We start from the raw sequence: 57,671 nt of genomic DNA, 5'->3' as shown, positions 1-57,671 counted from the left end.
TCTTTCTTACAGCCGTTTAATGCACGGTTTAAAAGTTGCAGGTATCGAAGTGAACCGTAAAATGCTAGCTGATCTTGCTGTAACAGATGCTGCAGCATTCACTCAATTAGCAGACGCTGCTAAAAAAGCAGTCGCTAAGTAATTTTCGCACCAAAGGCAGAAGCGCTAGGTGTCAAAAAGGCTGATGGATTTTTCCGTCAGCCTTTTTTATGTTAGATTAGTAGTATGATGTTTTGGGTAAAGGAGTAGGGCATGGGACAAGCATTATTAGCATATATAGGCATTATATCAATTGTGCTGCTGATTTTAATGGGGATGGATAAATCACGAGCGAAAAACAAAGAATGGCGTATTGCAGAGCGCACTTTATTCACGCTAGCGATAGCAGGAGGAGCTGTTGGCGGTGTACTTGGAATGTATCTATTTCGCCATAAAACACGCCACAATAGCTTTGCATTCGGCTTTCCATTACTGGCAGCGATTCAAATTTTTTGTGTTGTACAATTGTGGGAATAATAAAACCAACACATCCTCATCATGAGGATGTGTTGCGCATAAGCTGTTCAATAGGCTGCTTCCAATTAATTTTAGCATTTGGGTAGTTCATTAAAATTTCTTGCTGTAAATATTGGAAATCACTTTTTGTAAGACCGTGCAATGTTGCAGCATCACGAGCGCCAACGAAAATTGTGATAACCTCAAAGGCATCCTCTGTTGTACCCAGGTATTTTTCTCCTTCGAAAAGAGCACCCTTGTAGGAAATAAAGAAGTTTTTTCGGACATTTTTTACATCATCATAAAAATAATATTGGCCTTTTTCATAGGCTTCATCAAGTTTGCGTTTAGGATCGGTTATATAACGAATCGCTTTGTAGAATACATAAATAATAAGTGCTATTACAGCAAGTCGAATAAGTAATGGCAACATTTTTAATTTCCCCCTTGAAGAAAGGTTATTCCTTCCTATACGATTAATGGGGCCAAATAGTTTCATTTTATTTAATTATTTTTTAGAAATGTAGGAGAAAAAAATGAATTTACAACAATTGTTTAACATGCAAAAAGAACTCGATCATTTTATTGAGCAAACACAAAACATTCAACATGATGTATTCCAAGAAAAGGGCTTAGCTTTACTAGTAGAGCTAGCTGAGTTGGCAAATGAAACACGTTGCTTTAAATTTTGGAGTACTAAAGGGGCATCAGCACGTGCTGTTATTTTAGAAGAATATGTAGATTCCATTCATTTTGTTTTGTCACTTGGTTTATTAAAGGGTTATACATCCATTGAAAAATGGCCAATGGTAGCAGAGAAAAGAAATTTAACCGAGCTATTTTTACAAACACAAAAAGCCATTTTACACTTTATAGACCAGCCTTCGGAGGATCGATATACAACAATTTGGCAATACTACGGATTACTTGCCTACAACCTTGATTTTACATTTGATGATGTTGTAAGTGCGTATATTGAAAAAAATAAAGAAAATTATCAGCGTCAGCGTTCAGGCTATTGAACGGAGAAAAACGCCAATTTTCAGACGCTTAAGCTAGGAATATTTCGGTAAACGAAGTATAATAAACGAGATACAAGAAGTAGGAGGCAAAATGATGACACAACTAGATTCAACTTTACAAATGTTTAAAGATTTAACAGATGCGAATGGTATTGCAGGGAATGAACGTGCACCGCGTGAGGTCATGAAAAAATACATTGCACCATATGCAGATACTGTAGAAACAGATAACTTAGGTAGTGTTATTGCTAAAAAAGTAGGCGATGAAAACGGTCCTAAAATTGTCGTAGCAGGACATTTAGATGAAGTAGGCTTCATGGTTACACAAATTGATGACAAAGGCTTTATCAAATTCCAAACAGTAGGTGGCTGGTGGAGCCAAGTTATGCTTGCACAGCGTGTAACGATTACTACACGTAAGGGCGATGAAGTGATTGGGGTTATTGGTTCAAAGCCACCTCATATTTTACCTGCGGATGTACGTAATAAGGTAGTAGACATTAAAGATATGTTTATTGATATTGGTGCAGCTTCTAAAGATGAAGTACTTGAGTGGGGCGTCCGTCCTGGCGATATGGTAACGCCGTATTTTGAATTTAATGTCATGAAAAATGATAAATATCTTTTAGCAAAAGCATGGGATAATCGTATTGGCTGTGCGATCGCTATTGATGTGATGAAAGCCTTAAAAAATGAAAAGCACCCTAATATCCTCTATTCAGTAGGGAATGTGCAAGAAGAGGTAGGGCTTCGTGGTGCCAAAACAGCGACATATAAAATTCAACCAGATATTGGATTTGCTGTTGATGTAGGTGTGGCAGGAGATACTCCAGGTGTAACAGCTAAGGAATCGACAAGTAAAATGGGCGCAGGTCCACAAATTGTTGTATACGATGCATCAATGGTATCACACCGTGGTTTACGTGAGTTTGTATTAGATGTAGCAGATGAAAACAATATTCCATATCAATTTGAAGCAATGGCTGGTGGCGGCACGGATGCTGGGTCCATTCATCTTACAGCAAATGGTGTACCAGCACTATCAATCGGTATTGCAACTCGTTACATTCATTCACATGCAGGTATTCTACATCGTGATGATTATGATAATGCCGTTAAACTAATGGTAGAAGTCATTAAAAAATTAGACCGTGATGCGGTAAATAAAATTATATTTGATTAATTGAACGAAAAGAACTAAATAAACATTCTATAGTTTGTTTCGCCTTCTAACAAAAAGTTAGGAGGTTTTTTACGTTGGCTAGACCAAAAAACATGTCAATGTAGATATTGATACAAAAATTTTAGCGATTCAAATTCAAATAGAAAAGAGCAGTCAGAGGAATAAAATATAAGTAGATAAACTTTATATGTCGATTATGAATGATAAAGGCGTTTATTCTGCATTAACAGTCCATAAAAGCCCGATTCGTTCAACTAACAGATAGTTTTATAGCAGCGCATGTTTTTTCTGTACTGGAAGCGATAGCGACAGCCTCGCTAGATATTGAAAATGAGTTGACAGTAAAAGAAGCGATTAAAAATCCTTTGAAAAAGAAAAAACAGTGGTGATGAGTGCCCATACACTTTCTATTATTAAAAATGCAGATCCTATACTAGTTGTTGACCAAGGGCAAATTGTGGAGGAAGGGTCACATAAAAGACTTATTGCTGAGGAGGGTAAATATGCCGCTATGTGGAAAAAGGAACAGCAATTAAGTATCGTCTAACAAATATATTAAGCAAGATAGATATAGAACAGAGCTATTAGGAAAACGCCACTACTAGTAAAGAGATACCTTAAAACGGAGGTATCTCTTTTGTACTTATAAAGAAATAATATCGTTAGTTGTTGAAAGGGAGAATCATTAATAAGTGATGATTATGCATAAATATTCTGTATGACGAATTTTTGTCACATTTCAGGCGAAATAAATAATAATTAAAATAAATTATAAAAATTCAGTTGATTTTATATTTATGCATGTTATACTAAATTCAACAGCAACGAAAGCAAGGAGCGAAGGCCATGAAATTACTCGAAGAAGTGCAGTTAAAGTTAGTATCCAGTTTAAAGGGGAAAGACTTACTAACTTTGCTAGACTACACAAGTCAAGAGGTTCAGCAATTAGTTGAACTAGCAACACAACTTAAAATTATTACAAAAGAGGGAAAATGCCCAAGATTGCTAGAGGGTAAAACATTGGGCATGATTTTTGAAAAACATTCTACTCGTACACGTATTTCCTTTGAAGTGGGTATGAATCAATTAGGTGGAAAAGGCATGTTTATGCATGCGCGTGATTTACAAATTGGTCGCGGTGAATCAATTTATGATACGGCACATGTTTTATCAGGCTATTTAGACGGTATTATGATTCGTGCTAACTCTCATGCGATGGTCAAGGAGCTTGCGGAACATGCAGCTATTCCTGTCATTAATGGCTTAACAGATATATATCATCCATGTCAGGCATTAGCAGATTTAGAAACTATTGCAGAAAACAAAGGGGATTTAAAAGGACTTAAAATTGCCTATGTAGGAGATGGCAATAATGTAGCACACTCATTAGTCGTTGCTTCTGCCCATGTTGGCATGCATATAGCAGTAGCAACACCAGCGGGCTATGAATGTGATACAGAAGTCATGGCAAAAGCACAGGCAATTGCTACAGCAAATGGTAGCACAATTCTTGAAACACATGATCCTATAGAGGCAGTGCTAAATGCAGATGTTATTTATGCGGATGTATGGACATCTATGGGGCAAGAAGAGGAAACAGCAAAACGTTTACAAGACTTTGCAGGTTATCAAATTAATGATGAGCTTGTGGCACATGCTAAAGCAGATTATATGTTCCTACATTGTTTACCAGCACATCGAGAAGAAGAGGTGGCAACATCTGTAATTGATGGCCCTAATTCTTATATATTTGAGCAAGCTGAAAATCGACTACATGCACAGAAGGCTGTACTTGCTTCCATTTTAGCTTAAAATACAATCAATAAAGTTCGCTTGGGCAACAGAGGGTGTCTCTGCGAACCATTTATAAGTGGTGCACAGACAGAGGGATGTAAACCACACACGATGTTTGTTGTCAAGATGGATGGCTGCATCGTTACATAGCAAAGCAACCTGGGAGACGCTGGGTTGCTTTTTCTTTTAGGATCAATGACAGTAGTAAAACCCGCTGAATACTTCAGTAATCAGCGGGGTGGTGCTACTTCTCACATAAAAATCTTTCCTGGATTCATAATGTTATAAGGGTCTAGCGCTGCTTTTATATTTTTCATAATAGCTAGTGCTGTGCCATGCTCAGTCGATTGATATTTCATTTTACCAATTCCAACTCCATGCTCTCCCGTACATGTACCGCCTCGCAGTAAAGCGTACTGAACGATATGCTCATTAAAGCGATCTGCTTTTGCTTGCTCTTCTGGATCACTTGGATTGAGCATTAAAAGCGCATGGAAATTACCATCTCCGACATGACCAACAATGCCACCTGCAAGTCCAGCTATATCAAGCTGTTCACGTGCATATGAAATGGTCTCTGCAAGCTTTGAAATAGGGACACAAACATCCGTTGACATCAGCTTTTTACCAGGATAAGCATGGATATAGGCATAGGCCAATGAATGACGTGCCTCCCAAAGCTTATTGCGTGCAGCATTATCCTGTTCAAATTCCACAGATAGGCAGTTAAAGTCCTCAAAAATTGCCTCCGTAAATGCAATATCTTCTTGCATACCTGCCTCATTGCCGTGAAATTCTAAAAATAGTGTTGGTTTTTCAGCAAAAGCTGTTTCATTATAAATATTGGCCTGTTTAATGGAGTCCTCATCAACCAGCTCTACACGACCTATCGCAATGCCTGCCTGTAATAGTGCAGTGACAGCACTAACCGCATCAGCAACTGTGCCAAAAATAGCACGCCCTGCTGTAACAAATTCAGGTATGCCATAAACTTGTAATGTTAATTCTGTAAAACAGCCAAGTGTTCCTTCTGATCCAACAAATAAGCCGTTTAAATGATAGCCAGAGGAAGATTTCGCGGCTAAATTCCCTGTATGAATAACAGAGCCGTCTGATAGCACAACCTCTAAATCACGCACTTGATCTCGCATTACACCATAGCGTACTGCAGTAGTTCCGCTAGCATTGGTTGCTGCCATTCCACCAAGTGTTGCATCAGCACCTGGGTCTACTGTGAATTGCAGACCATGCTTTTTTAATTCTTTATTTAATTGTGAGCGTGTCACACCAGGCTGCACCTTTACAAGAAGGTCATCTGGTCGAATTTCTAAAATGGCATTCATTTCAGAGAAATCAATGGAAATACCATGTGCAATCGGAATAGCATTTCCCTCTAAGCTTGAGCCAACGCCAAAAGGCACGACAGGTACACGTTCCACATGCGCAATTTTTAAAATGGCGCTAACATCTGCTGTGGAACGAGGAAAGACAACAATATCAGGCAAGCTTAACGCATGATGAGATTCGTCTTTCCCATGTAACTGTCGTACGGTTTCGTTTGTTGACACTTGTTCTTCTAATAAAACTTGTTTAAGTTGATTTACAATGAATTCTACTGCAACTGTCATGCCCATCCCTCCAAATTTTCTGATAACTAAAACTTTATCATGCATTTATTGGAAAGGGAATGCATTCATTATAAAAAATTAGTGTGCAAAAGCTTTTTCTAATTTTTGAACAAATGCCTCTTGTTCAGATGTACTTGATTGCTGCCACCATTTTTCAAAAAATACGCCAAGTCCTGGCAATAAATGTTCCTCTCCACGGCTAATGGCATCCTCTACAATATCTTTAAATTCGGCTGCTGATTGACCATGTACATTCGCTGTAATTGCATCTCTTATTTGAAAATTCATTAATATTCGCCTCCTTGCTAGTAATTTGTCCAACCATCGTTAAAATATGTATGAAGCACCAAAGAAAATTGCCTGTTTTTTTATAAATAGGCTGTTATTATGCATAAATATTACATGAAATTTATATAGACTCCTACTATTAAAAATAAAAACGCCTATTCGACTGCCAGAACTGCTCGGGTCTAAGATAACAATACCTAGGAATAATGGACTGTGCACAGTTGTTAGGAAGATGAGCATGACTATTCAAAACAAGCAAAAGCTGTTAGCTGCACAATCATTTGAGGAAGTATTAGAGGCAGTGCAACCGATGATTACCTCTATTTTGTCACAGCTTCGCATCTACAAGGATTTTGACGACTATCGTCATATTGCCTCTATTGCCGTATGGCAGGCGTGGCAAAAAACAGATTCATCGAAAGGACAATTCTCTGCTTATATTTATGCAACAGTGAAAGGAGAAATTTTAAAGGAGCTATCAAGGGAAAAAAACTACACAGACAGGGTAACAATTGTTGATGATGACATGTTTAATTATATATATGAAGAGCTGAGCGAGGGAGATAAACAAAATCATGCTATTATATTAGAAAGTATGTTGTCTTCTTTAAAGCAGGTAGAAAGAAGTATCTTACTTCTTTATTATATAGAAGGATACAGTCATCAAGAGATAGCTAAAGAACTAGGTTTATCTGTTAATGCTGTTACCAAAAGGCGAGCACGGATAATAAAAAAACTGCAAAAACAGGTTTTTATCATAGAATAACGCAATAAATGGTTAAAAGTATGCTAATATTGAAATAAATGAATATTAGCATACTTTATAAAACAGCATACAAGTTCCAATAAAAATGTTATGATTTGTAAGAAGTCGAAGTTAAATACAATTCTTATATTTTTATTCGATATAGATAGATAAAATTTCCTAGTGAATTTTTGGGCATACTGTATGGAGGGTTTGGATTGGAAAAATTGTTTAAGCAACTAGAGAAAAAAGAAATTTGGTATATGATACTACCAATATTACTGGTTATACCGCTACTGAGCTTTAGCAATCACATTTACGGGGTTTTTCAAATTGATATTTATAGAAATTTGAAATTAGTACTTCAAGTATTAATTATCGTCTTTACAATGGCGATTGCCATACAATCCTATTTAGTATTTACACACCTATTATCAAATCAAACTTTATACATAGGGAATTTATTTTTTGTGATTGCTTTGCTGGAATTAGTCAGCTTAGTTTTTAGCCAACATCATTTAGCTGGATGGAGCTTTATGGGTGAGCCTTTACATATTTTAACACGTTTATACGTCTCGTTTGGGTTTTTATTTATTATCTTATATCCTAGAAAACGATTAACATTGAAATTTCGAGCACTGACATATGGTGGCTCTTTACTTTTCGCGTTTGTCAGTATTTTTCTAGCCTATCTAGCTGCCAACACAATAACCGAGCAAGGGATAGCCCGCATTGATACAGTGGTTCATCTTCTTTCTATTATTTTTCAAGTTATCACTATTGTTATTGTGGGTAAGTACTTCAAAAAAGTACCGAAACGTTCAATGTGGCTCATCAGTGCGGCAGCCTCGCTCATTGTCAGTGATATTTTTTTTATGATTAGTCAGGATAAAAATACGATATATGATTTTTCAGCACTTATTTATCAATTTTTAGCATTCTACTTTTTCTTAAAGGCGATCTATTATACAACTGTTGAAAAACCGTTTCAGCAATTATTAAAAATTAAAAAGGACCTTGAACAATCACAGCAGGAGCTACGATTTCAGGCCTATCATGATGATATTACATTATTGCCCAACGAACATTTACTGCTCAAAACATTAAAGAACCAATTGCAGACAAACAGCTTACAAAAGGCAGCTATTGCGATTGAAATTGATCGTTTTGCAGCGATCCGCTCTTCTATCGGTATCAGCAACTTTAATAAAATGATGAAGCTAGTAGCAGAGCGTATTCAAGCGATTGTACCACCGCATTATTTTGTGACAAAATTACGCGAGGAACAGTTTGTGATTTATGTAAATGAAGTCAAAAATATTGAGGAACTATTACAATTTTGCTTAAATTTAAAAAGCATGATGAAAGATCCCATACAAGTACAGTTATTTCCGTTAAATGGTAATTTAAATATAGGTATTGCCCTATATGAAGATAAATGGACAGGCGAAGAGCTGTTAATGCATGCCCAATTAGCCATGCAGGAGGCAAGGCAAATACCTCAAAGGCTGTTGTTTTATAAGCCTTATATGTCAAAGGGTATTGCAGATCGTATTCTGTTAGAGCAAGACTTACATAAAGCATTAGAAAATCATGAATTTCATTTAGTTTATCAGCCACAGGTTAATTTAAAAACAGGCTCAATTGAATCCGTTGAAGCATTGGTGCGCTGGCATCATCCAACGCGTGGTTTTGTCTCACCTGAATTATTTATTCCCATTGCTGAAGAAAGTGGCCTTATTATTCCACTTGGTGAATGGATATTAGAAACAGCCTGTAAGCAAGCAAAAATATGGGAGCAAGAGGGGTTACCGCCATTTAAGGTAGCCGTGAATTTATCACTTGGTCAATTATTTCAGCAGGATTTAGTGGAAATGGTGGAAGCTATATTAGTACGAACAAAATTACAGCCAGAATTTTTACAGTTGGAAATTACAGAAAGTATGACAATGAATATTGACCAAATGACACAGCTACTCCATGAATTAAAAGCACTCGGTATTCAAATTGCTGTAGATGATTTTGGTACAGGCTATTCCTCCCTTTCCTATTTAAAGGATTTTCCAATTGATTGTCTAAAGATTGATCGTACGTTTGTCAGAAATGTTCCGCATAATCCAAATGATGAGGCACTTGTATCCATGATTATTTCGATGGCTAAGCATTTACGCCTAAAGGTTGTGGCAGAGGGAATTGAAGAAATAGAACAGCTGGCATTTCTTAGTGATGGCGGCTGTGATTATATTCAAGGTTATTTATTTAGTAAGCCCATCTCTCCCCAAGAAATTTCAGAAACACTTACGGATTTGCACGATCATGTAAGAGCAATTTTAACACGATTAAGGCATACAGAGGATTTTACAATTTAGGATATTCAATAAACAGAACCTGCTTTTTCTATGGGAATAGAAGCAGGTTCTGTTGTTATTTAGTGGACAAGATATTCTTCTTTTAGTTCGGATATTGCAACTTCAGAGCGCTCCTCTAAAGAACGTCGAAGATGAACAGTGGCTGTTTTTTCATCATTATGGAGTTGATCAATCCATACCGAAACACCATTATAGGTTACTTCATATTCTAATGATGAGGTGACAATTTCCTGTGCACGTTGAAAATCCAACTATAACACCCCTTTATCCTGTATTAGCAGGCTGTAAGACCAATAGTTAGTAAAAATGAAATAGTCTAAGTGGGGGATCAAACAGCCTGTAAAAATTCCGATTGGTGAAACATCCAATCAGTGGGGATAAGGAAAACCCCACTGGTTGAAGGTTCACTTTATTTTTTCTTCTTATCTTGCTGCTGTGTAACGGAATGGATAAGCTCCATAAACTCTTTGGAGAATTCTTCACTTACCTTGTTTGGTGCAATCTTTTGATTTTTTGGTGTTTGCGGTAATGAGCCTTTATTATTACTTTGGCCTTGCTTATTATCTCTTCCCATATGCATTTGCTCCTTTCTTGATGATATATCTTAATATGGCTTTGAAATAAATTTTTTATGTTGGGGAAAAATTATTAATGAGATTTTGAAAAATGAAGCCCTGTATGTAAAAAATCCCTGATAATTACAATGCTTAAACAGACATTACATCTTGATTACAGACAGTTTTTTAACGTTTTCCGACAGAAGACGCCCGCTTCAAGCTTTAACTAAATGGGGGTGGTTCAAATAGCTATGAAATGCCTATTTCCTAAGGTATAATAATGGTCAATATAGAGGAAAAAGGCGGTAAGAGACAGCGATGAAGAGAATCGAATCTACGCAAAATGCGTTAGTGAAATATTGGAAAAAGTTAGCGATGACAAAAAAAGAACGTGAACGCTCGGGTGAATTTATAGTGGAGGGCTTTCACCTTGTTGAAGAAGCCTTAAAAAATAAAGAACAGGTATTACAAGTTATTGTGCGTGAAGGTGTGGATTTACCGATGCTCTGGCCAATTGATGATATCGCTATTATTGAGGTGTCAGTGGCTGTAGCAAAGGAATTTGCAGAAACAGAAACTTCTCAAGGCGTTTTTGCGGTATGTAAGCAACCGATCCTAGAGGAAGAAGCAACGGCAACTTGGCGCAAGGTGCTACTAATTGATGCTGTTCAAGATCCAGGTAATATTGGCACAATGATTCGTACAGCCGATGCTGCAGGATTAGATGCTGTGATTTTAGGAAAAGGCTGTGCTGATGTCTATAATCCTAAAACTTTACGTGCTGCACAAGGCTCACATTTTCATATCCCTGTTGTACGAGGCGATTTAGCAGAGTGGATAGATTTGCTACAGAGTCAAGGTGTTCCTGTATTTGGGACAGCTTTAGATGAGGATGCGGTTACATATAGTGATATTCAGCATACAGGTGCATTTGCTATTATTATGGGGAATGAAGGGAGTGGCATACATCCGCAATTATTAGCAATAACGGATCAAAATATTATCATTCCTATTTTTGGACAGGCTGAATCTTTAAACGTAGCAGTAGCAACAGGTATTGTTTTATATGGTTTTGTGAAATAATTTACAGATAAAAACAGGTTTCAGGCAGTTGTCTCTTGATTTGCTACGGTTTATTCATGTATAATCTAAGCTAAAATTAACTTTAAATAATAAATGCTTTGATCAGGAAGTAGTAAAGATTGTGAATGGACGACAGGGAGCGTAGAGCCGAAGATTGAGAGCCAACGCCGTACCAATGCAGTTTTGAATTCATCCTGTGAGCAGCTACCGGGACCAGCTTGTTGCTGTAAAGGTGTGCCGGCTTTCTTAAGTCGTTATGTGAATGAAGTGATTGTAAGGAATAGTTGTCTTACAATAACTAGGGTGGTACCGCGAATATGTCCTCGTCCCTTTTTTAGGGGGGCGAGTTTTTTTATGCTTAAAAAGCAGACATGTATTTTCTAAGGAGGTTTTATCATGGAAGAGCAATTAAAACAATTAGAGCAAGAAGCACTTGTGAAAATTGAAGCAGCAGCAAACTTAAAAGAATTGAATGAAGTACGTGTTGCATACTTAGGGAAAAAAGGACCTATCACTGATTTACTAAAAGGAATGGGAAAATTATCAGCAGAAGAACGTCCCAAAATGGGTGCTTTAGTAAACACTGTTCGTGAAAATGTTACAGCTGTTTTAGAAGCCAAGGCAATTGTACTGGAAGAAGCGATGATTGCTGAAAAATTAGCAAATGAGTCGATTGATGTCACTTTACCAGGTCGTGAAATTAAAGTAGGAAATCGCCATCCTTTAACACGTGTGATTGAAGAAATTGAAGATTTATTTATTGGAATGGGCTATGAAATTGCAGAAGGTCCTGAAGTAGAAAAAGACTATTATAATTTTGAGGCACTAAATTTACCACAGGGTCACCCTGCTCGTGATATGCAAGATTCATTCTATATTTCCGAGGAAATATTATTACGTACGCATACGTCACCAGTACAGGCTCGTACTATGGAAGCCAAAAAAGGCGAATCGATTCGCATAATTTGTCCAGGTAAAGTATTCCGTCGCGATAATGATGATGCAACACACTCACATCAGTTTATGCAAATTGAAGGTTTAGTCATTGGCGAAAATATTCGCATGAGTGACCTCAAAGGAACATTAGATACTTTAGCGAAAAAAATGTTTGGTGCAGACCGCGAAATTCGACTCCGTCCAAGCTTCTTCCCATTCACAGAGCCATCCGTAGAAATGGATATCTCTTGTTTCAAATGTGGTGGTGCAGGCTGTAATGTATGTAAGGGCACAGGCTGGATTGAAATTCTAGGTTCAGGTATGGTTCATCCAAATGTGTTAGAAATGGCTGGCTATGATCCAAAGAAAGTTTCTGGCTTCGCATTTGGCATCGGTGCAGAACGTATTGCGATGTTGAAATATGGTGTTGACGATATTCGTCATTTTTATACAAATGACACTCGTTTCTTAGCACAATTCGAGCGAACAGAGGCGTAAGGAGGATAAAACATGTTAGTATCATTAGAATGGTTAAAAGATTATGTCAATACACAGGACTTAGCACCCGAGCTATTAGCTGAAAAAATTACACGCTCTGGGATCGAAGTAGATGCTGTTATCGAACGAGCTCATGCACTAGATAAAGTGGTTGTGGGCTATGTAGTTGCTAAGGAGAAGCATCCAGAGGCAGATAAATTAAATATTTGTCAAGTCGATGTTGGGGAAGCAGAGCCACAACAAATTATTTGTGGTGCACCGAATGTCGATGCTGGTCAAAAAGTCATTGTTGCTCGTCTGGGCGCACATTTACCAGGTGGTATTAAAATTAAAAAGGCAAAGCTTCGTGGACAGGAATCAAATGGCATGATTTGTTCCTTACAAGAGCTTGGTATCGAAGGAAAGCTTGTTCCGAAGACATATGCAGAAGGTATTTATGTATTACCAGCAGATACAGAAGTAGGTGCTGATGCTCTTGCTGTTTTAGGCTTACGTGATACAGTACTAGAGCTAGGTTTAACACCAAATCGTTCAGACGCTCTTTCCATGTTAGGAGTTGCCTATGAGGTAGGTGCTATTCTTAGTGAGGAAGTTAAATATCCAGAAATTTCTTATCATACTGCTCATGAAAAAGCAGAGGACTTGCTAAAGCTTCGTGTGGAGGATTTACAGGCAAATCCGATGTATGTTGCCAAAGTTGTGAGAAACGTAAAAATTGGTGAATCCCCACTGTGGCTTCAAAAGCGTTTAATGGCAGCAGGGGTACGTCCACACAATAATGTGGTTGATGTGACGAACTATGTGCTAATGGAATATGGTCAACCATTGCATGCCTTTGACTATGATAGCCTAGCAACAGGTGAAATCGTTGTTCGGAAAGCAACAGAGGGTGAAAAAATCACGACATTAGATGATCAAGAACGTACATTAAAAGCTTCCGACCTAGTGATTACCAACGGCAAAGAGCCAGTAGCAATTGCTGGTGTAATGGGTGGCGCCAACTCAGAGGTAACCGATGCTACAACGACGGTTGTTATTGAGTCAGCTTATTTTGATGGTTTAACAGTACGTCAAACATCTCGTCATCTTGGCCTACGCTCAGATGCATCCGCTCGTTTTGAAAAAGGCGTGGACCCGAACCGTGTCCTAGCTGCTGCTGAACGTGCTGCGGCATTACTTGCTGAATTAGCGGGCGGAGAAGTGTTAGAAGGTACATGTGTAGTAGATGAATTAGATAAATTACCAGCACGTGTTGTCGTCTCTCCCGATTTTATTAATGAACGTCTAGGAATGAAAATTGCATTAGAGGATATGCTATCTATTTTAGAGCGTTTAAAATTTAGTGTTGAAGCTGCAAATGGTTTATTAATAATTGATGCGCCAACACGTCGCCAGGATATTAAGATCGAAGAGGATATTGTAGAGGAAATTGCTCGTCTTTATGGCTATGATGAAATTCCAATAACATTACCAGAGGGTGCTACGCAAGTAGGTAGTTTAACCCCCTATCAAGCGAATCGTCGTGTAGTTCGGAGTTTCATGGAGGGCGCTGGTCTTTATCAAGCTGTAACCTATTCACTAACATCTGAAGCATTGTCACAACGTTTTGCCTTAAAAGCAGAGCCGGTAACACGCCTGCTAATGCCGATGAGTGAGGAGCGTTCTACATTGCGCCAAAGCTTAATTCCGCATTTAATTGAAGCGGCTGCTTATAATGTAGCGCGTCAAGCGGATGGTGTTGCCTTATATGAAATTGGCTCGGTATTCCTTGGTCAATCTGACGAGGGCCAACCAGATGAGGAAGAGCATGTTGCAGCAGTGTTATCAGGAAAATGGCTAGACCATGCTTGGCAAGGTGAAAAAAAGCCAGTAGATTTCTTCGTTTTAAAAGGCATTGTGGAAGGCATGATTGGTAAACTCGGCTTAGAAGATCGCATAACATTTGAAAAAGCACAAGTAGATGGCTTACATCCAGGACGTACAGCTAGTATTTTATTGGATGGTGAGCAAGTCGGTATTATTGGTGGCTTACACCCAGCAGAGCAAAAAGCATGGGGTGTGAAAGATACGTATGTGATGGAAATGAATTTAGTTGCATTATTTACTGCAACGACACAAGTAGATCCATTAGCATACACACCAGTACCACGCTTCCCAGCTATGTCACGTGATATCGCTTTAATTATGAACCGTGCCACAACGGCAGGTGAAGTCATTGGTGTTATTCGTGCAGCAGGTGTGAAATTATTGCAGGACATCCATGTATTTGATGTTTATGAAGGGGAGAAAATGGAGGCAGGTAAAAAATCTGTTGCCTTCTCGCTCACATACTTTGATCCTGAACGCACTTTAACAGATGAAGAGGTAGTAGCTGCACATAATAAAGTATTAAAAGCCATTGCTACAATTGAAGGTACTGAAGTACGCTAAATTTTATGGAAAAAGACTGTCTTACGAGGCAGTCTTTTTTGTGTTTCGCTCAAAAAAGAGTGGGAAGTGATCAAAAACTGGCTGAACCGCTCAAAAGGGACAGAAAGTGATCAAAAAAGAAGCCGAACCGCTCAAAAAAGATGAAAAGTGACCAAAAAGAGTGTCAAATCGCTTAAAAGTCTATATAAAATATAAATTTGGAGTGGCATAGTTACTCAAAAAAATAGTTTAACAAGCTCTATAGTCATCGCCATATTTCCTTGCTATATTCATATGAAAAAAGGAGGTAATGGAATGATTATAAAACCAGATAAAGAAGCCAGCTTAACATTGGGGCTAAGAGCCTTGGCAAAAAGGCTAGATCGAAAGCATCTTCTATTTGACCAAATTTCAAAAGAGTTATTACAGGCTGAGGCAGGGGAATACGGTGAAAAATTTATAATGAAACAACTTGAGAAATTGTCTTTTGTAATGAAAATTTATGTTTTACATAATATTACGCTTCGATATCCACTTTCTTTTCAGATAGATATTGTAGTTATAACACCTTATGAGGTAATTCTGGTCGAATGTAAAAATATTCGAGGAAATGTGGAATTAAAAAATCGACCGCGTCAAATGATTCGAACGCTAGAAACAGGAGAGCGGCGTATATTTCATCATCCTGAAGTACAGCTAGAGGAATACGTCTATAACTTAAAGAAATTTTTCAATCAACATTACATCAAAGTTCCTGTAAATGGTATTATTGTTTTTCCTTTTAACAATGTTCGAATTGATTATGAGGATGGGTATTTCCCTGTACTAACAGCAAGAGAGCTCATAAGCTTTTTACAACAACGGCCCATAAAAGAAAAATGTATTGATGCTTATGCTATTAGTAGATTCCTTGTAGCGCATCTTCAATCATATGAAGTATACCCACTTTGCCGTTATTATGGCATAGAGATAGAGGCTATTCAACCTGGGGTGTTTTGTCCAAGATGTCAATGTGGGCAGATGCAATGGATAAAGAGAAAATGGATTTGCACTAGTTGTCTGCATACAGATCAAAAGGCGCATTTATTAGCTTTGCAAGATTATGGAATGCTGATCGATAAAAATATTACGAATAAACAAGCCCAGCACTTCTTACAATTGAGCAATCGTCATGTCATTAAACGGTTATTAACAACAAGTGCTTATTACAAAGTTGGGGCAACAAAACAAAGGAAATATCAAATTTTATTGTAAGCGCTCAAAAAGTTACTCGATACGCTCAATCCAGTAGGAAAACCGCTCAAAAAACGAACTGGAGCGCTCAATTCCAAAGAACAAGCGCTCAAAACCAGTCTGTTATTTAAATTTTCGTGCCTTTTCTGTATTTGCAAAATGCCATTTTGTAATAGAGCGTAGAAATTCCTCGCCCTGTTTTTTCCAAATTTGAGCTGCTTGCTGATCGACTTTGCTTGAAGCCCCCTTCTTTAAATCTAGGCCTGTCATTTCACTGAGGCGATCCATCTCCTTTAAAAATGCCGCACGCGCTAAAATGGACGCTGTCGCTACAGCTACATGCAATTGCTCCGCTTTAGTAGAAAAGTATACATTCTCTTGTACAAGCTCTCGTTCATTCTTTAAATAGTTATAATACACACCACGCTGTGCAAACTGGTCGATTAAAATAAATGCAGGCTTTTCAGGAGCCATTTTCACGAGTGTATTTTGAAGAGCTTTATTGTGCATCATTGCCTTTATTTTCCCCTGTGAATAGCCTTTTGCCTGTAAGTTATTATATTTCTCATTGCGTAAGACGAGTACACTATGAACACAGGCTGCACGTAAATCTGGGGCAATTTTTCGCATATAATCATCCGTCAGCATTTTGGAGTCTTTGACACCAAGCTCGTGAATCAGTTCAATTTTGGATGAAGGGACATATACGGCAGCAACTGTCACAGGGCCAAAGTAATCGCCTGTACCTGTTTCATCTGAGCCTAATACGGACATTGTTGCGAAATGGTCTGGCAGTATATCACCCTTTGCTCCGATAGAGGAAGCTGGCTGTGTAGTTGTTTTTTCAACAGTTCCCCACCGCGCCGCTTCTCGCTCAGCGCCTCCTCCTTGAAACATTAATTTTCCTGATTTATACATTGTAATAGCTGTATCTGGTAACTTTGCAGCAAAGATCACACCAGGTGCTTTACGTTCGATAAAATAGCTTGCATAGTAAGTCATCACCTCTTTTTGTAGATTTGTTGAAATGGAAAGCACAATATTTGACATTTCATCGTTCCTTTCTGTCCTCATTGTTCACAATTTTATACCTTTCATGGTATGATAATAAATAGCTTTTTTGTGTGATGGTGCTCATTCGTTAAAAAATCGTGAGTGCATCGAATTTTTAGGAGGGTGCGACTATGGAAAATCAAGAAAAGAATAAAATTTCTGTGGAAATTTATGGTCATACATATAAAATGGTCGGCTCAGAATCCATTGGCCATATGCGACTGGTCGCTTCGATTGTTGATGACCGGATGCGCGAGATGAATTTACACAATCCCTCACTTGATAGCACAAAACTTGCTGTTCTAACAGCGGTAAATACCGTACACGATTATTTACTATTAAAAGAACGAATGGAGCAACTAGAAGAAGAATTGAAAAAATTAAAGGGTTGAAGAGAATGTTAGATTTAATCATATTAGTGGTGCTTTTAGCTGGTATTGGCGTCGGTGCAAAGCGCGGCTTTATTGTGCAAATGATGCATATTGTCAGCTTTATAGTAGCACTAATTGTTGCGTATATTTATTATAAGCCATTAGCACAAAAATTTGTATTTTGGGTTCCATATCCAGGTGTCACTGAATCAGGTAATCTTGGTGTTATGATTGATCGTCTGGATTTAGATGGCACGTTCTATCGTGTGATTGCCTTTGCTGTTATTTTCTTTGCAGTTAAAATCACCTTACAAATTGTGGCATCTATTTTTGACTTTATTGCCTATTTACCTGTGCTAGAAACAGTGAATCGTTGGCTTGGTGCGCTACTTGGTATTATTGAAAACTATTTAATTATGTTTATTTTGCTATACGTATGCGCTTTATTACCAGTTGAACTTATTCAAAATTTAATGTCGAAGTCATTGTTAAGTGGTCTCATTTTGGAGCATACGCCAATTATTACAAAGATGTTCCAAAATTGGTGGTATATTTATATGCAATAGTAAAACTATGCACTTCTCTCTGTACTGAGGGAAGTGTTTTTACGATAGGAGGACTTACTGATGAATAAAAAAACGATTATTCGCACACTTGAGAAAATTGCTTTATATATGGAATTGCAGGGAGAAAATCCATTCAAGGTATCTGCTTTTCGTAAAGCGGCTGCAGCACTTGAGGGAGATGAACGTTCATTAAGTGAAATGGATGATGTTACAAAGCTGAAAGGGATTGGAAAGGGCACGGCTGCTGTTATTGAGGATTTGATAAACACTGGGGAATCTAGTTTGCTTAATGAATTGGAAGAAGTTGTGCCAAAAGGGTTACTGCCATTGTTAAAATTGCCTGGCTTAGGAGGAAAAAAAATTGCTAAGCTACATCAAGCGCTTAGTGTTGATTCTGTAGAAAGCTTAAAAGCAGCTTGTGAAGCGCATAAAGTTCGTGAATTAGCAGGTTTTGCTGCCAAAACGGAGGAAAAAATTTTAAAAGAGCTTGCCAATTTAGCCAATCGATCTGAACGTTTACCGATTTGGCAGTTGGAGCCTGTGGTTTTACAAATAGAGGCACTTCTAGGTAGTATGAAGGAAGTGGAACGATTCTCTGTGGCAGGAAGCTTTCGTAGGGCAGCTGAAACGAGTAAAGATATTGATTTTATCGTAGTAACAGAGGCGGCTGAGACAATACGTGAAAAGCTGCTTCACACATTAGCCATTCAAGAAATTGTAGCGGCAGGAGATACCAAAATTTCAGTGATTTTAGATTTAGAGGAGCCTGTTAGCGTTGATTTTCGTTTAGTGAAGAATCATGAATATGCAACGGCTTTGCATCATTTTACAGGTTCAAAGGAGCATAATGTGCGCATGCGCCAACTGGCAAAAGCACGCGGTGAAAAAATTAGCGAGTATGGTGTGGAGCAAGCGGATGGAACAATTCAAACGTTTCAGGACGAAGCAGCGTTTTTTGCACATTTTGATTTACCTTGGATTCCGCCAAGTCTACGCACAGGCACAACGGAATTTGATAAGACAGAGGCGATTCAACAGTTAGTACGGTTGGAGGATATAAAGGCAGATTTGCATATGCATACAACATGGTCAGATGGTGCTTATTCTGTAGCAGAAATGGGTGAGGCATTGCTGGCACGTGGCTATCAATATAGTGTCATTACAGACCATTCTCAGTTTTTAAAGGTAGCAAATGGTTTAACCCCCGCGCGTTTAGCAAAGCAAGGTAAGGAAATCGAGGCATTTAATGCAGCACATCCAGATTTTTGCTTATTTAAGGGGACAGAAATGGATATTTTACCAGATGGCACTCTTGATTTTTCTGATGATGTATTACAGCAATTGGATTTTGTTATTGCCTCTATTCATTCTAGCTTTACACAATCACAAGATAAAATTATGACACGTTTATTAACAGCGATGCAAAACCCCCATGTCCATATGATTGCCCATCCGACAGGACGAATTATTGCAGATCGTGATGGCTATAATCCTGATATGTCCCAGTTAATTGCCTGGGCGAAGGAATATGGTAAAATTTTAGAGTTAAATGCAAATCCGTATCGTCTCGATTTATGTGTAGAACATTTAGAAATGGCTTTAGCTGCAGGTGTGCCAGTAGCCATCAATACAGATGCTCATGATATTGCACATTTACGTTTTATGGATATTGGTGTTCGCTATGCCAATCGAGCATGGTTACCGAAAGATATGATTGTGAATACATGGACGCGTGAACAGTTTGAAGCGTTTATACGACGAAATAAATAGATTGAGGAGGTGTTCTCAGTGATTGCAGAACGCGCATTGAAAACACTGGAATATGATAAAGTACGTCAACAGGTGGCTACATACTGTACATCCTCTATCGGTAAATCCACTATTGAGGAGCTTGTGCCACAAACAGATTTTAATAAAGTAGTACAATTACTAGAGGAAATGGACGAGGGACTTGCCATTTTACGTGTAAAAGGGAATGTCCCGATGGGGGGAATCTTTGATGTTCGCCCCTCTGCGAGACGTGCACAAATTGGAGGCATGCTTGCAGCAATCGAACTGATGGAAATTTCAAGCACTATTCGAGCAAGTAGGATTCTTCGCAATTTCATTGAAGATTTAGAGGCAGATGAGACGATTGATATTCCACATTTTATGGTGAAAAAGGAGGCAATGCCAGTCTTAACAGGATTACAGCATGAAATCAATCACTGTATTGATGACAATGGCACTGTCGTGGATTCAGCGAGTCAAACATTGCGCTCCATTCGCCAATCTTTGCGTGCTGAAGAGGGGAAAGTGCGTTCTAAGCTGGAAAGTCTTATTCGCGGAAGTAATGCAGCGAAAATGCTTTCCGATACACTTGTAACCATTCGTAATGATCGCTTTGTTATTCCCGTTAAGCAAGAATATCGTCACCATTACGGGGGGATTGTCCATGACCAATCCTCTTCTGGTCAAACCTTATTTATTGAGCCAGATTCTGTTGTCCAAGCAAACAATGAAATTCATCGCTTGAAAATGAAAGAGCAGGCAGAAATTGAACGTATTTTACTAGCATTAAGTGCAATGGTGCAAGAAGTAGCATCAGATTTATTTAACTTAGTGAAGGTTTTAGGGGATATCGATGTTATTTTAGCAAAGGGCAAATACGGACAAGCGAATAAATGTACAATGCCTAAAATGAATCAGGATGGCTATATCCGACTAGTACGTGCACGTCATCCACTGCTACCAAGGGAGTCAGCTGTTCCAAATGATATTGAATTTGGTAAAGAGATTACAGCTGTGGTGATAACAGGGCCAAATACAGGTGGTAAAACAGTGACATTAAAAACAGTAGGCTTGTGTACATTGATGGCGCAAGCGGGATTACCAGTACCAGCAATAGATGGATCAGAGCTTGCTGTATTTAAGCAATTATTTGCTGATATAGGTGATGAGCAATCAATTGAGCAATCCCTTTCTACATTCTCGTCTCATATGGTTAATATTGTAGATATTCTACAAAAGTTTGATCATGAATCACTTGTTCTTTTTGATGAGCTAGGTGCAGGTACTGATCCACAGGAAGGGGCAGCCTTAGCCATCTCAATCCTAGATGAAGTACATGGGCGAGGTGCTCGTGTAATGGCTACAACTCACTACCCTGAGCTAAAAGCTTATGGCTATAATCGACCAGGTGTAGCCAATGCCAGTGTAGAATTTGATATTGAAACCTTGAGCCCAACCTACCGTCTACTTATCGGAGTACCTGGGCGCTCTAATGCATTTGAAATCTCCAGTCGTCTCGGTTTACCGGAATCCATTATCGGTCGTGCAAAAAGCTTTACAGGAACAGATCGTCATGAGGTTGAATCCATGATTGCCTCATTGGAAGAAACACGTCGTCAATCTGAAGAGGATGCCGAACGTTCACATGCATTGCTGTTGGAGTCAGAGTCTTTACGAAAAGAGCTACAAGAAAAACTGCAAGCCTATGAGGAACGTAAAGAGGCACTTGATAAGAAAGCTAAGGACAAAGCGCGTAAAATTGTGGATGGAGCGAAACAGGAAGCGGAAGCAATTATTGCTGAGCTTCGTGAAATGCGTAAAAATGCCGATCACGTTGTCAAGGAGCATGAACTGATCGAAGCACGTAAACGTTTGGAAGAAGCAGCACCACTAGATAACAATAAAGTGTTAAAAAAAGCAGCGCAAGTGAAGGCGCGTGCGCAAAACTTAGTTGTCGGGGACGAGGTAAAGGTGTTAAGCTATGGTCAGCGAGGTACGCTGTTAGAGAAAGTATCAGTCTCAGAATGGATTGTTCAAATGGGCATTCTAAAAATGAAAATTTCCGATAGTGATTTAGAGTATATTAAGCCTGAAAAAGAGCCTGTAGTACGAACAGCTGGTGTGAAAAATCGTAGTAGCCATGTAAAATTAGAATTAGATTTACGTGGTGAGCGTTATGAGGATGCTATCTTAAGGACTGAAAAATATATTGATGATGCATTGCTGGCAAACTATGGTCGAGTATCTATTATTCATGGTGTGGGAACAGGAGCCTTACGTCAAGGCATTCAAAGCTATTTGAAAAAGCATAAGCGTGTGAAATCCTTCCGTTTTGGTGAAGCAGGTGAGGGAGGCTTAGGCGTCACAGTGGTAGAATTGAAATAAGCGATAAAGGGGACGGAGAAAATGCTGAATTCTGGCTTTTGGCGATATCCAATTATCGAAACGGCAGGATATTTTAGTGTTGTTGTATTATGTTTAGTCGTCTCAATGGCATTGTTCGAAGTAGTTACAAAATATAAAAATTGGGAAGAAATTAAAAATGGAAATGTCGCTGTAGCACTTGCAACAGGTGGAAAAATACTTGGAATTTGCAATATTTTTCGTTTTTCCATTGCACGTCACAGCACATTAAGTGAAATGATTGGCTGGGGTCTTTTTGGCTTTACACTACTAATCGTCGCATATTTCTTATTTGAATTTATGACACCTCGTTTTAATGTAGATCAAGAAATAGCGAATGATAATCGTTCAGTTGGTTTTATTTCCTTTACCATTTCAGTTGGTCTATCGTTTGTGATTGGAGCAAGTATTGCATAGGAGTGTCACATGATATGGAAAAATTAGCAAAGGTACTAATCATTGTCTGTATTGCATTTTTAGTAGTCGGCGTCTATTATATGATGACTATTTAAGTAAGAGAAGAAGATGTCTGAAAAGCCCTGTAGAGACATCTCCTTTGCGCCGAGGTATACCAAGTTTTTTATAAATATTTAATATAAAAGTAGAGGCTGTTGGAAAAGATTTTTGTTTTCCGACAGTCTTTTTTTGTTATGGCGTCCTAAATAATGCGCTTGCTTAAATAAGATCAAAACAAACACAATGGACTTTTTACACTAAAGCTAGCATAAAATCTTACTATCATCTATTAAATTTCCCTCCATACAATAAAAAGTCCCGTAGAAAAAATATTTTTTAAATATAGGAATATGAACAAAATCATTTATCTGAAAAAATGAATAATGAATCAGTATTCATGAGGCATAGCTAGTTAAACAGCGATAAATCGTAGTTCTATTAATGTTGTAAAAAGCATAATAATTAATCGAAAATGCATTTATTTTCTATTTTATGTTTGAAACTATAGTTCGTTTTTATTATAATAAAAAAGAGAATTGACAAAGTTTGGGACAAAGGGGAGAGGACATATGACAGCAAAACCATGGCTAGTAAATTATCCTGAAGAAGTACCACCGTCTTTAACATTTGAGGAAATTCCAGTACAAGAGTTGTTGACACGTGCCTATAAAACGAATCCATCAAAAGTAGCGATTCATTTTATGGGGAGGGAGTTGACGTATACAGAGCTCTATGAATCTGCTTTAAGATTCGCCAACTATTTACAAGCACTAGGGATAGAAAAAGGGGATCGTGTGGCGATTATGTTGCCTAACTCGCCACAAGGTGTAATCGCTTACTACGGTGCTATGTATGCAGGGGCTATCGTTGTACAAACCAATCCGCTGTATACGGAGCGTGAACTACAATATCAAATGGCTGATTCAGGTGCAAAGGTTATTCTTGTGATGGATATTCTCTATCCACGAGTGATGAAAATTATAAAAGAGACGGCATTAGAAAATGTTATCGTGACAGCCATTAAAGATTATTTACCATTCCCAAAAAATTTAGTGTATCCGTTTATTCAAAAAAAGCAGTATGGCTTCAGTGTAAAAGTGGAGCATAGCGGGCAAAATCACCTGTTTTCAGAAATAATGCGCTCTTCTCCAATAAAAATGATTGACCATACAGAATTTAATTTTGAGGAGGACGTAGCATTACTGCAATATACTGGTGGCACAACTGGCTTCCCAAAAGGGGTTATGCTGACCCATAAAAATTTAATTGCCAATACAACAATGTGTGATGCATGGATGTATAAGTGTGTGCATGGCGAGGAAACAATTATGGGCATACTGCCATTCTTCCATGTTTATGGGATGACAACAGTGATGATATTATCTGTTTTTATCCAAAGTAAAATGGTGCTTTTGCCAAAGTTTGATGCTGAAACAGCATTGAAAACAATTGATAAACAAAAGCCTACACTGTTCCCAGGTGCGCCAACATTATACATCGGCCTTTTAAATCATCCAGACATTGCAAATTATGATCTATCATCGATTAAGGCATGTTTGAGTGGTTCAGCTTCATTGCCAATTGAGGTACAGGAGAAATTTGAAGCCATCACAGGTGGAAAGTTAGTAGAAGGCTATGGTTTAACAGAAACCTCCCCTGTTACACATGCTACGCCAATTTGGGGCAAGCGGGTGATTGGTTCGATTGGCTTACCATGGCCAAATACAGATGCCGTTATTTTACGAACAGGAGATACAGAAGAGCTGACTGTTGGAGAAGTTGGCGAAATTGCTGTTAAGGGACCACAGGTGATGAAGGGCTATTGGAATCGACCAGAAGATACAGCAGCTTCATTTGTAGATGAGTGGTTTTTAACAGGTGATCTCGGTTATATGGATGAGCAAGGCTTTTTCTATGTCGTAGATCGTAAGAAAGATCTAATTATCGCTGGCGGCTTTAATATTTATCCACGTGAAGTGGAGGAAGTGCTATATGAACGAGAAGAAATTCAAGAGTGTGTGGTGGCAGGTATACCTGATCCATATCGTGGAGAAACCGTAAAAGCCTATATTGTTTTAAAAGAAGGATATTCGATTACTGAAGACGAATTAAATAAATATTGCCGTCAACATCTAGCGGCATTTAAAGTTCCACGTTATTATGAATTTAGAGATGAGCTACCAAAAACGGCCGTAGGAAAAATTTTGCGTCGCACTTTAGTAGAAGAGGAAAAAACGAAATTAGCGAATAAAGAAGCTAAATAAATACTTGAGAAAGTATTGACAAGCAATGCTGTAAATTATAATATGAAAATATGAATGAATGACCATTCATATTTTCGTATTTTTTTAAGTTACACGTCACATTCAATTATGTCCTTTAAAAAAATAAATTGCAACTTTGTATGTAGACGTGCGCATGTTTTTTAGGTGGTGATAGTAAAGTGAAACGAGATAAGCCAAAATATAAGCAAATTATTGATGCAGCTGTCATCGTTATTGCAGAAAATGGGTATCACCAAGCGCAAGTATCGAAAATCGCCAAACAGGCAGGGGTGGCTGATGGAACAATCTATTTATATTTTAAAAATAAAGAAGATATATTAATTTCTGTCTTTAATGAAAAAATGGCTGTTTTTGTAGAGTCATTACAAGATATAATAGAAAATGGAAGTTCGTCGAGAGACAAGCTTTCTCGAATGATTGAAAATCATTTTAAGGTTCTAGCGACAGATCGATACCTAGCAACTGTCACGCAGTTAGAGCTTCGCCAATCGAATAAAGACTTACGACTAAAAATCAATGCAGTATTACGTGAGTATTTACAATTACTGGATCAAATTTTAATCGAAGGTATGCTTTCAGGCGAGCTTAATCAGACGATGGATGTACGCTTGGCACGTCAAATGGTTTTTGGCACAATTGATGAAGCCATAACAACGTGGGTTATGAATGACTATCGATATGATTTGATGGAACTGATTCCAAAGGTTCAGACATTAATTTTGAACGGTATTAAAGCTTAAAAGGATGTGGAGAAATGGAATTTCTAAGTTGGAAAGTGGAAGATGGAGTAGCAATTATTACAATTGCACGTCCACCAGCAAATGCATTATCTCGCGGAATTATTACAGAAGTAAATGATGTACTAGATGCTGTAGAAAATGATGACGCTGTAAGAGTTCTTGTACTTCATGGCGAAGGCCGTTTCTTCTCTGCTGGTGCAGATATTAAAGAATTTACTGAGGTGGATTCTGGAGAAGAATTTACAAAGCTAGCAAGTAATGGTCAGCAAGTATTTGAACGTGTTGAATCATTCTCTAAGCCTGTCATTGCCGCTATTCATGGTGCAGCACTAGGCGGTGGACTTGAATTAGCAATGAGCTGTCATATGCGCTTTGTGACAGAATCAGCAAAGCTTGGTTTACCTGAGCTACAATTAGGGCTTATTCCTGGTTTTGGTGGCACGCAACGCTTACCACGTTATGTGGGTGTAGCGAAGGCAGCTGAAATGATGTTTACAAGTGAACCGATTTCTGGCACTGAGGCTGTACAGTGGGGCTTAGCGAATCGTGCTTTTTCTGATGAGACATTACTAGACGAAACATTGAAGATTGCTAAGAAAATTGCCAAGAAAAGTCCAGTAGCACTAAAAGCAGCCATCCAAACATTGCAATATGCAAAGCACGCTTCATTCTATGAAGGGATTGAAGCAGAAGCGAAATCGTTTGGAACAGTATTTGTGACAGAGGATGCCAAAGAGGGTATTCAAGCCTTTATAGAGAAACGTGAGCCTGTGTTTACAGGTAAATAATTTTCCACATGTCGATAGTTTTAAGTTAGTCGACGTTATGGACACTAATAATATATAATATTTATAAATTTACTTAGAAATATAAAACGTTCCAGGAGGTATGGATATATGAATATTTTTGCATTAATTAAACGTACGTTTGATACAGAAGAGAAAATTATTGTGTCAGGTGGTCAAATCCAAGAGGATGGCGCAGAATTTATTATCAACCCTTACGATGAATATGCTATTGAAGAAGCAATCCAAGTACGTGACGCTGCTGGCGGTAAAGTAACAGTTGTGACAATTGGCGGTGAGGATGCAGAAAAGCAACTGCGGACAGCCCTTGCTATGGGAGCAGATGAAGCTGTACTTATTAATACAGAAGATGATTTAGATGAATTAGACCAAAACGCAGCTGCCTATCTTTTAGCAGAATACTTAAAAGATAAAGATGCTGATTTAATTTTAACAGGAAATGTTGCGATTGACGGTGGTTCTGGCCAAGTTGGACCACGTGTTGCAGACTTATTAGATATTAACTATGTGACAACAATCACAAACCTTGAAATTGATGGTACAACTGCGAAAATTGTACGTGATATTGAAGGAGATTCAGAGGTAATTGAAACATCTCTACCACTTTTAGTAACAGCTCAGCAAGGTTTAAATGAGCCGCGTTATCCATCTCTACCAGGCATTATGAAAGCGAAAAAGAAACCGCTTGCAGAGCTTGAGTTAGATGATCTAGATATCGATGAAGATGATGTAGAAGTGAAGATTGAAACAGTAGACATCTTCTTGCCAGCACAAAAGGCAGCAGGCCGCATTCTTGAAGGTGATCTTTCTGCACAAGTGAAAGAACTGGTGAATCTACTTCATACAGAAGCAAAAGTCGTGTAATGAATTGATAATATCAATCGAATCTTAAAGGGTAACGGAGGGAATATGCTATGTCAAAAAAAGTATTAGTATTAAGTGAAGTTCGAGAAGGAAGCTTACGTAATGTTTCGTTTGAAGCCATTGCAGCTGCAAAGCAAATCGCTGATGGTGGAGAAGTTATTGGGGTCCTACTAGGGGATGCTGTAGCAGGCTTAACAGGTCCATTATTTGAATATGGTGCAGATCGTGTTATCACAGTGGAGCACCCTCATTTAAAACAATATACATCTGATGGCTATAGCCAAGCATTGTTAGCTGTCATTGAGCAAGAAAAGCCAGAGGGAATTGTCTTTGGCCATACAGCAAATGGTAAAGATTTATCACCAAAAATTGCAAGTAAATTACAAGCAGGTCTTGTATCTGATGTGACGGCTATTGAAGGTGTTGGCGATGATATTGTCTTTATTCGCCCAATTTACTCTGGTAAAGCTTTTGAAAAAGTGAAAGTAAAAGATGGCGTTATTTTAGCATCCATTCGTCCAAACAACATTACAGCACTTGAAAAAGAGGAAGGTAAAACAGGTGATGTATCTGCTGTCACTGTAGAGATTACAAATTTACGCACAATTATTAAAGAGGTTGTTCGTAAATCTTCAGAAGGCGTAGATTTGTCAGAAGCGAAAGTAGTGGTTGCTGGCGGTCGTGGCGTGAAATCTGAGGAAGGCTTTGAACCATTAAAAGAGCTAGCAGATTTACTTGGTGGTGCAGTTGGAGCCTCACGTGGTGCATGCGATGCCGAGTATTGCGACTATTCACTACAAATCGGTCAAACAGGTAAGGTTGTAACACCTGATCTTTATATTGCAGCAGGTATTTCTGGAGCAATTCAGCATTTAGCAGGTATGTCTAACTCTAAAGTGATTGTTGCAATCAATAAAGACCCAGAGGCGAATATTTTCAAAGTAGCTGACTACGGTATTGTAGGCGATTTATTTGAAGTTGTTCCATTGTTAATCGAAGAGTTTAAAGCATTAAAAGTAAATGCATGATGTTAGGGGCTGGGGAAGTTAATTCCTCAGCTTTTTTATGGCTATTAAAAGTTGACACATCACGACAAAAAGGCTGTAAAAGGGGAAAAAATACATTCTAGGCAGATTGTTCGCTCAAGTGAATTTATCCATGCTATACTACAAACATAGTAAGTTTAAGGAGGATTTCAAATGGCAATTGTACACGCAACAGACGCTACGTTCCAAGATGATATTAAAGAAGGTTTAGTGTTAGTAGACTTTTGGGCTGCTTGGTGTGGACCATGTAAAATGATTGGGCCAGTTCTTGAAGAAATGGATGCTGAAGGAAGTGCCGCTAAAATTGTAAAAGTAGATGTAGACAACAACCAAGGAACAGCAGCACAGTATCAAATCATGTCGATCCCATCTTTACTATTATTTAAAGATGGCGAACTAGTTGATAAAACTGTAGGCTTCCAACCGAAAGAAGCTTTAGAGGCATTTATCACAAAGCATGCGTAATAAATGAAGTTTACAAAAGTCGAACCATCTATAGATGTGTTCGGCTTTTTTTCGTTATAATAAAGAGAAACAACAGACGGATTGATGAGAGAAAAATGAGTCACTCTTAATGGAAATTAGCTTTGTTATGGTGAAAATACGTCTATTTAGAAAAGACATTTTATGAATAGAGGGGGAGGCAGGCAATTGAATGATTTAATAAAACGCAAGCTTGAGATTTTACCAGATCAGCCTGGCTGCTATTTGATGAAGGATCGGCAGGGAATGATTATTTATGTTGGGAAAGCAAAAATACTGAAAAACCGTGTGCGCTCCTATTTTACAGGTACACATGAGGGGAAGACGCAAAGGCTTGTTGGTGAAATTGAGGACTTTGACTATATTGTGACATCTTCAAATATTGAAGCACTTATTTTAGAGCTGAATCTTATTAAATTACATGACCCTAAGTACAATGTGATGCTAACGGATGATAAAACCTATCCCTATTTAAAAATTACCAATGAAAAATATCCTCGTCTACTGACGACGCGTAAGGTAAAAAAAGATAAGGCGAAATATTTTGGTCCCTATCCAAATGCCTATGCAGCCAATGAAACGAAAAAGCTACTAGATCGCTTGTATCCATTACGAAAATGTGTGCAATTACCCTCTAAAGTTTGCTTATATTATCATATGAACCAATGTTTAGCACCGTGTGTCAAAGACATTGAGCAGCAAGTTTACCAAGAGATGATTGAGGATATAACGAAATTTTTAAATGGCGGTGTTGAGGCTGTTAAAAAGGAGCTTGAAACGAAAATGCTTGCAGCTGCTGAAAATTTAGAGTTTGAGCGGGCAAAGGAGTTCAGAGATCAAATAGCACATATTGAAACAGTGATGCAAAAGCAAAAAATTGTGTCAAATGATACAACAAATCGTGATATCTTTGGCTATGCGGTTGAGAAAGGTTGGATGTGTGTTCAGGTGTTCTTTGTGCGACAAGGAAAACTTATTGAACGTGATGTCTCGATTTTTCCAATTTATCGAGAGGCAGAGGAAGAATTTTTAACATTTGTTGGACGCTTTTATGAAAAGCCAGAGCATATTAAGCCAAAGGAAATTTTTATTCCACAGGCGATTGATGCAGCTATTTTAACAGAATTATTAGCGATTAAAGTATTAACGCCAAAGCGAGGGCAAAAAAAGGAGCTTGTTGAGCTTGCAACCAAAAATGCTGAAATTGCAGTAGCAGCAAAATTCCAGCTGATTGAACGTCAGGAGGAACGAACAATCGGTGCATGTGAGGCACTTGGGGAAGCAATGGGCATCTCTGCGCCACTGCGGATTGAAGCCTTTGATAATAGCCATATGCATGGAACCGATGCCGTTTCTGCCATGGTGGTGTTTGTCGATGGTAAACCTGCTAAAAAGGAATATCGTAAATACAAAACACGTACAGCTGCCAAGCATGATGATTATGGAGCGATGCAGGAGGTAATACGTCGTCGCTATACACGTGTTTTAAAGGAAGGCTTGCCGTTCCCAGATTTAGTGTTAATTGATGGTGGGAAGGGACAAATGGAAGTGGCTCGGGAAGTATTAGAGGATGAGCTTGGGCTTGTTATACCAATTGCAGGTTTAGCAAAGGACGATAAGCATAATACATCCCAGCTACTGTTTGGCGATCCACCAGAAGTGATTGCCCTAAAGCGAACAAGTGATGGCTTTTACTTGCTACAGCGTATTCAAGATGAGGTGCACCGCTTTGCCATTACTTTCTTGCGTCAACAGCATGAGAAACATGCTATTCAATCGGTGCTTGACCATATTGAGGGTGTAGGACCAAAACGAAAGCAGCAATTGTTAAAGCATTTTGGTTCAGTAAAAAAAATTCGCGAGGCTAGTGAGCTTGCTTTACAGGAGGCTGGGATGCCAGCTAATCTAGCAAGCAATATTTATGCCTATTTTCAGCAACAATCATTGTCAACGGAATAAACATATGCTAAGGTTATGGATACAAAGGCTAGACAAATTAAATACTTCACTATTGAAGTGATGATAGAGGTGCAAGGTTCAAAAGTAATGCGATTGAGGATGAACAAATCCTAGGATATTGTGTGAAAGGGGAGCTTGCCGAAGTACAGCATTGTTGTTTCCATTGTTGTACTGGTTTTGCATTTAAGAGATGTAAGACTGTCGATTCTAAACGTTTCGGAGAGCTATCACACATGGGCAAATTACCTTGATTGTACATGTTACTAGCAGCTTTCACGTTATGTGGAGGCTGCTTTTAGTTTTCCAAAAAACAGAGAGGGGAATAAAAAATGGCTAGAATTGTTATGAAATTCGGAGGGGCTGTTTTAGCCTCCACTGAACAAATTCAAGAAATGGCTCAAAAGGCTATTGTCGAAAAGGATAGAGGGCTGGATGTGGTGGTAGTAGTTGCAGGCATGGGGCAAGCTGCAAATGAGATGAAAAGAATGGTTCAGCATTTAACAGATGAAGTATCGAAGCGAGAGCTAGCTGTACTTATGTCAACTTGCTCGCAGCAATCAAGTGCTTTATTAGCTATTGCCCTACAAGAAGCTGGATATGGTGCAGTGGCATTAACAGGATGGCAAGCAGGTATTCATACAGATAGTATGTATAGTCATGCACGTATTGACTATTTAGATGCTAGCCGCATTGAAGAACATTTTACACAAGGCGATATTGTAGTTGTTGCTGGAGAACAGGGCATTGACGATATGGATAATGTAACAACGCTTGGCAAGGGAGGCGCTGAAACAGCCGCTGTTGCGCTGGCTGTAGCATTGGATGCAGAACGTGTTGATATTTATACAAATGTTGATGGTGTTTATACAGCAGACCCTCGTTATGTCCCAAAGGCTCAACAGCTTCAAGAAATTTCCTATGATGAAATGCTGGAGTTAGCCAATTTAGGATCACATATTATTCATCCACGCGCTGTGGAGTTAGCCAAGAAATTTCAAATGCCGGTGATTATACGCGCTAGCAGAGGAGAATCAGTTGGTACTTTATTGAAGGAGGAAGTGGAGATGGAGAAAAATTTAGTTGTACGAGGTGTAGCCTTTGAATCCGATATTATTCGTTTAACAGTTGGGTATGATGCCTATTCCGATGCTTCATTGGCGGATATATTTACAGTGCTTGCAGAAAATCGCATCAATGTAGATATTATTGTACAAGCCATTATTGATGGGTTAAAACCGACTGTGTCCTTTTCCATTTTAAAAGAGGAGTTTGCGGAAGCATTACGTGTTTTAGAGGATAGTAAATTATCACTAGGCTTTAGTTTTGCAGATTTTGAAATTGGACTAGCAAAAGTGTCCATTATTGGTTCAGGTATGGCATCTAATCCTGGCGTGGCTGCTCGGATGTTTGATCGCTTACGCCGTGAAAATATCCCTGTCAAAATGGTTAGCACATCTGAAATCAAAGTATCGGTTGTTGTACCACAGGATGATATGATTCAGGCAGCAAATGCATTGCATAATGAATTTAATTTAGAACAAGCGATTCACATATAATAATAGTAGAAACCGTATTTTTATGTACTAGGTATGATCCAAAATAATTTGCAAGAAAAAAGAGGGTGTTCTCAAAATCATTTGAGAGACCCTCTTTTCGTTACTCTGTCGGAATTGTCTGGATGATACGTTCCTTCACATCCCATTTTACCGTAAACATAATATACTGCTGCTTTTCACGCTTTTCATCATAGCATTCTGTTAGATAGCCATTTGCCAATTGGATTTGCTCAGCTATAAATCCTGCCTCTAGTCTAAAGCTACGCTGCTTAATTTGCAATAATTCAGGATCATTTGTCAAGTGGAAAATGCGCCCGTCCTTTGATTCCTTGATTAGCTCTAATGTACCCCAACAGGCATCTGCGAAAAATGCGATTAGCTCGCCTTGCGTCTTACAGGGAAACTTACGTGCAAGATCCTTACCAGCCCAATAAAGGACATCATCTTCATGTTTACCAAGTACAGAAGATAAAATGTGATCGCGAATAATTTCATAGCCAAATGATGAGATTGTAGGAGATGGAGTATTTAACATGAATATCCTTCTTTCTTAGAATTTTCTTAAAACTTAATGTGAATAAAGTAAAAATAGATTTTTCGAGAAAAAACAACGCATTATGTACTAGATTAATTCCTTAATAAGCGCTATGAAAAACGCCGAGCAACCTTGACGCTTGTAGCTCTTGAGAGTACAATAAACATGTCATAATATTGTACCATGATGAAATACACAGTCAATGAAGTATCATTTACAAAATGATGACTTCTTTTGTTGTGCTATTTTAAGTACTAAGGGGGGTAATAGTCTTGTCGAAAGATCGAGAGTTTTTATGGCGCCGCTTACATTCTCTACTTGGGGTCATTCCAGTAGGTTTGTTCTTGGTGTTCCACTTGTCATTGAACTTCACTGCTGTTGGCGGTGAACAGTCTTACAATGATGCAACGGGAGTTATGGATTTAGTTCCTCATTCACTACTGTTGCTAATTGAATGGGTTGTAATTTATATCCCATTGTTATTCCATGCATTCTATGGTGTGTATATTGCATTCACGGCTACACCAAACACAGGGCGTTTTAGTACATACCGTAACTGGATGTTCTCTTTACAACGTTTCACTGGTGTATTCCTAGTGATTTTCATTGCATGGCATATCTTCCAAACGCGTATTCAAAAGGCGCTTGGTACTGATGTTAACTTTAACATGATGGAAGAAATTGTTGCTAATCCATTTATGCTTGGCTTCTACATTGTTGGTATTTTATCAGCAACGTTCCACCTAACAAACGGTTTATGGGCATTCCTAGTAAGCTGGGGTATTACACAATCTCCGCAGTCTCAAAAGATTGCTACTTACGTAACAAACATTCTTTTCGTAATTCTAAGTGTAGTTGGTGTGGCTGCTATTCTAGCATTCGTATAATTGAATAGAAGCTTATAGTAGAAGAGCACACAATCATTGCAATTTTTTAAGAGGAGTGAGAAATAATCATGGCGAAAAGCAAAATAATTGTTGTCGGCGGTGGTCTTGCCGGTCTGATGGCAACGATTAAAGCAGCTGAAGTTGGTACTGAAGTTGATTTATTCTCATTAGTTCCTGTAAAACGCTCACACTCTGTTTGTGCGCAAGGTGGAATTAATGGTGCGGTAAATACAAAAGGTGAAGGGGATTCTCCGTGGATTCACTTTGATGATACAATTTATGGTGGGGACTTCTTAGCAAACCAACCACCAGTTAAGGGGATGTGTGATGCAGCTCCTGGCATTATTCACTTAATGGACCGTATGGGGGTTATGTTTAACCGTACACCAGAGGGTCTTCTTGACTTCCGTCGTTTCGGTGGTACATTAATGCACCGTACAGCCTTTTCAGGTGCAACGACTGGTCAACAATTGTTATATGCATTAGATGAGCAAGTTCGTTCACACGAAGTAGCTGGTTTAGTGAATAAATATGAACACTGGGAATTCCTTGGTGTTATTATTGACGAGGACGGCGTTTGTCGTGGTATCGTAGCGCAAGATATGCGTACAGAAGAAATTAAATCATTCCGTGCAGACGCTGTTATTATGGCGACTGGTGGCCCTGGTATTATTTTTGGTAAAACAACAAACTCTGTTATTAATACAGGTTCGGCTGCTTCTATTGTTTATCAACAAGGAGCGTCTTATTCAAATGGTGAGTTTATCCAGATTCACCCTACAGCGATTCCTGGTGACGATAAAAACCGTTTAATGTCGGAATCTGCTCGTGGTGAGGGTGGACGAGTTTGGACATATAAAGATGGTAAACCTTGGTATTTCTTAGAGGAGAAATATCCAGCTTATGGTAACCTAGTGCCACGTGATATTGCAACACGTGAAATTTTCGACGTTTGTGTTAACCAAAAACTTGGTATCAATGGCGAAAACATGGTATACCTAGATCTTTCTCATAAAGACCCACATGAGTTGGATGTTAAGCTTGGTGGTATTATCGAGATCTACGAAAAATTTGTTGGGGATGACCCACGTAAATTACCAATGAAAATTTTCCCAGCTGTTCACTATTCAATGGGTGGCTTATGGGTTGACTACAATCAAATGACTGAAATTCCTGGTCTATTTGCAGCTGGTGAATGTGATTACTCTCAACACGGTGCGAACCGTCTTGGTGCAAACTCATTATTATCAGCTATCTATGGTGGTATGGTTGCAGGACCAAACGCTGTTGAGTATGTAAAAGGTCTTAAAAAGCATGCGGAAGATCTTCCACAGGAGCTTTATGATGCTCGTGTCAAAGAAGAACAAGGCAAATGGGATGCTATCATGAAAATGGATGGCACAGAAAACGCTTACTTACTGCATAAAGAGCTTGGTGAAATGATGACTGCTACAATGACAGTAGTACGCTACAATGATCAGCTTGAAGAAACATTGCAAAAACTTGATGAGATGTTGCAACGTTGGGAAAACATCAACATCAATGATACGCAAAAATGGAGTAACCAAGGCGCACACTTTACACGCCAGCTAAAAAATATGTTATACCTTGCGAAAGTAATGACAAAAGGTGCATTACTACGTGATGAATCTCGCGGTGCACACTACAAACCTGATTTCCCTAACCGTGATGATGAGAAATTCTTAAAAACAACAATGGCGAAGTTTGATCCTGCTACAGGTGATCCAATCATCACATACCAAGAAGTCGACGTTTCTTTAATCCCACCACGTAAACGTGACTACTCTGCGAAAGGAGACTAAAAGTTATGATCGCAGCTAATACTGGAAGAATGGTTAAAGTGGAAATCTTACGTCAAGATACTACAAGCGGCAATGGATACTGGCAAAAATTCGAAGTACCTTACCGTCATGGTATGAACGTAATTTCGATTTTAATGGAAATTCAAAAAAATCCTGTTACTGAAAATGGTGAAAAAACAACACCAGTAGCATGGGATATGAACTGTTTAGAAGAAGTTTGTGGTGCATGTTCAATGGTCATCAATGGCCGTCCACGTCAATCATGTTCAACACTTGTTGACCAATTGACTGAACCGATTAAACTTGAGCCAATGAAAACATTCCCTGTTATTCGTGACTTACAAGTTGACCGTGAACGTATGTTCAACGCACTGAAAAAAGTTAAAGCATGGGTACCAATCGATGGTACGTATGATTTAGGTGAAGGTCCTCGTATGCCAGAAGGTAAACGTCAATGGGCTTATGAATTATCAAAATGTATGACTTGTGGCGTTTGTATGGAAGCATGTCCAAATGTGTCTGAAAAAGCTTCATTCATCGGACCAGCTCCATTATCACAAGTACGTCTTTTCAACACTCATCCCACTGGTGCGATGATTAAAGATGAACGCTTAAATGCGATTATGGGTGATGGTGGCCTTGCGAACTGTGGTAACTCTCAAAACTGTGTAGCTGCATGTCCAAAAGGTATCCCTTTAACAACATCAATCGCTTCATTAAATCGTGCAACAACAGTGCAAATGTTCCGTAACTTCTTCGGTTCAGATCACTTCGTTGACTAATAATGGACAACCTAAACTCCCTTATACTTTGTGTGTAAGGGAGTTTTTTATATTGATAGACTTTACCGAATGTTTTTGTCTAGGATAACATAGTATTTTCTTTTATAATGAATCTATATTCATTTAATATTTGCTATGATATATCCATCAAACATAGTGGCTTATCTGGCAAATAAATAAGAGGGATGGTGTTCACATGAAAGCAAATTATATTAAAAACTTTCAAGAATGGGTAAAGGATTTTTCTTTTTATACTGAAGTACGTGTACGCTTTTCAGAGACAGATATGTTTGGGCATATGAATAACACAGTGAGCTTTATTTATTTTGAGCAAGCAAGAATTGAATATCTTCGCCATTTAGGTGTTTTAATGCCGTTAGCAGCAGAGCATGAGGCGAAAAGTATTCCAATAGTCGCTGATTTACAATGTGACTATATAAATCAGGTCTTTTTTAATGATATACTCCGCATCTACACAAAAATCGCAAAAGTCGGCAATTCATCATTAGATATTCATTATTTAGCAAAAAATCAAAAAGATGAGCTTTGCTTCACAGGTCGTGGCACACTTGTACAAATGGACACAAGAACAGGAAAAAGTGTGCCTCTTTCTGAAGAGGAAAAAGCTCAATTAGTGAGTCTGTCCACGATTTCTCACTAAAGAGTAGCTATTTTAGCTTAAAAATCTATCCTGTATTAACAGATGAGTGAAGCGACAGCTAAGGGCTGTATGAATTCCACTGCAAAACATAAGGTAAACCATACTGTTTAAGTGGGGAACAACCAGCCTGTAAAAACAACGGTTCTCCTTATTAAAATAGTAGAAATTATTTTGATGGCTAGTCATGGTGAAATTTATCTTCAAATTTTGAAAAGAAAGATACAATTTTTGAAATTTTTAAGGAAACATGTAATATTCATGCAAATAGCCGTCACCGCTCTTCACCCCTTAACATAAGTTACAATACGTGCGGGGGAGGAGGGTGTAACTGAATGAATGGCTCTCATCATCGTTCTCTTTTAACAAACCGAGAACGTGAAATATTTGCGCTTTTATTAGCTGAAAAAACAACGAGAGATATTGCAGAGCAGCTTGGTATTAGTGAAAAAACAGTGCGTAATCACATTTCCAATACAATTCAAAAGCTAGGTGTAACGAATCGATCTCAGGCGTTGATTGAGCTGTTACGCTTAGAAGAATTTAAATTAGACTAATGGACACTTGCTATTTCGTGAAAAAAACGACAAAATAGAACTATTCAACGTATTTTTAGGAGTGAAATAGTTATATGTCGGATGAAGTAACAAAGCACTCACCTGAAACCGTTGCAACGGTTGAGAAGGAATTACGCTATATAGCGGCCATCGTGAAGCAAAAAGGACGAGAAATCGTTTCTGATTATGCAATTACACCGCCACAATTTGTTGCATTGCAGTGGTTAGAAGAGCTTGGTGACATGACAATTGGCGAATTATCGAATCGCCTATATTTAGCTTTTAGCACAACAACAGACTTAGTGGACCGAATGGAGAAAAATGAATTAGTAAAGCGTGTGCGTGATGAAAATGATCGCCGTGTTGTTGTTGTTCATCTTCTTGCAAAAGGCGAACGCATTATCCAAGAGGTTATTGAGAAAAGACAGCACTATTTACAGGAGAAGCTGGTCGGCTTTACAGAACAAGAAGTTGCACAATTATCAAGCTATTTAGAAAAACTACATGTACACATGAAACAGGATTGAGGCGGAAAGTATGAAAGCCCCGATAGGCGTTATTGACTCAGGAGTAGGCGGTTTAACCGTAGCAAAGGAAATTATGAAACGATTGCCAAACGAAACAATCTATTATATTGGCGATACAGCAAGATGTCCATATGGTCCTAGAAGTCGTCAGGAAGTACGAAACTTCACGTGGCAAATGGCGAAAGCACTTGAAAAAAAGAATATTAAGATGCTTGTTATTGCTTGTAATACAGCGACTGCAGTAGCACTCGAAAGTTTACAAAGAAATATGCCTTTTCCAGTACTAGGTGTTATTAATGCTGGCGCACGTGCAGCTGTAAAGAAAACGAAGCGACATGAAGTCGTTGTGCTTGCAACAGAAGGAACCATTAAAAGTGGGGCGTATGAAGAAGCCTTATTATCATTAAATACGTCTACACATATTATTCCACTAGCTTGTCCAACATTTGTACCACTTGTAGAAAGTGGTGAATATAAAGGTGACTTTGCTAATAAATTAATTGCAGAAGGCTTAAAGCCGCTGAAAAAGCAACATTTTGATACAGTTATTTTAGGGTGTACACATTACCCCATCTTACAAAAACAAATTGAAGCTGTCGTTGGAGAAGATGTCCATGTTTTATCTTCTGCAGAGGAAACAGCAAAGGATGTTCAAGAAATGCTAGCGTATAATGGCACTTTAGCACATGCTGATGCAGTGCCTGCTCATAAATTTTTTGCAACGGGTTCTGTACCAATTTTCCGTTCAATCGCTGAAAATTGGTTAGAGCAAGGTACTCTTGATATAAAACGTATTACATTAAAATAAAAAATCAGCTTAGCAACAGGCTAGGCTGATTTTTGCCGTTTTCAGCATGCTCCACTACCTTTTCTAAGTCGAACAAATTATGATAAGATGAGTGCGCAAAAGTTTTTAGGAGGAACGATGAGATGACGAGATTTGATGGAAGAAATGCAGATGTACTGCGACCTGTAACAATAGCTAGTGAATACCTATTACACCCAGAAGGCTCCGTATTAATTCAAGTAGGAAATACTAAGGTAATTTGTACAGCAACACTAGAGGAGAAGGTTCCTGGCTTTTTACGTGGGCAAGGTAAAGGATGGATCACGGCCGAATATTCAATGCTACCGCGGGCAACCGCACAGCGTACAGCGCGTGAATCTTCTCGTGGGAAAGTTAATGGGCGTACGATGGAAATTCAACGTTTAATTGGTCGTGCATTACGTGCTGTCGTCGATTTAGAAGCTCTTGGTGAGCGTACAGTATGGATTGACTGTGATGTGATCCAAGCAGATGGTGGTACTCGTACAGCCTCTATTACAGGAGCATTTGTAGCCATGACACAGGCGATTGCGAAAGTGGCAGAAGAAAAGCCATTCGAAAAATTCCCAGTCACAGACTTTTTAGCAGCGACAAGTGTTGGTATTGTGGAACAACAGGGAGCTATTTTAGATCTGAACTATGTAGAAGATGTTGACGCTGCTGTGGATATGAATATTGTTATGACAGGTAAGGGACAATTTGTAGAATTACAAGGCACAGGCGAAGAAGCGACATTCTCTCGTGAAGAATTAAATGAATTGCTGGCATTAGGTGAAACAGGTATCCAGCAATTAATTGAATATCAAAAAGCAGCACTTGGTGAGCTAGCAACTATGGTGGGAGGCAATTAGTAAAATGAAGCAAGTAGTGATCGCAACAAAAAATAAAGGAAAAGCACAAGATTTCGAAGCATTATTTGGTCCACTTGGTTATAAAGTAGTTACAATGTTTGAAGCCGCACCAAATATGGAAATAGAAGAAACAGGTACAACCTTTGAAGAAAATGCTATTTTAAAGGCAGAAGCATTAGCAAAAGAGCTTGGCACAATTGTCATTGCTGATGATAGCGGCTTAGCAGTGGATGCCTTAAATGGCGAGCCAGGCGTGTACTCTGCACGCTATGCTAGTGACCATGACGATGAAGCAAATATGAAAAAGTTGTTAGAGAACTTACAGGGCATTGAAGAGGCTAAACGGACAGCACGTTTTTGCTGCTGTATTGCGATGGCAGGCCCAAACTTGAACACAACAACAGTTTTTGGCACATGTGAAGGCGTAATTGCGCATGAAAAGCGTGGGACAAATGGCTTTGGCTATGACCCTATCTTTTTTGTACCAAGCTTAAACCGTATGATGGCTGAGCTAACACCAGCAGAAAAAGGAGCTATTTCGCATCGTGGCAATGCCATTCGCAAACTCAAGGAGCAATTGCCGAATCTTATAAAGTAAGAGGTGATATGTATGAAAATACTGGTTATGAGTGATACACATGGTGATAGCCATGTGATTGATAAAGTGAGAGGTTTTTATCCGGAGATCGATGTGCTAATACACTGTGGAGATAGTGAACTCCCTTTCTCACATCCAGCATTAGCAGGTATGAAAAAAGTGCGAGGAAACTGTGACCATGACCAAGCCTTTCCAGAAGAAGAAATTTTCACGGTTGACAACGTAACTATTTTTGCTGCACATGGTCATTTATTAAATGTCAAAAGCTCAATGTTGTCATTATCTTATCGCGCAAAAGAAGTAGGCGCACAGCTCGTATGCTACGGCCACTCTCATATTCTGGATGCAGAAGTAATTGATAATATTTTATTTTTAAATCCTGGTAGCCTATTAAAGCCACGTGGTCGCAAGGAAAAAAGCTTTGCGGTTGTAGAAATTGATGACACCTCTTTTAAAATAGATTTTTGGACAGATCATCATGAGTGTATAAAAACCCAAATATTTCCACGACATCAATAGCATAAAAAATACACCTGAATGGTTAAAGGATAATTCTTTCCATTCAGGTGTATTTTTTATGCTATTAAATATAAGCGTCGAGCAGATAAGAAAAATATACTTCTTATTAGAAGGTAGCTATTAATTTGGATAAATAGTAAAAAATATATACCAAATGACATCGTACGTCTAGGTGATTTGTTAATGTAATGAGTGAGTTAGTTGTGCTAGGAAGGGGGTGTCATTTTGGAGAAATGGGAGCAGATACACCGTGTTCTACAGTTATATGACCAGCTGCGTAATGGAGAAACGATCAATAAATCAGAGGCAGCTACGAGACTTGCAGTTAGTATGCGTACAATACAACGGGATATTAGTAATATTCAAGAGCATTTAGCTAACTCATTTTCTGGGCAAACCGTAGAATATGATGCAATTAAAAAGGGCTATGTACTAACAGAAAATACCATGAAAGGAATACCTGCTAAGGTAGTATTGATTATTGCCAAAATTCTCTTAGAGAGCCGTGCTTTAAATGCAAAAGAGATGAAATGGGTGATTGATTCACTACTGACATATAGCAAGAGGGGTGATGAAAAATCTATTTATACAGCCATTGTTGGAAATGAATTGCTGCATTATCGCCCTTTACAGCATAACCAGCCCTTAATAGAGCTTGTGTGGAATATTGCTGAAAGTATTCAGAAAAAGAGATTCATTGACATTATTTATGAGCGAATGGATCATCAGCAGAAACAACATATTGCGAAGCCAGTTGCTATTTTGTTTTCAGAATACTATTTCTACCTTATTGCATTTATAAAAGATAGCGAGCATCCTTCACCAATTATTTTTCGATTAGATCGTATACGGTCATTTAAGCAATTGGATGAGAAATTTTCATTTGCTGAAAAGGATCGTCTTGAAGAAGGTATCCTGCGTCAGCGTATTCAGTTTATGTATACGGGCACTTTAGTACGGCTGCAATTTAAGTTTCGGGGTGTTACCATTACACCTGTTCTTGATCGCTTCCCAAATGGAAAAATCATTAAGACAATAGATGACGGCTGGCTTGTAGAAGTAGAAGTAGAAGTATATGGTACAGCAGGCTGTATGATGTGGTTGCTAAGTCAGGGCGATAAAGTGGAGGTGATTTATCCAGTGGATTTACGAGAGCATATGAAACAGCTGATTGAAAACATGCTATACCGTTATAAAGAAGCTTAAGAATACATAATTGAGCTAGGGATAGGATGTAAAAAATAGTATTTTTAAAATAATTATGGATAAAAATTTAGCTCTAAGTAGGAGGTTAAATAATGAAAATTTGGGTGGCTGTATTAGCAATTATCGGTGGTATAGCAGGATTAGCAAGTGGCTTTGTTGTAACGGCTTTTGGGACAGGCTTTGGTGAAAATGATATGGCAAATGACGGGGCAACAGTATTTTGGCTATCTGCTCTTGCGATTTTTATGGGCTTTCTTTCTTGGAAGTTTCATAAAATTGGCGGAATAGCTTTAATGTTAATTGCTATCTATGGTTTTTTTGCAAATGGCTTATTTTTCATAGTAGCTTTTATCTTTTTATTATTAGCAGGTATATTGGCATTTCGAATTAAACAAACACCTAAAACAGATATGACAAGCGTATGAATGAAACGGGGGATGACGAATGAAAAGAGTAGTATTTGCTAGCACGATTCTATCACTGGGGTTAATGTTAAGCGGTTGTGGAGAAGAGAAGATTGCTAGTTCACAATCCGATAAAGAAACAGGCGATCAAGCAGAAAAGGCGCAAACAACGGCTTTAGCTGAAATCCAAAAACATATAAGCACAGCATGGAAACCATATGATACAACTTATGTTCATTCAGCAGCAATTTATGAAAACAAAGGAAATGTTCCTGTTGAAATGAAGGAAACACAAATGAATTATAAAGGGACAGATGGCTCGATCCTAGGAACAGAAACGATGATTTACTCTGTGCCAGCCGTTATTTTGCCTGGCGAAACCGCGATTATTGTAGAAACAGGTTACCTAGATGGCGTGAATCCAGAGGCATTTGCTGAAACGACTTATAATTTTAGCTTTAAGGAAACAAAAGAAGATCCAACACTAATGGAGATAAGTGGTGTAAAGGGGATTGCTGGAGAATACGGCTATAAAGTAACAGGGGTTCTTAAAAATATAACAGAGGATCAGCAAGATGATATTCGCATTGCAGCAGCTTTATTGGATGCTGAAGGAAATCTATTAGGAGCTTTAAAGGGCTCTGTCGATATAGGACTGGCATCTAATGGAGAAACAGGCTTTGAATTAAGCTACCCCGATTTACCACCGAATATACAGGATAAAATTGCTACAATTGATGTAAAATCATATGGATGGAATTGGTGATTTCAGATTAGCTATTTTACCATGATTCCACAATAGCTATATGACCAAATAAAATCTAAAAAATTTGGCTAAACATAAACGAGAACTGGAACAAAAACACCGAACTATTCTATTGAAGCTTTCACATGAAGCGCTTTGGAATCGTTCGGTTTTTTTATTGTTCTTGCGTCTGCAACAAGAACTGCAGGATAAGGTAAATATTTGTGGAACAAAAAAAGCTTTGTAGTTATCACGAATGAGCCCGAAAAAAGGAGCCAAGGCTGAATGGATGAAAGAACTAATTCAATTTGTCCTCTCTTGCTATTATTTCCACATAAAATCTACTACTATTAGAAATGATGTGATATATTTTCATTATTAGTAAATTAAATAAGTAGGATGACATATTATGTCTAGGTACTTTGTTACAATACATAACAAATCCACTTATAAATGTGAAGGGGATGTTTTTATGGAAAAGGAGGAGCAAGTCTATCGCATCTTACAATTGTATGATCGCTTTCGTAAAGGTGAAACGATTAATAAGCTAGAAACAGCTAAAAGTTTAGATGTCAATGAACGTACCGTGCAGCGGGATATTCAAAGTATACGAATGCATTTAGAAAAGTCAACTGTAGCCCAATCGATTCATTATAGTCGGGCGGAGAATGGCTATCGCTTGGTCGGTGATAGAGAGGGGCTCTCACCAAAAGAGTTGCTAACCGTAACAAAGATATTACTGGAAAGTCGTGCACTGAATGCAGAGGAAATGAAAAATTTGATTGCATCACTGCTAGCACAAGGCACAAAGGATGATAAAAAATTTATCCAAGCTATTGTAGGGAATGAGCTGCTCCATTATCGACCATTGCAACACAATCAGCCGCTACTCGATATGCTCTGGGCTATTGCGGCAAGCATTCGCAGTAAGACCGTAATAGAGATTGAATATCAGCGAATGGATTATCAAAAAAAACATCATATTGTAAAGCCAGTTGCTATTTTATTTTCAGAATATTATTTTTATTTAATCGCCTTTATCCATGAGAGTGAGTACCAATCGCCCATTATTTTTCGCATGGATCGCATCTGTCAATTCAAATTATTAAACAGGAAGTTTTCCTTTGCAGAAAAAGACCGCTTTGAAGAAGGCATGCTACGCCAGCGTATTCAGTTTATGTATGCGGGACAGCTTGATCGTCTACAATTTATTTTCCGAGGCGTAACGATTGACCCTGTGCTGGATCGCTTTCCAAATGGGCGCATTGTCAAAACATTAGAGGACGGTTGGCTCATTGAAGCGGAAATATACGGCACAACAGGCTGTATGATGTGGCTGCTTAGTCAAGGTAAAAAGGTGGAGGTCGTGAAACCACAAGACTTACGCACACAAATGAAAGATACGATTGATGCAATGGCAGGCTTGTATCAAGAGGAGTAAGGAGGATGATACATATGGCAGTACGCACAATTACAGCAACCGCTAAAATCTGTGCCATGTGCCAGCACTGGAACGGACCAATGGGCGGGCAACAAGTCAAGCCCCTCATCAACCGCCGCCCATTTTTCGAATTTGAATCAGAAGAAACTCAGACATGCTACAAACAGCACCTCGCCAAGCAAGCATGGCATAGTTGTTCGGGGTGGGTGAGGAGGTATTGAAAACTTCAAGATATTTTAAATAATAACTATAAGTAAAAAAATAAATAGATGTATAAATAGTGAATAACTTATAAGAAAATAAACTAAACGAGTAGGGAGTGTCAATAATTTTGTGTAAATGACAATCCCACCTTTTCGAGTAGATCCTCACATTTTTATTTTAATTACATTTGTTCGAAGAATTGATTTTGTTTTTTAGGAAGGGTTAACCCCTTCTAAAAAACAATATTTCGCGCTGTTCATTCCCTTGCTGATTCTTGCGATTCAAACATCGCTATTAACTCAGCACGGGCTTGATTAAATCCAATGTGACAACGTGTGGCGAAGCGTTGGTTGTCGTCTTCGAACTGTGAAACAAGGAATCGTTCCACGCTTCTTCATTTGGGAATTGTTCCTTACGTTTTGTGTATTTCTTGATTGGCTTGTTGAATGACTCAATTAAATTCGTTGAGTAAATGCTACGCCAAATGGCTTTGGGAAAGCTATAAAACGTTAGTAAATGATCGTTCTCCTTTAGTGTTTTCATCACTTTTGGATACGCTTTTTGCCACTTTGAACAGAAGGAATCCAGCGCATCTTGGCCAGCTTCTTTGGTATCAGCTTGATAGATTGTCTTGAAATCCTCGCACACTTCTGAGCGATCTTCTACGCGAACTTTATGGGATAGATTGCGTGTTACGTGAACGAGACATGTTTGGTACTGTGCTTTTGGAAAGACCGTAGAAATGGCGTCTACTATCCCTTTTAAGCCATCAGAAATAAACAGAAGCACTTCTTCGATCCCACGTTCTTTGAGTTCAGCGAGAAGTTCCTGCCAGTTGTACGCAGATTCGGTTGGCGCAATCGTGTAAGCCAGCACTTCCTTTGAGCCGTCCTCACGAATTCCAACAGCGATATAAACAACTTCTTTGGACACTGTTTCACGTCGCACTGGAATATACGTTGCGTCTAAATAAACGCAGACATAACGTGCGTTTAAGGAACGTTTATGAAAGGCTTCTACCTGTTCTGTCACCACTTTTGTTATATTCGAAATCGTCTGTGGTGTGTAATGATGGCCATACATTTTTTCAATTAATCCTGCAATTTCTGACATCGTAATCCCTTTTTGGAAGAGATGAATGACTGTGGATTCTAGCGTGTCGTTTGAGCGTTTATATGGTGCGATCGTCTGTTGCTTAAACTCTCCATTGCGATCACGTGGAATCTGGATGTTTAAATCACCATATTCTGTGTGTAGTGTACGGGAATACGAGCCATTACGTGAATTGCCAGAGTTAAAGCCCGTTCGATCGTATTTCTCGTCATCTAAAAATATCGTCAGCTCTGTCGCCAGGAGCGTATTCACGGCTACTTCTAAGTGCGCACGAAAAACCTCAGTAATATCTTGTTTTTTTACTAGAGCCTCGACGATTTCTGTTGTAAACTGATTCATAGGGAAGACCTCTTTTCTAGGATTGGTTGTGGTGACTTAATTCTACCAAGAAAAGGTCTTCCTTTTTTGTCGTCTTATTCATTTACACAAAATATTTTATACTCTCAACGAGTATTAAGGAGATTAGGAAATGACAGTAAAAGAGAGAGTATCAGTAGACTGTTTTGCAAAGCAATTAAAAGAATTAGAACAAACTTTAAAATCAAAGAAAGATAAAATGGAAATAGTTATTGCAGGGAATGTGAAAGCAGGTAAAAGTACTTTAATCAATGCCATATTTAAAGATGAAACTCTGTGTGAAACAGGTGTAGTTCGTACAACAGCAAGCAATAAAATAATTGAAGCAGACAATTATCGATTAATGGATACACCAGGGATTAATGCAAATGATCAAGATACAGAAGTGGCTGAACAAGGATATGAACAAGCAGATTTCTTTCTGTTTACACATAATGTAATAGATGGAGAGCTACTTGCTAAAGAAATTGAATTCTTACAACAGGTGAAAATGTACTTTAGAGATGAAGCACAATTTGTGAGAAATACATTTATTATTTTAACTAATGCCCATCAATTAGAGGATGAGCATCTAATTACAGCTATTGAGAGAATAAAACAGCAAATTAAATTAATTACAGAGTTAGAAATACAATTATTTGTAGTAGATTCAGTATCATATTTAACAGCATTACAAGAAAATAAAACACTTTTAATGGGGAATTCAGGTATTTCTGCTTTGCAAAGTGCTTTAGAAGAAAAAGCTAAAGAATTTAATGTCAATGTTATTAGTGAACGAGAGGGAATATTAAAAGTAAGAAAAGATAATATTTTAGAAGGAATAGAGGATTATTATAGTGTTCTTATAAAAGACTTATCCAATTTACAAGAACAAATAATAGATATTTCTGCAATTAAATCCTTATTAAAGGAAATTAAAAAATTTCCTAATACAGTAAATGATGTTGTGAAAAATGGTAAAAATGTTAACTTGGGTTATAGTTTATATGTAGATAGAGATCTTTCGAAATTGTATGCGCAACCACACAGAGTGGAGTATAAATCATATAGTAGAGCTCAATCAGAAGGGGTCAATGCTGTACGGAACTATCTTTTACCCAGAGTAGAAAAAGCTTACATTAACAATCGTCGTGAGCTAATTGATAATTATCGGAATTTATTGCCCAATTATGGTGGTTCAGATAGTTCTATAACAAAATTACAAAACCAAATTGAAGTACAATTAACGGAGCTAAAAAGTAGTTTGTTACCTCTCTCAGATATTCTTGATATAAAAGATTTAGCGACATCTAATACAGTTTTAAATGTTCCTTTACAAAAGGAAGATCAGCCTGCTTTAAGACACTCTAGTTCTATATATGCAAGTGGTTTTGAGGATTGTTATGATATTGAATCAGCTAGTTGGTATGAACCCTGGGTAGAGGTTGTTGACTCAATTACGTATAAAGAAGGATTTTTTGGAAGTAAAGAAGTGGACATATATGGATATGATCTTCATCCTGTAGATGTAAAAATTAGAGAGCATTTAGATAATTCTCTCAAACAGGCACGTTCCAATATAAAATCAGCATTTGTTGATATATATAATAAATATGCCCAAATTATTGAAAAAGAGGTGGAACAAATTATTTCTGGGTGGATCACTATTTTAGAAATGGAATTAAAAAAGGGAGCTAGTATTTACCAACAACAAAATAATAAAGTACAAAAACTTGAACAAGAAAAAGCTCAGTTACAGCAGTTAAAACAGAAAGTACAAAGTTTATAAGGAGAAATAGTAATGGATAAAGTAGTTCAACAGTTTTTAGGAAAAATACAAGATGTTGCAAAACAGCTTCAACAATTTTCAGGTGAAATAGAAGGTACAGAAGAGCATATTAAACAAGCACTTTATGAATTAGATGACTTTACAACTAATCTTACAGTGTCTATTTCTCAAAATGCTTTTGGACAAGCAATACTAGAAAGTGCCAATATGTTAAAGCAACGTGTCCATCAATGGGTGACAATGATTGAAAGTCATTTAGCAGGAAAAGATTTTATTAATCAATTTGAAAAATCTGTTGTTGTTACAGTATTTGGGAATGTGAATGCTGGAAAAAGCTCGTTAGGTAACTTTATTGCAGGGAATCATCCAGCATTAACACAGATTTATAAGAAGGCTCCCGCCTTTTATGTATATGATTTTAATAATGGAGAAACAGGAGCAACTTTATTAGAAACATCTGAATTTAAAGAAGGGGCAATTGAAACAACAGCCTCTATTCAATATTTTACATTATTAGACGGTTTAACATGGGTAGATACACCGGGAATTCATTCGATTAATACACAAAATGAGCAATTGGCTAAAAAGTATGTTGATTTTGCTGATTTGATTTTATTTTTAGTACCTTCTAGCTCACCGGGAAAAGCAGATGAAATAGAAGAACTAAGCCGATTAATTGAAAAACAAAAATCTTTACTAGTAGCTATCACAAAATCTGATAGGTCTTTAAAGGATGAAATAGATGGAAAGCTAGTAAAGGTTGAAGCACCAAAAAGTGAACAAGACCGTCAAGCACAGCAACAATATCTAGCAAATGTTTTAAAGGAAAAGCAGGTACACAATAAAATTAAAGATGCACAGTTTACAAGCTTGTCTGTAAACTTAGCTAAACAAGCACTTAATAAAGGAGATCAGCAGTTATTTATAGATAGTGGATTATCTGCCTTCTATGAACAAATTGGTAAAGTTCTCTCTTCAAATGCCATTCAATTAAAAAAGGAACGGCCAATTGCACAGATTAATGCAACGATTGAAGAGTTGGTTAATGGTTTCGAACAAATGGATGGATTAAAACAAATAGTAGAACAGTTAGAACAAATGACACAGCGCTTTAGTCAACAGCAAGCAAATCTTTATAGTGAGAAACAGCGTATTATTGATACATTAGCCTCTAAGGCAAAGCTAGAGCTGGATGTGGAACTATCTTTATTGCAGCAGCGATTTAATACAGGGCAATCCATCACTTCAAATGATATTGCTAAAGTGATTGAAAAAGTTATTCTTAAGCATTATCAAGAGACAGTACAACAACGTTTGAGCAATTTAATTGCCGATATTCATGTGAGCCAGTGTAATGCTATTCAAATTGCAATGGATGTTGAATTTGAAAAGAAATATGATACAGTGCAACAGCAACATTACGAGGTCGATACGATAACACGTGATCCACAAGGATTCTTTGAACATGTTGGAGCATTCTTTGGTAAACAGTATACAGAATCTAAAGTCTCTTCTTACACCACATCGAAAAAAATTACAGTAGGTAATAATTTTGCAGATGTCTTAGAACAGTCGCAAAGAGAACTAGATAATCAAGTCCAACAGTTAGTGGAAATGGCATTAAAAGATATTGAAGATGAGTATTTCACAAAAAATAATCATGTCATGAAAGTAACAATCCAACAATTAAAAGCAACAGTCGATCAACTACAAAAGCTAAAAATATCTGCTGGGGTGATGGGATGAGTATAATAGTAGATTATAAATTACAAGTGCAGAAAATATATGATGAAGCGGTACGTTTAAATCGTGAGCTATCATATAGTTGGGAATATGAAAAAGATGTACAACAGCGTATTAATCAAGAAACACCTACAATTATGTTTTACGGTGTGTATAATGCTGGGAAAAGTACATTATTAAATGCTATTTTTGGAGAGGAGGTAGCCTCGGTTGCAGATGTACCAGAAACGCATAGGGTAACACCATATTCTTGGAACGGATATGAACTATATGATACGCCAGGAATTAACGGTCCAGAAAAAGATTATGTTTTATCTAAAGCAGAACTAATTAAACATGATATCATTTTATTTATGGTAGATGATAGTGATTCCTTTGATAATCGACTTGTATCTGAAGAAATTGTACAGATTATAGAAAGCGGAAAACCACTTATTTTAATTATGAATAATAAACAAACTTTAGATGGTGAAAGCGATGAAAATGGTATTGCTAAGCGTGGTAAGCTATTTCAAAATATAGAAAAAGTAGCGGAGAGCAGAGGAATTACTAATATTTTAGATAAATTTAGTTTTATGATGATTGATGCTGATACAGCACTACATGCTCGACTAGCAAATAAAAAGTTACTAATCCAAGATAGTAAAATTGAGGAATTAGAATATTTGATTTTGCAGAAATTAAAAACACAGGATGGTTTTAAATTTTTAGTGCCACCTATTCAAATTATTGAACAACATCTAACATATATAAAAACATATTTGAGTAGCCAATTGTCTTCAGAGGATGAGAAGAATCTAAATAATTTAATTAGTGATTTAAGAGAACGTAAAATCACACTATTGCGTAGTGTAAAATCTAAAATTAATACGAAATTAGAGCTAACTAAAAATGTTGTATATAATAAATTGTTAAATGGACAAGGTGTTGAAGAGGATATGCAGCAGTGCAATCAAGAAATTGAAAAATTAATAGACACTGAATTAAAACAAGTGACAGAGTATGCTGAAATGGATATTTCACGTTTTTTACTAAATATAAATCAGGATATTAGTAAATTAAATTTTAATCTACAAGAAGGTTCTGTGTTGTCTAATATACCAAAAGGATTCGGAGAGACAGACGGTTCAACAAAAGAAATAGCAACAACATTATTGAAAAATCAACTGATTGCAGAGAGCGCAAAGAAAATACTTGCTAAACAAATAGTTATTCCAAAAATACCAACGCCTATCCCTATTGTTAATGTTGTGATGATGGCACTAACGATTATGGATGTTATCTCTATTTTGAATAAAAAGAAGAAAGAACAGCAACAATTAGAAGCACAGGTAGCAGCAGCAAATGCGGAACAAGAAGAATTAGTATATCGACGTACACAGGCAATTCAACAGCTAAAATCTCAGCTAGATGCAGAATTTTTCCGTATTGAAGAACAGGTAGTAATGGAGATTGATAGAATCATAGATGAAGTTTTTAATCAATACATAGCTCAATTAGAGGATGAGTTACAATTGAAAAAAGCTGATTCAGCCCGTATTCATGATTGCCTATCTTTAGTAGATAAGTTATATCAAAACATAATGAATATTAAATTGCAAATTGTTTTATAGTATCAAGCTGTGTTGCTTCTAACTTAATTGCACTGATAAATCATAATATATAAGAAAGTGAAATGTTTGCCAATGGGATTGCACATCTTTGTAAGAACATGCCGTTATGAATTAAAATGATCTGAAAAAGTAGTTTCTGTTTGTCACATACATCGTTGAAATTCTTTTACCATAAGAGTTTATTTATTATTTAATCATTTGGATATACAAAGAGAAATTCTATAGGTACGCTGTTAGTTTTTTGATGGCTTCTAATATGATAAGATAAGGACTTAATAAACCAAATCATGGATGATGGTATCGCTCACTAATAACTTCTTAGCTATATGAGTTTTAGTTTTATATTCTATGAACTTAGATTATAGCACCTTGATCAGTGAAACAATGAGGCAGTGGGACACGGATAGCTTGATAAAGAAATAGTAAGAAAAACTAACAATAATAATGGGATAGTTACTTTTTTAGGTAGAGTCCTATTTTACATTAGCCAGTTGAAGATTAGCGGATTGACTGATCTTAGTTGCAATTTATTGTGGGATATTTGCAGTTATAGGGTTTCTATAAGTGTAAGCTTTCGAATGGCAGGTGCGAATGTGAAGCAAACATGATTTCCCTGGAAGATTCGCACCTGTAAACTAAAATACTTTCCATTGAAATGGAAACAAGATTAGGCTAATATAACCTTATAGCTGTATTGTTTTGTGAAAATCAATTATAAATATCATTTTTATATTGCTTTTCACTGTCTCTCTCTTTATGGAGAGAGGGGATTGAAATTAAAAAGTGATTATATAACAGAGTTAGTAGAGAAGTCTCTCTCTTTATGGAGAGAGGGGATTGAAATAACTGTAAACAGTCGTAATTGTGATGGATCAGGCGTCTCTCTCTTTATGGAGAGAGGGGATTGAAATATTCTCCTTTATTTTTTATATTTATTTAAAGTTCATGACTCTTCCTTTATTGAGAAAATGGATTGACATTTTGTATCAAGAGATTTGAAAACTTAAAATTAAGAAGCTAAAAGCGTGGAGTTGTCCAAAAGTAATTTTGAAACAGCTTCACGCTTTTTTTATTTTATATATTCGTAAATTCCTTCTCTAAATAGTGCACTCTTCTCTCGATAAATGGATGTGTTGAGAATAGTAAGCCCGAAATATAAAAAAATAGCGCACCTTAATGGTACGCATGACGAATGGCCAGCTAGCTGAATTTTTTTCAGCTGGCTGGCTATTTTGCACATGTGGCTTGAATATTTTCTGACCATGGTAGATAGTTATGTAAAATTTCAGGTTGCTGGTGAAACAGTACATTGGGTAACTCTGTCATCAACTTGACCAAGTACTGATAAAAATCAATTCCGTTTGCCTTAGCTGTTTCAGCTAAACTTAAACAAATGGCATTTGCTTTCGCACCTGCTTCACTAACAGAGAAAAGCCAGTTTTTTCGACCCATGACATTTGGACAAATCGCATTTTCAGCTGGATTGTTATCAATGGCCACATTTCCGTTTTCAAGAAACATCATTAACGCTGCTTTGCGGCTCAATGTATATTCAGCTGCTTTCGCAATAGCGTTTTTACCAAAGAATGGCGAGCGATCAATCCAATCAAAAAATTCATCCACAATCGGCTTTGCTTCTTGTTGGCGAATTTGCACACGCTCTTCTAATGAAAAGTGCTTAATTTTACGCTCAATCTGAAATAACCGATCACAATATGCCACGCCTATTCGTCCATTTTTACTGTCAGCTTTTAACCAATAACGACGTACATGTGCCCAACAGTTGGCGAACTGAACATGAGGTAATTGACCATATGCTGAATACCCATCACAGATGACAGTGCCTTTAAAACCCTTGATTAAATCTTCCAAGACGGCTCGCCCACGAGAAAGGGCACTCTTAAATAAAACGATAATAAACCCTTCACTCTGGACACTACGACATACCCAATTATAGGCGTTGGATTGTGCTGATTTTCCATCAGAACGCTTAATGATTTGTGCATAGGTTTCATCTATATGAAGCACAGATTTTTCCGTTACTAGCTGCTTCATTAAATCGTAAAGTGGTTGAAGCCAATCTTCTGCCACACGTATTACCCAGTTAGACAAATTTTTATCGTTTGTATATAAGCCATAGCGTTCCCACTCATTTACCTGACGGTAAAGAGGTAAGTACTGAATAAATTTATCGTAAATAAGCTTCGCCAATACTGTAGGGCCGGCAATACTTCTTTGAATCGCACCTTGTGGTGCTTTCCCACGTTTGATTTGTGCTTTTTGTAGGGCATCTTTTTTACATGATTTACACTCGTATACATGTTCAAAATGCTGCACACGTTTCATCGTAGCCGGAATGAACCTTGCTTCTTCACGTACCAAGATGGAAGTGAATTCAACCATTTCCCCACGACAACAGTCACAAACTAAATTAGCAGGGTGATGATGAATTTCTTCCATTTCTATCTCTTCATGAAACGAATCATTTCGTTTTTTATTTATCTTTTTGCGAGTAATCGTATAACTAACTGCTTCGGTGCTTTGTTCTTCTGTCTGCTCAGATTCGTTAAAAGACGGGTCATTTTCAAATAAAGAAACTTGCCCATCAGGCGCTTGATACTTGGATTTCTCTGATTTGGAGCGATATAAAGCCTTTGTTAATTGGCGGACTTGTTCCGTTAATACTTCAATTTGTTTAAGTGATTGATCCAATTTATTGGTTAATTCGTCATTCTGTTCATTCGAATGTGCTAATTGTTGCTCTAACAATTGAATTAATCGTTCAGTCTGTTTCGTGGAGGCATTTTCCAAATCATTCACCACATTTCATTCAAGATAAGTTATGGATGATTATACCATTGAGGAAACGTTGATTAAAAGATACTTTTTTGCAGATTTTGCAATGGCCTTTGGTTGTTGTAAGGATAATCCTTCTAACAACCAGCGTAGTTCCTGTTGTGAAAGGCTTCGTACCTCTTTTTCATCTTTTGGCCATTGAAGTTTGCCATGATCTAATCGCTTGTAAAGCATAGCGAAGCCATCTCCATCAAAATACAAACATTTATAGCGGTCCTTACTCCATCCTGAAAAGAGAAAAATAGAATCACTATAAGGATCTAATTCGAAAGAATCTTGAATCAGTGTTGCGAGACCATCGATGCCTTTTCGCCTATCTGTCTTCCCACAAATCATATAAATGTTTTGCACATCCGTAAAATCATGCCTCATCGACTTTTCAGCTCCTTCATAACCGTTTGGATGATGTGCTCATTTACGCCATGATAAAAGGTAACTTCAGCTACTCCCATTTTTACAATACAAGCTGGTGCAGCGGTCATTCTCGAAGAAGGGAACGAAGAACTTTCCGTTGAAAGAGGATCAAGTTTGACGGGAACTATGGTTAATTTGTTTGTGGACATAAATAGGGCACCACCTTTAATTGATACGTTTATCGTACCGGAGGTGCCTAGTGTTTTATATGCGTTATTTGATTACGGGCTTACTGAGAATAGATCCATAAAGCGGCTTTGTCCATTAAATTGAAGCGCAGCATATCTTTTATGCTGATTGCACTGCCATCCAACTGTTGCAATGCTGAAATCATTTGGGTAGGATGTGTTAGCTGTGAAGCTAGACGATCCGCGCCAAATTCACGGTGGCGAGAGTATTTTTTTACAATTAATCCGGCAAAGAATAATAGCACCATTGATACTATCCATTCAACCATCCAAATTATCCAATATATCCAAGCAGACTCACGATTTACAGTAATCAATGTAAACCATTTGTAGATTGTGACTGGTAGTACAAGTACACTAACAATCATATTTAAAAAGGACTGTAATAATGTTTGTGTGACCATATCGCCATTGACAATATGAGCGATTTCATGAGCAATTACTGCTTCAACTGCATCGGGTGTCATTTCATATAGCAATGCTGTAGAAATTGCTATAAGACTGCTATTTTTAGAGCGTCCTGTTGCAAAAGCGTTTTTATCAGATGACTCATAAATAGCTATTTCAGGCATTTTTGTCATACCTACCTTCTCGGCAAGCATATGAGTGGTATCGCGATACCATTCAATATAGTCACCATATTGTAAATGATCCTGTAAAACTTCTAAGCGATAAACTTTTTTAGCAACTGATTTTGAAAATAGTAAGCTAATAAATGGCATAATACATGAATAGAGTAATAAAAATGGGAGGATTGCTAAGGCTTCTCCGTTTGTTAAAATTAAAATAGTAGTTACGACGACAATGTTTAATAGCCCAAATACAAATATGCGTTTCCATAAACCTTTCTTACTTTGAATATGAATATCCATTTTCCATGACCTCTTTTCTATTTAGAATTGAATTAATCATACAAAATGGCAGTGACATATTTTGTCTATATAAAGTATTTAAAGCAATTTTTAACTGGATAAGGGGAATATTTAAACGGATAGCTATTAGTGTTTGATGGTGATCTTATTTGGAAGTTTACTTGTGTCAATTAGATATCAAGAATATTACAAGTGCTTCTTTCGAATAGCAGGTGCGAATGTGAAGCAAACATAATTATGCAGGGAGATTCGCACCTATCATTCACACATTTTTTCATTGAAGTGGAAGAAGGTTTAGGCTAATATAACCTTAAAGATTAATTTTTTAGTGAAAATCAATTGTAAATATTATTTATACATTGTTTTTCACCGTCTCTTTCTTTATTGAAAGAGTGGATTGAAATAAGCTCATCTGTGCCTGGTAACGAGCAAAGGGCATGTCTTTTTCTTTATTGAGGGAATAAATAGAAGAAATATTCATTTTTGTGTAATTTAAGGAATTTTGGTCACCCTTTACTGAGAGGTCGCCTAAAATTACCTATGCGAAAGCTTCCGATGTTTGAATGAAAGGTTTGGTTTTGTATCAAATGAAAAATCAGATGTATAGTTTCCATGTTGCTTTTACATTGAGGAGAATTCTTAAATTACTATCTTGAGCTCCATTATTTGATTTTGTATAGGGGATACTAAAAATATTTTGAACAAGATTTATTTTGTGTTTATACATACTAAAGATACCGCATAATTTAGGGAGAACTGCTCTAATTTATGCGGTTTTTACTATTCTGAATTTTTCGATAATAGAATGTATTTTCATTCATAGGGAAGTATGGTATAAATATATCAATAATAGGGTATTTTATACTATTTAATCAAGATAATAGGATGTGTATAGATGTTTTCATATCTAAATTGGACCACATTACGTGTTACGTTTGAAGCGCAAGGTGAGGGGAAGCTACCTCCCTATCTTGGCTCAACGATACGTGGAGTATTTGGTCATAGTTTGCGTAAAATGGTATGTCCAACGCCAAAGGTAAAATGCTTTACTTGTCTGCTGGCAGAAGATTGTGCCTATGCTAAGTATTTTGTGTCACCTAAAAATGAAGCAGGATCTATTAATCCATTTGTCCTCTCTGTATTAACAATTGGTAAAATCAATTGGAGAAAAGGTGATATTTGTGAGTTTGATATTACATTATTTGGTCATGCCAATAAGCGTATGGATTTAATCGTTGAAGCGCTACAACGAATGACACAGTTTGGTTGGGGGTCTGCGCGATTGCCCTTTCAATTGTTAAAAATTGTTGATTTAGCCAGTCGTCAATTGGTGTGGTTTAATGGGGGACAATGGCTACAGAATGCTGTCCAACATCCATTGCATTGCGAAGAACAGCAAGCTTCGTATGCTTTTATGCAATTTGTTGTGCCATTACGTTTGCAAAAAAGTAAGCAATTAATTGCAGAGCCTTCATTTGAGGATATTATACGTGCTGTGACAAGACGAGTTAGCTTATTGTCTCATGCCTATACGGGACATCACTTAGCATGGGATCATGAAGCAATGTTAGCAGCCGCAAGAGAGG

54 protein-coding genes, 1 pseudogene and 1 riboswitch (2 of these 56 only partly in view) are annotated in these 57,671 nt (G+C 37.7%); of the genes and pseudogenes, 43 read left to right on the top strand and 12 right to left on the bottom strand.

Translation table 11 applies throughout. The annotated features are described in order from the left end of the window. Together rplT and MHB44_RS16255 are read left to right on the top strand one after the other, a co-directional pair. Window positions 1–142, top strand: the 3' end of a protein-coding gene (gene rplT, locus MHB44_RS16260) for a 50S ribosomal protein L20 (RefSeq protein WP_053996429.1). The gene continues 218 nt to the left of window position 1, outside the view; the window shows 142 of its 360 coding nt (coding positions 219–360); its start codon lies beyond the left edge, outside the window; the stop codon is at window positions 140–142. A 110-nt stretch (window positions 143–252) separates the two neighbouring features. Next, complete coding sequence (locus MHB44_RS16255; protein WP_341300031.1) at window positions 253–516, top strand: DUF1294 domain-containing protein; 264 nt, start codon at window positions 253–255, stop codon at window positions 514–516. A gap of 19 nt (window positions 517–535) precedes the next feature. On the opposite strand, the gene MHB44_RS16250 is transcribed toward MHB44_RS16255, so the two are convergent. Continuing rightward, entirely contained in the window at window positions 536–928 is a 393-nt protein-coding gene (locus MHB44_RS16250; protein WP_341300030.1) for a sigma-w pathway protein ysdB, read from the bottom strand. A 103-nt stretch (window positions 929–1,031) separates the two neighbouring features. On the opposite strand from MHB44_RS16250, the gene MHB44_RS16245 reads away from it, so the two are divergent. From MHB44_RS16245 to argF, 4 genes are all read left to right on the top strand, one after another. Then, on the top strand, window positions 1,032–1,517 hold the full coding sequence (locus MHB44_RS16245; protein WP_341300029.1) for a dUTP diphosphatase: 486 nt from the start codon (window positions 1,032–1,034) through the stop codon (window positions 1,515–1,517). Window positions 1,518–1,611: 94 nt separating this feature from the next. Next, on the top strand, window positions 1,612–2,700 hold the full coding sequence (locus MHB44_RS16240; RefSeq protein WP_341302987.1) for a M42 family metallopeptidase: 1,089 nt from the start codon (window positions 1,612–1,614) through the stop codon (window positions 2,698–2,700). Window positions 2,701–3,082: 382 nt separating this feature from the next. After that, window positions 3,083–3,247, top strand: a complete 165-nt coding sequence (locus MHB44_RS16235) for a hypothetical protein (protein ID WP_341300028.1) — start codon at window positions 3,083–3,085, stop codon at window positions 3,245–3,247. A 299-nt stretch (window positions 3,248–3,546) separates the two neighbouring features. Further along, window positions 3,547–4,512, top strand: a complete 966-nt coding sequence (argF, locus tag MHB44_RS16230) for an ornithine carbamoyltransferase (protein WP_341300027.1) — start codon at window positions 3,547–3,549, stop codon at window positions 4,510–4,512. A 233-nt stretch (window positions 4,513–4,745) separates the two neighbouring features. On the opposite strand, the gene MHB44_RS16225 is transcribed toward argF, so the two are convergent. Continuing rightward, window positions 4,746–6,122, bottom strand: a complete 1,377-nt coding sequence (locus tag MHB44_RS16225) for an FAD-linked oxidase C-terminal domain-containing protein (protein WP_341300026.1) — start codon at window positions 6,120–6,122, stop codon at window positions 4,746–4,748. 78 nt (window positions 6,123–6,200) lie between these two features. Continuing rightward, on the bottom strand, window positions 6,201–6,410 hold the full coding sequence (gene sspI, locus MHB44_RS16220; protein ID WP_053996417.1) for a small acid-soluble spore protein SspI: 210 nt from the start codon (window positions 6,408–6,410) through the stop codon (window positions 6,201–6,203). Between the two features lie 238 nt (window positions 6,411–6,648). Between sspI and MHB44_RS16215 the strand changes: the two genes are divergently transcribed. Together MHB44_RS16215 and MHB44_RS16210 are read left to right on the top strand one after the other, a co-directional pair. Continuing rightward, complete coding sequence (locus MHB44_RS16215) at window positions 6,649–7,176, top strand: sigma-70 family RNA polymerase sigma factor (protein WP_341300025.1); 528 nt, start codon at window positions 6,649–6,651, stop codon at window positions 7,174–7,176. A 197-nt stretch (window positions 7,177–7,373) separates the two neighbouring features. Continuing rightward, window positions 7,374–9,524 (top strand): EAL domain-containing protein, encoded by a 2,151-nt coding sequence (locus MHB44_RS16210; RefSeq protein WP_341300024.1) that lies wholly within the window; start codon window positions 7,374–7,376, stop codon window positions 9,522–9,524. A 59-nt stretch (window positions 9,525–9,583) separates the two neighbouring features. On the opposite strand, the gene MHB44_RS16205 is transcribed toward MHB44_RS16210, so the two are convergent. Both MHB44_RS16205 and MHB44_RS16200 read right to left on the bottom strand, forming a co-directional pair. Beyond that, window positions 9,584–9,775, bottom strand: a complete 192-nt coding sequence (locus MHB44_RS16205; protein ID WP_340806858.1) for an H-type small acid-soluble spore protein — start codon at window positions 9,773–9,775, stop codon at window positions 9,584–9,586. Window positions 9,776–9,933: 158 nt separating this feature from the next. Further along, window positions 9,934–10,098, bottom strand: coding sequence for a YfhD family protein (locus MHB44_RS16200; protein WP_341300023.1), 165 nt, complete (start codon window positions 10,096–10,098; stop codon window positions 9,934–9,936). 301 nt (window positions 10,099–10,399) lie between these two features. On the opposite strand from MHB44_RS16200, the gene MHB44_RS16195 reads away from it, so the two are divergent. From MHB44_RS16195 to MHB44_RS16180, 4 genes are all read left to right on the top strand, one after another. Next, entirely contained in the window at window positions 10,400–11,164 is a 765-nt protein-coding gene (locus MHB44_RS16195; protein ID WP_053996414.1) for an RNA methyltransferase, read from the top strand. 396 nt (window positions 11,165–11,560) lie between these two features. Further along, window positions 11,561–12,598, top strand: a complete 1,038-nt coding sequence (pheS, locus tag MHB44_RS16190) for a phenylalanine--tRNA ligase subunit alpha (RefSeq protein WP_341300022.1) — start codon at window positions 11,561–11,563, stop codon at window positions 12,596–12,598. A 12-nt stretch (window positions 12,599–12,610) separates the two neighbouring features. After that, entirely contained in the window at window positions 12,611–15,028 is a 2,418-nt protein-coding gene (gene pheT, locus MHB44_RS16185) for a phenylalanine--tRNA ligase subunit beta (protein ID WP_341300021.1), read from the top strand. Window positions 15,029–15,322: 294 nt separating this feature from the next. Next, entirely contained in the window at window positions 15,323–16,261 is a 939-nt protein-coding gene (locus MHB44_RS16180) for a nuclease-related domain-containing protein (RefSeq protein ID WP_341300020.1), read from the top strand. Between the two features lie 102 nt (window positions 16,262–16,363). On the opposite strand, the gene rnhC is transcribed toward MHB44_RS16180, so the two are convergent. Further along, window positions 16,364–17,290 carry a ribonuclease HIII gene (rnhC, locus tag MHB44_RS16175; RefSeq protein ID WP_341300019.1) on the bottom strand — a complete coding sequence of 309 codons (927 nt, stop codon included), beginning with the start codon at window positions 17,288–17,290 and terminating at the stop codon, window positions 16,364–16,366. 134 nt (window positions 17,291–17,424) lie between these two features. Between rnhC and zapA the strand changes: the two genes are divergently transcribed. The 13 genes from zapA to MHB44_RS16110 all read left to right on the top strand — a co-directional run bounded on the left by zapA (window position 17,425) and on the right by MHB44_RS16110 (window position 32,598). Further along, window positions 17,425–17,685, top strand: coding sequence for a cell division protein ZapA (zapA, locus tag MHB44_RS16170; protein WP_053996406.1), 261 nt, complete (start codon window positions 17,425–17,427; stop codon window positions 17,683–17,685). A gap of 5 nt (window positions 17,686–17,690) precedes the next feature. After that, window positions 17,691–18,230 carry a CvpA family protein gene (locus MHB44_RS16165; RefSeq protein ID WP_341300018.1) on the top strand — a complete coding sequence of 180 codons (540 nt, stop codon included), beginning with the start codon at window positions 17,691–17,693 and terminating at the stop codon, window positions 18,228–18,230. A 60-nt stretch (window positions 18,231–18,290) separates the two neighbouring features. Further along, window positions 18,291–20,000: a DNA polymerase/3'-5' exonuclease PolX gene (gene polX, locus MHB44_RS16160; protein WP_341300017.1), complete on the top strand. Its 1,710-nt coding sequence runs from the start codon at window positions 18,291–18,293 to the stop codon at window positions 19,998–20,000. Between the two features lie 18 nt (window positions 20,001–20,018). Next, window positions 20,019–22,385 (top strand): endonuclease MutS2, encoded by a 2,367-nt coding sequence (locus MHB44_RS16155; protein ID WP_341300016.1) that lies wholly within the window; start codon window positions 20,019–20,021, stop codon window positions 22,383–22,385. A 21-nt stretch (window positions 22,386–22,406) separates the two neighbouring features. Then, window positions 22,407–22,820: a DUF350 domain-containing protein gene (locus MHB44_RS16150; protein ID WP_036128246.1), complete on the top strand. Its 414-nt coding sequence runs from the start codon at window positions 22,407–22,409 to the stop codon at window positions 22,818–22,820. A gap of 608 nt (window positions 22,821–23,428) precedes the next feature. Then, window positions 23,429–25,123 carry an AMP-binding protein gene (locus MHB44_RS16145; RefSeq protein WP_341300015.1) on the top strand — a complete coding sequence of 565 codons (1,695 nt, stop codon included), beginning with the start codon at window positions 23,429–23,431 and terminating at the stop codon, window positions 25,121–25,123. Between the two features lie 179 nt (window positions 25,124–25,302). Then, window positions 25,303–25,884, top strand: a complete 582-nt coding sequence (locus MHB44_RS16140) for a TetR/AcrR family transcriptional regulator (RefSeq protein WP_341300014.1) — start codon at window positions 25,303–25,305, stop codon at window positions 25,882–25,884. Window positions 25,885–25,898: 14 nt separating this feature from the next. Next, on the top strand, window positions 25,899–26,672 hold the full coding sequence (locus MHB44_RS16135) for an enoyl-CoA hydratase (protein WP_341300013.1): 774 nt from the start codon (window positions 25,899–25,901) through the stop codon (window positions 26,670–26,672). A 108-nt stretch (window positions 26,673–26,780) separates the two neighbouring features. Further along, complete coding sequence (locus MHB44_RS16130; protein WP_341300012.1) at window positions 26,781–27,554, top strand: electron transfer flavoprotein subunit beta/FixA family protein; 774 nt, start codon at window positions 26,781–26,783, stop codon at window positions 27,552–27,554. Window positions 27,555–27,604: 50 nt separating this feature from the next. Continuing rightward, a complete protein-coding gene (locus MHB44_RS16125) occupies window positions 27,605–28,582 on the top strand; it encodes an electron transfer flavoprotein subunit alpha/FixB family protein (RefSeq protein ID WP_341300011.1) in 978 nt (325 codons plus the stop codon). A 171-nt stretch (window positions 28,583–28,753) separates the two neighbouring features. Further along, window positions 28,754–29,065 carry a thioredoxin gene (trxA, locus tag MHB44_RS16120; RefSeq protein ID WP_341300010.1) on the top strand — a complete coding sequence of 104 codons (312 nt, stop codon included), beginning with the start codon at window positions 28,754–28,756 and terminating at the stop codon, window positions 29,063–29,065. Window positions 29,066–29,251: 186 nt separating this feature from the next. Further along, on the top strand, window positions 29,252–31,042 hold the full coding sequence (uvrC, locus tag MHB44_RS16115; protein WP_341300009.1) for an excinuclease ABC subunit UvrC: 1,791 nt from the start codon (window positions 29,252–29,254) through the stop codon (window positions 31,040–31,042). A 56-nt stretch (window positions 31,043–31,098) separates the two neighbouring features. Then, a riboswitch (Lysine riboswitch) is annotated at window positions 31,099–31,277 on the top strand. A gap of 94 nt (window positions 31,278–31,371) precedes the next feature. Beyond that, window positions 31,372–32,598, top strand: a complete 1,227-nt coding sequence (locus MHB44_RS16110) for an aspartate kinase (RefSeq protein ID WP_341300008.1) — start codon at window positions 31,372–31,374, stop codon at window positions 32,596–32,598. A 100-nt stretch (window positions 32,599–32,698) separates the two neighbouring features. Here MHB44_RS16110 and MHB44_RS16105 read toward each other — a convergent pair whose 3' ends face one another. Next, entirely contained in the window at window positions 32,699–33,133 is a 435-nt protein-coding gene (locus tag MHB44_RS16105; RefSeq protein ID WP_341300007.1) for a YslB family protein, read from the bottom strand. A 272-nt stretch (window positions 33,134–33,405) separates the two neighbouring features. On the opposite strand from MHB44_RS16105, the gene MHB44_RS16100 reads away from it, so the two are divergent. From MHB44_RS16100 to MHB44_RS16035, 14 genes are all read left to right on the top strand, one after another. Further along, window positions 33,406–34,020 carry a succinate dehydrogenase cytochrome b558 subunit gene (locus MHB44_RS16100; RefSeq protein ID WP_341300006.1) on the top strand — a complete coding sequence of 205 codons (615 nt, stop codon included), beginning with the start codon at window positions 33,406–33,408 and terminating at the stop codon, window positions 34,018–34,020. Window positions 34,021–34,088: 68 nt separating this feature from the next. After that, window positions 34,089–35,843, top strand: coding sequence for a succinate dehydrogenase flavoprotein subunit (sdhA, locus tag MHB44_RS16095; RefSeq protein ID WP_341300005.1), 1,755 nt, complete (start codon window positions 34,089–34,091; stop codon window positions 35,841–35,843). A 5-nt stretch (window positions 35,844–35,848) separates the two neighbouring features. Continuing rightward, complete coding sequence (sdhB, locus tag MHB44_RS16090; protein WP_053996390.1) at window positions 35,849–36,625, top strand: succinate dehydrogenase iron-sulfur subunit; 777 nt, start codon at window positions 35,849–35,851, stop codon at window positions 36,623–36,625. 196 nt (window positions 36,626–36,821) lie between these two features. Then, window positions 36,822–37,286, top strand: a complete 465-nt coding sequence (locus MHB44_RS16085) for a thioesterase family protein (protein ID WP_341300004.1) — start codon at window positions 36,822–36,824, stop codon at window positions 37,284–37,286. A 332-nt stretch (window positions 37,287–37,618) separates the two neighbouring features. Continuing rightward, window positions 37,619–37,840 carry a LuxR C-terminal-related transcriptional regulator gene (locus MHB44_RS16080; protein ID WP_004226437.1) on the top strand — a complete coding sequence of 74 codons (222 nt, stop codon included), beginning with the start codon at window positions 37,619–37,621 and terminating at the stop codon, window positions 37,838–37,840. 74 nt (window positions 37,841–37,914) lie between these two features. Next, the gene (locus MHB44_RS16075) at window positions 37,915–38,367 is read left to right on the top strand and encodes a MarR family transcriptional regulator (RefSeq protein WP_053996388.1); all 453 of its coding nucleotides are present in this window, start codon (window positions 37,915–37,917) and stop codon (window positions 38,365–38,367) included. A 10-nt stretch (window positions 38,368–38,377) separates the two neighbouring features. Further along, window positions 38,378–39,175, top strand: coding sequence for a glutamate racemase (gene racE, locus MHB44_RS16070; protein WP_341300003.1), 798 nt, complete (start codon window positions 38,378–38,380; stop codon window positions 39,173–39,175). 122 nt (window positions 39,176–39,297) lie between these two features. Beyond that, window positions 39,298–40,044, top strand: a complete 747-nt coding sequence (gene rph, locus MHB44_RS16065; protein WP_341300002.1) for a ribonuclease PH — start codon at window positions 39,298–39,300, stop codon at window positions 40,042–40,044. Window positions 40,045–40,048: 4 nt separating this feature from the next. Further along, window positions 40,049–40,642, top strand: a complete 594-nt coding sequence (locus MHB44_RS16060; RefSeq protein ID WP_341300001.1) for an XTP/dITP diphosphatase — start codon at window positions 40,049–40,051, stop codon at window positions 40,640–40,642. A 12-nt stretch (window positions 40,643–40,654) separates the two neighbouring features. Next, window positions 40,655–41,161 carry a metallophosphoesterase gene (locus MHB44_RS16055; RefSeq protein WP_341300000.1) on the top strand — a complete coding sequence of 169 codons (507 nt, stop codon included), beginning with the start codon at window positions 40,655–40,657 and terminating at the stop codon, window positions 41,159–41,161. Between the two features lie 225 nt (window positions 41,162–41,386). Further along, complete coding sequence (locus MHB44_RS16050; protein ID WP_341299999.1) at window positions 41,387–42,367, top strand: WYL domain-containing protein; 981 nt, start codon at window positions 41,387–41,389, stop codon at window positions 42,365–42,367. A gap of 92 nt (window positions 42,368–42,459) precedes the next feature. Next, window positions 42,460–42,792, top strand: coding sequence for a hypothetical protein (locus MHB44_RS16045; RefSeq protein ID WP_341299998.1), 333 nt, complete (start codon window positions 42,460–42,462; stop codon window positions 42,790–42,792). A 19-nt stretch (window positions 42,793–42,811) separates the two neighbouring features. Then, window positions 42,812–43,537 (top strand): FxLYD domain-containing protein, encoded by a 726-nt coding sequence (locus tag MHB44_RS16040; protein WP_341299997.1) that lies wholly within the window; start codon window positions 42,812–42,814, stop codon window positions 43,535–43,537. Window positions 43,538–43,988: 451 nt separating this feature from the next. After that, window positions 43,989–44,957 carry a WYL domain-containing protein gene (locus tag MHB44_RS16035; RefSeq protein WP_341299996.1) on the top strand — a complete coding sequence of 323 codons (969 nt, stop codon included), beginning with the start codon at window positions 43,989–43,991 and terminating at the stop codon, window positions 44,955–44,957. 460 nt (window positions 44,958–45,417) lie between these two features. On the opposite strand, the pseudogene MHB44_RS16030 reads toward MHB44_RS16035, so the two are convergent. After that, a pseudogene (locus tag MHB44_RS16030) lies at window positions 45,418–46,613 on the bottom strand (IS256 family transposase). A gap of 130 nt (window positions 46,614–46,743) precedes the next feature. On the opposite strand from MHB44_RS16030, the gene MHB44_RS16025 reads away from it, so the two are divergent. From MHB44_RS16025 to MHB44_RS16015, 3 genes are read left to right on the top strand one after another with little or no spacing between them, the layout of a single operon-like run. Continuing rightward, a complete protein-coding gene (locus tag MHB44_RS16025) occupies window positions 46,744–48,399 on the top strand; it encodes a GTPase (protein WP_341299995.1) in 1,656 nt (551 codons plus the stop codon). A 12-nt stretch (window positions 48,400–48,411) separates the two neighbouring features. Further along, on the top strand, window positions 48,412–50,145 hold the full coding sequence (locus tag MHB44_RS16020; RefSeq protein WP_341299994.1) for a dynamin family protein: 1,734 nt from the start codon (window positions 48,412–48,414) through the stop codon (window positions 50,143–50,145). Then, entirely contained in the window at window positions 50,142–51,755 is a 1,614-nt protein-coding gene (locus tag MHB44_RS16015) for a GTPase (protein ID WP_341299993.1), read from the top strand. The genes MHB44_RS16020 and MHB44_RS16015 overlap by 4 nt, the downstream gene beginning before the upstream one ends. Before the next feature lie 1,227 nt (window positions 51,756–52,982). On the opposite strand, the gene MHB44_RS16010 is transcribed toward MHB44_RS16015, so the two are convergent. The 4 genes from MHB44_RS16010 to MHB44_RS15995 form a co-directional block, all read right to left on the bottom strand. Then, entirely contained in the window at window positions 52,983–54,575 is a 1,593-nt protein-coding gene (locus tag MHB44_RS16010) for an IS66 family transposase (RefSeq protein WP_341299992.1), read from the bottom strand. A 30-nt stretch (window positions 54,576–54,605) separates the two neighbouring features. After that, entirely contained in the window at window positions 54,606–54,983 is a 378-nt protein-coding gene (tnpB, locus tag MHB44_RS16005) for an IS66 family insertion sequence element accessory protein TnpB (protein WP_341299991.1), read from the bottom strand. Further along, the gene (locus MHB44_RS16000) at window positions 54,980–55,174 is read right to left on the bottom strand and encodes a hypothetical protein (protein WP_053994648.1); all 195 of its coding nucleotides are present in this window, start codon (window positions 55,172–55,174) and stop codon (window positions 54,980–54,982) included. The genes tnpB and MHB44_RS16000 overlap by 4 nt, the downstream gene beginning before the upstream one ends. A gap of 80 nt (window positions 55,175–55,254) precedes the next feature. Further along, the gene (locus tag MHB44_RS15995; protein ID WP_341299990.1) at window positions 55,255–56,085 is read right to left on the bottom strand and encodes a M48 family metalloprotease; all 831 of its coding nucleotides are present in this window, start codon (window positions 56,083–56,085) and stop codon (window positions 55,255–55,257) included. Between the two features lie 895 nt (window positions 56,086–56,980). Between MHB44_RS15995 and cas6 the strand changes: the two genes are divergently transcribed. Beyond that, a protein-coding gene (gene cas6 / locus MHB44_RS15990) for a CRISPR system precrRNA processing endoribonuclease RAMP protein Cas6 (RefSeq protein ID WP_341299989.1) crosses the window boundary here: on the top strand, window positions 56,981–57,671 show its 5' portion. It continues 215 nt past the right edge of the window; 691 of the gene's 906 nt are visible here — the first part of the coding sequence; it begins with the start codon at window positions 56,981–56,983; its stop codon lies off the right edge, out of view.

The sequence above is a fragment of the Lysinibacillus sp. FSL H8-0500 genome (assembly GCF_038051955.1).
GTDB lineage: Bacteria > Bacillota > Bacilli > Bacillales_A > Planococcaceae > Lysinibacillus > Lysinibacillus macroides.
The sequence above is the reverse complement of the archived record's forward strand: the minus strand, read 5'-3'. Positions and strand labels throughout refer to the sequence as shown.

Excerpts from the sequence above, each read along its gene's own strand:
- MHB44_RS16145 (WP_341300015.1), top strand. The coding sequence starts at position 23,429 with ATGACAGCAAAACCATGGCTAGTAAATTATCCTGAAGAAGTACCACCG.
- pheS (WP_341300022.1), top strand. The coding sequence starts at position 11,561 with ATGGAAGAGCAATTAAAACAATTAGAGCAAGAAGCACTTGTGAAAATT.
- MHB44_RS16025 (WP_341299995.1), top strand. The coding sequence starts at position 46,744 with ATGACAGTAAAAGAGAGAGTATCAGTAGACTGTTTTGCAAAGCAATTA.
- MHB44_RS16055 (WP_341300000.1), top strand. The coding sequence starts at position 40,655 with ATGAAAATACTGGTTATGAGTGATACACATGGTGATAGCCATGTGATT.
- MHB44_RS16135 (WP_341300013.1), top strand. The coding sequence starts at position 25,899 with ATGGAATTTCTAAGTTGGAAAGTGGAAGATGGAGTAGCAATTATTACA.
- MHB44_RS16105 (WP_341300007.1), bottom strand. The coding sequence starts at position 33,133 with ATGTTAAATACTCCATCTCCTACAATCTCATCATTTGGCTATGAAATT.
- zapA (WP_053996406.1), top strand. The coding sequence starts at position 17,425 with ATGGAAAATCAAGAAAAGAATAAAATTTCTGTGGAAATTTATGGTCAT.
- MHB44_RS16045 (WP_341299998.1), top strand. The coding sequence starts at position 42,460 with ATGAAAATTTGGGTGGCTGTATTAGCAATTATCGGTGGTATAGCAGGA.
- argF (WP_341300027.1), top strand. The coding sequence starts at position 3,547 with ATGAAATTACTCGAAGAAGTGCAGTTAAAGTTAGTATCCAGTTTAAAG.
- MHB44_RS16195 (WP_053996414.1), top strand. The coding sequence starts at position 10,400 with ATGAAGAGAATCGAATCTACGCAAAATGCGTTAGTGAAATATTGGAAA.
- MHB44_RS16020 (WP_341299994.1), top strand. The coding sequence starts at position 48,412 with ATGGATAAAGTAGTTCAACAGTTTTTAGGAAAAATACAAGATGTTGCA.
- polX (WP_341300017.1), top strand. The coding sequence starts at position 18,291 with ATGAATAAAAAAACGATTATTCGCACACTTGAGAAAATTGCTTTATAT.
- MHB44_RS16180 (WP_341300020.1), top strand. The coding sequence starts at position 15,323 with ATGATTATAAAACCAGATAAAGAAGCCAGCTTAACATTGGGGCTAAGA.
- racE (WP_341300003.1), top strand. The coding sequence starts at position 38,378 with ATGAAAGCCCCGATAGGCGTTATTGACTCAGGAGTAGGCGGTTTAACC.
- MHB44_RS16060 (WP_341300001.1), top strand. The coding sequence starts at position 40,049 with ATGAAGCAAGTAGTGATCGCAACAAAAAATAAAGGAAAAGCACAAGAT.
- MHB44_RS16035 (WP_341299996.1), top strand. The coding sequence starts at position 43,989 with ATGGAAAAGGAGGAGCAAGTCTATCGCATCTTACAATTGTATGATCGC.
- rph (WP_341300002.1), top strand. The coding sequence starts at position 39,298 with ATGACGAGATTTGATGGAAGAAATGCAGATGTACTGCGACCTGTAACA.
- sdhA (WP_341300005.1), top strand. The coding sequence starts at position 34,089 with ATGGCGAAAAGCAAAATAATTGTTGTCGGCGGTGGTCTTGCCGGTCTG.
- MHB44_RS16245 (WP_341300029.1), top strand. The coding sequence starts at position 1,032 with ATGAATTTACAACAATTGTTTAACATGCAAAAAGAACTCGATCATTTT.
- sdhB (WP_053996390.1), top strand. The coding sequence starts at position 35,849 with ATGATCGCAGCTAATACTGGAAGAATGGTTAAAGTGGAAATCTTACGT.
- MHB44_RS16110 (WP_341300008.1), top strand. The coding sequence starts at position 31,372 with ATGGCTAGAATTGTTATGAAATTCGGAGGGGCTGTTTTAGCCTCCACT.
- MHB44_RS16125 (WP_341300011.1), top strand. The coding sequence starts at position 27,605 with ATGTCAAAAAAAGTATTAGTATTAAGTGAAGTTCGAGAAGGAAGCTTA.
- MHB44_RS16255 (WP_341300031.1), top strand. The coding sequence starts at position 253 with ATGGGACAAGCATTATTAGCATATATAGGCATTATATCAATTGTGCTG.
- MHB44_RS16215 (WP_341300025.1), top strand. The coding sequence starts at position 6,649 with ATGACTATTCAAAACAAGCAAAAGCTGTTAGCTGCACAATCATTTGAG.
- MHB44_RS16130 (WP_341300012.1), top strand. The coding sequence starts at position 26,781 with ATGAATATTTTTGCATTAATTAAACGTACGTTTGATACAGAAGAGAAA.
- trxA (WP_341300010.1), top strand. The coding sequence starts at position 28,754 with ATGGCAATTGTACACGCAACAGACGCTACGTTCCAAGATGATATTAAA.
- MHB44_RS16085 (WP_341300004.1), top strand. The coding sequence starts at position 36,822 with ATGAAAGCAAATTATATTAAAAACTTTCAAGAATGGGTAAAGGATTTT.
- MHB44_RS15995 (WP_341299990.1), bottom strand. The coding sequence starts at position 56,085 with ATGGATATTCATATTCAAAGTAAGAAAGGTTTATGGAAACGCATATTT.
- MHB44_RS16040 (WP_341299997.1), top strand. The coding sequence starts at position 42,812 with ATGAAAAGAGTAGTATTTGCTAGCACGATTCTATCACTGGGGTTAATG.
- MHB44_RS16165 (WP_341300018.1), top strand. The coding sequence starts at position 17,691 with ATGTTAGATTTAATCATATTAGTGGTGCTTTTAGCTGGTATTGGCGTC.
- MHB44_RS16080 (WP_004226437.1), top strand. The coding sequence starts at position 37,619 with ATGAATGGCTCTCATCATCGTTCTCTTTTAACAAACCGAGAACGTGAA.
- rnhC (WP_341300019.1), bottom strand. The coding sequence starts at position 17,290 with ATGTCAAATATTGTGCTTTCCATTTCAACAAATCTACAAAAAGAGGTG.
- MHB44_RS16000 (WP_053994648.1), bottom strand. The coding sequence starts at position 55,174 with ATGTCCACAAACAAATTAACCATAGTTCCCGTCAAACTTGATCCTCTT.
- MHB44_RS16200 (WP_341300023.1), bottom strand. The coding sequence starts at position 10,098 with ATGGGAAGAGATAATAAGCAAGGCCAAAGTAATAATAAAGGCTCATTA.
- tnpB (WP_341299991.1), bottom strand. The coding sequence starts at position 54,983 with ATGAGGCATGATTTTACGGATGTGCAAAACATTTATATGATTTGTGGG.
- sspI (WP_053996417.1), bottom strand. The coding sequence starts at position 6,410 with ATGAATTTTCAAATAAGAGATGCAATTACAGCGAATGTACATGGTCAA.
- MHB44_RS16240 (WP_341302987.1), top strand. The coding sequence starts at position 1,612 with ATGACACAACTAGATTCAACTTTACAAATGTTTAAAGATTTAACAGAT.
- MHB44_RS16250 (WP_341300030.1), bottom strand. The coding sequence starts at position 928 with ATGTTGCCATTACTTATTCGACTTGCTGTAATAGCACTTATTATTTAT.
- pheT (WP_341300021.1), top strand. The coding sequence starts at position 12,611 with ATGTTAGTATCATTAGAATGGTTAAAAGATTATGTCAATACACAGGAC.
- MHB44_RS16075 (WP_053996388.1), top strand. The coding sequence starts at position 37,915 with ATGTCGGATGAAGTAACAAAGCACTCACCTGAAACCGTTGCAACGGTT.
- MHB44_RS16150 (WP_036128246.1), top strand. The coding sequence starts at position 22,407 with ATGCTGAATTCTGGCTTTTGGCGATATCCAATTATCGAAACGGCAGGA.
- MHB44_RS16225 (WP_341300026.1), bottom strand. The coding sequence starts at position 6,122 with ATGACAGTTGCAGTAGAATTCATTGTAAATCAACTTAAACAAGTTTTA.
- MHB44_RS16015 (WP_341299993.1), top strand. The coding sequence starts at position 50,142 with ATGAGTATAATAGTAGATTATAAATTACAAGTGCAGAAAATATATGAT.